Here is a 43,915-nt window from a genome sequence, read left to right on the forward strand (position 1 = left end):
ACTGGCTCGGCGCGATGCGGACGCTGGAGGCGAATGTGCGGGCTGGCGTGATCGACAAGCCGGCCGCCCAGCACAAGCGCGCGGCGCTGCTGACCGCCCGTGCCATGGAACTCGAAGCCGGCGAGCCGATGGAGGCGCGCGCGGCTGCGCTCGAGGCGCATCGACTCGATCCGTCGCTGGTGCCCGCGGCCGTGGTCGGCAGCCGCCTGCTCAGCCGTGCGAGCGATTACCGTCGCGCCGCCCGCGTCCTCGAGGCGACCTGGAAGGCCGAACCCCATCCCGATATTGCCGATGCCTATGCGACCGTGCGGCCGGGCGATTCGGTTCGCGACCGGCTGAAGCGGATGCGCCGCCTCGTGGAATTGCGCGCCAACCATCCAGAAGGCGCCAAGGCGATCGCCCGTGCCGCGATCGATGCGCTCGACTGGACGGCGGCGCGCGACGCGCTCGACGGGCAGGTGAAGGCCGGGCCGAGCGAAGCCGTCTGCCTGCTGATGGCGGAGATCGAGGAGCGCGAGCATGGCGACGAGGGCAAGGTGAGGATGTGGCTTGCCCGTGCCATCAACGCGCCCCGCGACCCGGTATGGATGGCCGACGGGCAGATACTCGACCACTGGATGCCGGTCTCGCCGGTGTCGGGCGAGGTCGGCATCGTCGCATGGAAGGTTTCGCCCGAAGTACCGCCGTCGCGGGTCGCCCTGCAGATCGAGGCGGACCTCGCCATCGAGCGACAGACATCGATCGACGCCGTGGAGACGCCGCGGATCGAGGCGAAGCCGGTGGCCGTTCCCGAGCCCGCGCCGGTGGAAGATGTCGAGCCGGTCGAGCCGGCGGAAGTCGTGGCCGCGCCACCGGAGGCGCCGGCGCCTGAGGTTGAAGTCGAACCCGAACCCGAACCCGCCGTCGCGACGGTCGAAGCAACGCCGGAAGAAGTCGCCCCGTCCCGAGGCGGCGACGGGGCCAAGCCGCAAGAATCCGCGGCCAGGACGGAGCCGGAACCTGAGCCGGCGTCGGAGCCCGGGCCCGAGCCGTCGCCCGACGAAATCGTCTCCGAGACGGCCGAGGCGAAGGAGGAGGTTGACGGGGAACCGGTCGAAGAGGAGCCGGTCGTGCCGCCGTCGCCCGACGATCCCGGTCCGATGCCGGACGGCGATGACCTTGAAGCGCCGAAGCGCCGTTTCCGGTTGTTCTGATCCCGCGGGTCCTTTAACGGTCGGGAGGTTTGGGCTTGGGGGCGCCGGATGGTGACCGACAGTCCCGCAATGCATTCACGTAGCCGTGGGAATGCCTGGTCATGGATGAGGGGTGTCGGGCCAGATCCGATCGCGGCATCGCAACGACTGCCTTCGTCGCGGGCCTGCTGGCGATGATCGCGGAGGCCGGCGCCGGCGACACGCTGGTGCCGGACCTGACGATCGGCAACGAAGCATTCAACCTCGGCTTTTACGGACAGGTCGATACGGGCGTGCTCCATGCCGACGACGGCAGGGACGGCCGTTGGTATGTGCCTGCCGGCAACGGTAACTCGTCGACGCGCTTCGGCATCCTTTTCCATGCCGGAGAGCCCGGCCATGCCAGTTTCGGCGCGAATTACGAGTTCGAATACGATGCCTTCTCGACCAAATACCTCAACCAGGAAAACGACGGCGACCCCGACTGGAATCGGTTCCTGACCCGCAAGGCCGAGATATTTGTCGACAGCCGGCTGGGCAAGCTGTGGTTCGGCCAGGGGAGCATGGCCTCCGACCAGACGGCCGAGGTCGACCTCTCCGGAACCACGGTGATCGGCAACTCGAATGTCAGCGACCTTGCCGGCGGGCAGCTCTTCGCGGTCAAGGGGGGCGGTCTCAGCGGCTTCAGCGTCAAGGACGTCTTCACCAACCTGGACGGGGTCGGGCGCAAGCTGCGCGTGCGTTACGACACGCCGACCTTTGCCGGTTTCACGCTCTCGGGCTCCTACGGGACCCAGGTCATCCCGGAACCGACCGATGTCGACGAATGGGACGCGGCGCTCCGCTATGCGGGGGAATTCGGAGCCTTTCGGGTCGCCGGCGCGGTCGCCTATTCCGGCAAGGGCCGCGAGCGCCGTCCCTATGGCGTCTATGACGGATCGGTTTCCCTCCTGCATGTTCCAAGCGGACTCAGCCTGACGGCGGCGTCGGGCCACAATGACCGCAAGGACGACTCGGATCGCGCCTATACCTACGCCAAGATCGGCTACCAGAGGGATTTCTTCGCGGTCGGCGCCACGGCGTTGTCCGCCGATGTCTATAGTGGGAGCGGCATCCGCATCGCGCATTCGAGCGGCTCGTCCTGGGGCCTCCAGGTCGTCCAGAATTTCGACTATTGCCAGACCCAGCTGTATCTCGGGTATCGCGAATACGACTACGAGGACCGCGAGGCCGGCTACAAACCGCTGCGCGCCCTGCTGACCGGAGCGCGGGTCAAGTTCTAGGATCGACGCGGTGCGACCGGCGGCCGCCCCCTTGTCGCTGCTTACGGTCTTTCTGGTCCTTGAACCTTCGGATGCTTGCCGGTATCAATCGCGCTGGGAAGCCGCTTTAGCTCAGTTGGTAGAGCACATCATTCGTAATGATGGGGTCGCGTGTTCGAGTCACGCAAGCGGCACCAATCCTCCTACCCGCGTGGAACGGCCGCCCTGCAGGGGGCGCTGACGCGGCACGCGGTCTCCGGCGACCGGCGCTACCGCGCCCCGAGCTCCCGCCACAGGTCGTCGCGGGGTTCGTAGCCGGTCAGCCGCGTCGTCGTCTCGATATCCCACGGCATGCCGGTGTTCCGCGACATGCCGTTGACGATGATGCCGGGGCCCGGCCATGGCGCGGCGCCGGCGAGGATGGTCCGCTCGACGAGGTGGACGAAGTCCCGGTTCGAAAGCCACATGTTGCGGAACCACCGCAGGTCGCGCTCGCCCTCGGCGTCGCGCTCGGCATCGACCGGCTCGATGAAGCCGGTGGCGCTGATCGTCTCCGGCCGGTTCTCACCCGGCTGGCACCAGCCGATCCGGATGGCGACGGTCGAAAGCGCGCCGTCGGAATCGAGCGCCGCTTCCCGGCAGGCACGCTCGCCGGCGAATTTGGCGACGGCATAGGCGATCGAGTTCGAATAGGTGCCGTCCGCGCCGCGGGTGCGGGTTCCGGGCAGCGGCGGGGTCGCCGCGTCGAGCGATCCCGGCGCCAGCGTCCCGGAAACCTCCTTGTAGCCGCCCATCACGTGATTCGACGAGGCGAAGACGAAACGCGGAACGCCCGCCCGCCTCGCGGCATTCAGCATCCGCAGCGTCAGGTCGATGCTGATCGCGGAATCCGTCCAAGTGGCGTCGGGGTAGGGATTCTGGGCGGCGAGGTGGACGACCGCGTCGATTCCTTCAAGCGCCGCCGCGAGGCGATGGTCGCCGTGATCGACGATATCGCACGGAACGGCCGTGACCTTGGGACCCGCCTCGAGCCCGGTCTGTGGCCCGTGCACGAGTCCGACGACCTCCGCGCACCACCCACAGCCGGCGAGATGCCGCGCGACCTTGCTGCCGAGGTTGCCGTTCGCGCCGGTGACGAGCACTCGTTTCGGCGTTGAAGTCATAGGTGGTCTCCTCCGGCGTGTGGTCGACGACATTGGCATATATCACCGCCGGAATCCGCCCCGCCGGGGGCTCGCTCCGCCTCAGCTCAACCGCGTCAGGCCCTCGATCGTGTCGCGGATGATCGTCTCGACGCGCTTGCGGTCTTCGCCTTCGATCGCGAGGCGCGGCGGCCGCACCCATTCCGGCGCGCCACAGACGAAATGCTCGGCGAGCTTGATGTATTGCACGAGCTTGACGTCGGTATCGAGGTGGAAAGCCGGCGTCATCAACCGGTACATCGGCAGGGCGGTCGCCAGGTCGCCGTCGCGGCCGGCGTTGAAGAGCTTCACGCATTCGGCCGGCCAGGCATTGACCATGCCGGAGACCCAGCCGGTGACGCCGAGCGCCAGGCTCTCGAGGATGAGGTCGTCGACGCCGCAGAAGACCGCATAGCGGTCGCCGAAGGCGTTGTAGAGATCGGTGATACGGCGGATGTCGCCGCTCTCTTCCTTGATGCAGACCAGCGTCTCGACGTCGGCGAGCGCTTCCAGAATCGGCACGTCGACATCGACGCCATAGGCGATCGGGTTGTTGTAGATCATGATCGGCAGGTCGCTCGCCGTGGCGACGGCCCGGTACCAGGCGACGGTCTCGCGACGGTCGGTGCGGTAGATGATGCTGGGGAAAACCATCAGGCCTTCGGCGCCGAGCGCCTTGTAATTGCGGGCGGCGGCCGTGGCGTTGCCGGTCGATCCTTCGGCGAGCCCGCAAAGCAGGGGCACGCGGCCGCTGACCACCTCGGAGGCAGCCGTCACGACGGTGTCGCGCTCCGCCTGGGTGAGCGAGGCATTCTCGCCCAGCATCGGCAGGACGATGACCCCCGCAACGCCGTTGGCGACGACGCGGTCGATGCTGGCTTGCGTCGCGGCGACGTCGAGCGCGCCGTCGGCCTTCAGCTTTGTCGTGATCGCCGGAAACACGCCGGTCCAGGTCATCTTGTCGATCCTTCTCTCTATGAGGGTGAGGTCGCGTCAGTGGCGGTAACCGGGCTCTTCGGCATCGAGCTGGCGCTTGATGCTCTCGAGATGGAGCCGGGCCGACTCGGCTTTCTCGCCCATCATCTGCCGGCAGGTCGTCTCGGCGGTCTCCCTGTCGACGGGAAGGATCGGCCTGCCGGTCGACATCGCCAGCACCTGCACCTGGCAGGCGCGCTCCAGGTAGTAGAGATCGTCCCATGCCTCGGCGATCGTGTCGGCCAGCACCATGACGCCATGGTGCTTCATGAAGATGATGTCGGCGTTGCCGGTCGCGGCCGCGATGCGGTCGCCCTCGGCCTCGTCGAGGGCGAGGCCGTTATAGTCGTTGTCGACCAGGGTCCGGCCGTAGAATTTCAGCGCGCTCTGCCCGGCATAGATCAGCGGCTCGCCCTCGGTCATTGTCAGGGCGGTGGCATAGGGCATGTGGGTGTGGAATGCGGCCCGGGCGCGCGGAATGTGCTTGTGGAGCCGCGCGTGGATAAAGAAGGCGGTGGCTTCGGGCACGCCGTCGCCAGCGATCACCGAGCCGTGGAAATCGCAGACCAGCAGGCTCGACGCGGTTACCTCGCCGAAGGCACGGCCCAGCGGATTGACGAGAAACAGGTCGTCATAGTCCGGCACGACGGCCGAGAAATGGTTGCAGATGCCCTCCTGCAGGCCGACCCGCGCCGCCATCCGGAAACAGGCGGCGAGATCGACGCGCGCCGCCTGCACCGCAGCGCTGTCGAGGGCCGGTGTGTTGGAATGGGCCGAGGCAGGGACCTTTTCCGCACCGGAATTCTTGCCGAGAGATTGCGCCATTATTGTCCTCGATGACGGCAGCGGACCAGCTTGGCGCCGCTATGCCCGACGGATGGAAACGACCTTTTCCGAATAGGCCGGGGGGGCATGATCCAGGCTCTGGCATTCCGCCGGCAGGCCCGCGTCCCAGCGGCGGAAGTCGACGACCAGGCGCTGCCGCTCGACCAGCGCCAGTTCCGCCATCGGCGGCAGCACGCGGCGCCATTCCGGATCCTCGAGCTCGGCGGCGACCACGGCCTTGGTCGACGGGATGAACGGCGCGCGCGTGACGATCGCGTCGCCGGCGAGGACGAGAGGCAGGTAGCGCCTGCGGTCGTAGGCGGTCGGCGCGTCCACCATCGCCCGCAGCAGGCGCGGCATGATGTTGCCGAGGCCGCAAATGGTGCCGCGCAGGCCGGTCGCCAGCAGGTCGGGCAGATCGACCTCGGTGCCGGTGAAGACGGAGAGATGCGAGAAGCGCCGGACCAGCATCTGCGTATAGTCGGCGTCGCCGCCGCTGTCCTTCACGCCGGCGATCGTTCCCGGATAGCGCTCGTCGAGCCTGCGGATGACGCCCGGTGTCACCGGTACGCCGGAAATGCCCGGGAAATGGTAGAGATAGAGCCTGAGGGCCGGACGCGCGACACGGTCGACGATTGTCCTGAAATACTGGAAGGTGCCGTCCTCGGTGATGCCATCCCGGAAGGCGCAGGGCGGCATCAGCAGCACTCCGTCGACGCCGGCATCCGTGGCGTGTTGGCAGAGGCGCGTGACGTCGGGGACGGGCAATGCGCCGATCGAGACGATGATCCTGGCCGGGTCGATCCCCCCCGCGATCACCGCGTCAAGGGCCGTCAGCCTGTCGTCGACGGAAAGCGACAATCCCTCGCCGGTGGTGCCGAAAAGCGCGATCCCGTCGCATCCCGTTTCCAGCAGTTGCCTGGTTCGCGCGATCAGCCGCGCATGGTCCGGCCGGAGGTCGCGATCCACTGGCGTCGTGATCGCCACCATGAGGCAATTCCGGGAAGGAAGGTCTGACATTACTCGGTCTCGCACGGGCCACGGCGGCACGATCCCGCGGCCGTTGCCACAAGGCAAGATTGATTGCCGATTGTCAACATTTTGCTTGACGGAGTCGGTCCCCTGCGGTGACCTAGCGCCTGAAATGCGGGAATCCCGTTGGGTGAGGGCCTGTCAACCAACTGAAATAAATAAGAAAAATCCTTAAGGTCGAGAGTCTCGCCTTCGCGGCTGGACTGTGTGTTCGCGGTGCCGGCGCCCCGGGCGCGAGACCCGGGGTTGAAGAGCGCGCGGCCCGCCGTGACCCGGTGCGGCGGCGGTCACCGCGGAACGGCCCGGAGCCGAACGAAACGACGAGGAATCACCGGCGTCGGGATGGTCCCGGCACGCCGGCAAGGAAGGAACGAGATGTCGGGGATGAAGGAACTGGTCAAGGGGACCGACCGCTATCGCCACTACGTCAACGGCGAATGGGTGTTGTCGACCGTCAAGGAATGGCTCGAGGTCGAGAACCCGGCGACCGGCGACGTCATCGCCTCGGTCCCGCGCGGCAGCGAGGAGGACGCCGACCGTGCCGTCGTCAGCGCCCATCGGGCGCAGCCGGCCTGGGAGGCGCTGCCGCCGATCGAGCGCGCCGAACTCCTCAAGACGCTCGGCCGCCTGATCCTCGAAAACCGCGAGCGGCTGGCCCAGGTGGTCATCGCCGAGCAGGGCAAGCCGCTCCAGGAAGCGCGCGGCGAGATCGAGGGGGCGGCCCTCTATCTCACCTATGCCGCGGAAGAGGCGCGCCGGATCACCGGCGACATCATCCCGTCCGACAATCCCGACGAGCAGATCTGGATCGAGCGCGTCGCCCATGGCGTCGTCATCGCGCTCACCGCCTGGAACTATCCGGCCGCCCTGATGTGCCGGAAGATCGGGCCGGCGCTGATCGCCGGCAACACGGTCGTGGTCAAGTCGCATGAGGGGACGCCGATCTCGGCGCTGGAGATCGCCCAGCTCTCGGCCCAGGCGGGCTTCCCGCCCGGTGTCATCAACGTCGTCAGCGGCACCGGGGAGGGGCTTGGCCAGGCGCTGGTCAGGCATCCCCTGACCCGCCTGGTCACGCTGACCGGCAGCGTCCGCGCCGGCAAGGCGGTTTTCGCCGCGGCGGCCGACGGGCTGAAGGTCCTGCGGCTCGAGCTCGGCGGCAAGGCCCCGTTCATCGTCGCCGAGGATGCCGATATCGGCGCCGCCGTCCGCGCCGCCGTCGTGTCGCGCTTCGAGAATTGCGGCCAGATCTGCATCTGCAACGAGCGCATGTATCTCCACGAGAAGATCGCCGACGAATTCCTCGACAAGTTCGTCCAGGCGGTGAAGGGGCTGAAGGTCGGCGACCCGACGAAGCTGGTCGATGTCGGCCCGAAATTCAGCGGCCCGGAGCTCGACAAGGTCGAGGCGATGGTCGATGCCGCCACCGCCGCGGGAGCGTCGGTGCTGACCGGCGGCAAGCGCCTCAGCGAAGGCGAATTCTCGCGCGGCCACTGGTTCGACCCGACCGTCCTCAAGGTCGACGACAATGCGATGCAGATCATGCAGGACGAGGTCTTCGGCCCGGTCGTCCCGGTGATGACGGTCACCGATTTCGACGAGGGGCTGCGGCTTGCCAACGAGAGCCGATACGGTCTCTCGGCCTATGTCTTCACCAAGGACCTTCGGCGGATGATGCGGCTCATCCGCGAACTGAGGTTCGGCGAAATCTACGTCAATCGCGGCGGTGGCGACGTGGTCCATGCCCACCATGCCGGCATGCGCGACAGCGGCCTCGGCGGCGAGGACGGCAAGTACGGCCTCGAGGGCTATTTCCAGAAGAAGACGATCTACGTCAACTACGCCTGAGGAGGGACGTTCGCTGCCGTACAGGGAGCCACCTTTGGGAGGCACTCCGGAACCATTTGGATAAAATGAAAAGAGCCCCAGAAATTCGCAATGAGAACGACGACATTGGATTCTGTGCGGCCCTCCGTTTCGCCGATTGTACAATGCGCCTTCAAGTACACTCCTCCATCGGGGCTGCTAATCACCGTTGAGAAGCCGTGAGTGGGGACAAAGCCCCCAACCAGAACGTCGTTGCTGTCTTTGTATCCGTATTTCACTTTACGGGCATTTCCGGGATCAAAAAACTTCACGGATCGATTGGCAGGGACGAGAATACGCGTGTCGTTGCTCACGGGAGTCAAATGGACGCAATAGGCGTCACCAGTGAGATCACTCTTTGACAACAATACGCCGGCCGCCACCGCGACGACTGCAGTAAATGCCCAAGTCGGCGTCTTCGTTACGAACTCATGCCCTATGTCCCGCCAGATCGGCATTTCAACCCCCAAGAGCATTTTCGTTTCGCCAGATCATCTACCCTTGATAGTAGTGCATCCTGCAACAGGAATGCGAACGTTGAGGCATTCGAACGATCTTGGAGACCACTATTCGGGCTGCGAGGCATAGGCCGAATAGGCCGAGTAGGCCATCCAGCCGCAGTCAATCGGGATGGTGGTGCCGGTGACGGCGCTCGCCGCGTCGGAGCAGAGGAAGTAGACCACCTCGCCGACCTCGCGCGGCTCGACGAAACGACGCAGCGCGGTCTTGTCGATCACCGCTTTCGGGTCGCGCGCGCCGCTGTCGATCCGCGCCTGCATGGCCGGCGTCAGCGTATAGCCGGGCGCCACGGCGTTGACCCGCACGCCCTTGGTGCCGAATTCGGCCGCCATCGTCTCGGTCATCGACTTCAGCGCCGCCTTGCCCGGCGCGTAACCCGCCTGGGGCGAGGCGCGGAAGCTGGTCAGCGAGCACATGTTGATGATGCTGCCACGGCCGGCCCCGGTCATGCGGCGGCCGAAGGCCTGGTTGACGAGCATGGTACCCCGCACATTGACCGCCCAGAGGCGATCGAACTCGGCGATGTCGAGCTCGGTGATGCGGACCGCGTTCTGCAGGATGCCGCCGGAATTGACCAGCGCATCCACTATATCGACCTCGGCATAGACCGCGTCGGCGAAATCGGCGACGGCCTCCCCGTCCGAGACGTCGACGACGAGGAACCGGCAGTCGCCGCCGCGGCCGCGGATGCGTTCGGCGACAGCCTCGCCCCGCTCCAGGTTGACGTCGCCGATGACGATCCGCCAGCCGCCGGCCGCGAAGCGGTCGACACAGGCTTCGCCGATGCCGCTGGCACCGCCGGTGATCACCGCGGTTCTCGTCTCGCTCATCGCCTGTCCTTTTCTCTTTCGTCCCGCATTCCGTCCCGTCGGGCCGCGGTTCCGGCGACGTCGATGGTCACGCCGTCGGCGGCAAATACCACACCATGCCGTATTTCGGCGTAGTTGCCGCTGATCTTGCCGTTGCGCAGATCCTCGGTGATTGCGCCGAGATCCCGCTCCAGCGGATCGCCGTTGCCGCCGCCGCCGGCCTGCTCGTGGCGGATCACCGTATCGCGGCCGACGAGCCGGGTGAACTTGCCGGGGAGTTCGGTGCGCCGTCCATCCGGATCGAGGATGTTGCGCGACGGCGTGCCGGGCTCGCCGCCGAAAAGGCCATAGGGCAGGGTCGCCGTCCGGTCGGCCCGCACCTGGAGGATCGTGTCGTCGGCGAGGATGCGATACTGGCGCGACAGCCCCAGTCCGCCGCGGAACCTGCCGGCGCCGCAGGAATCCGGCCGGAGGGCATATTCCTCCATCCGCAACGGATAGCGGGCCTCGAGCGTTTCGATCGGCAGGTTCGACATGTTCTGCGCCGGGTTGGTGATGCCCTCGACGCCGTCCTTGTCGCGGCGTCCGCCCCAGGCGCCGTTGATCATGTCGACCAGGATGAAGGGCTCGGCGGTCTGCTTGTCATAGCCGCCGATCGCGATCACCGTGTTGCCGCCTTCGCCGGCGGCCATGATCCGCTCGGGCGCGACCTTTGCCAAGGCGCCGAGCACGGCGTCGACGACGCGATAGCCGGTCAGCGCCCGCGCGGCGACCGGCGCCGGCATGTCGGGATTGAGGATAGAATGCTTCGGCGCCGTGACGGTGATGGCGCGGTAGACGCCGGCATTGTTCGGCACGTCCTGCGACAGGGCGCAGCGAACGGCGAGATAGGCCGACGACTTGGTGAAGGAGAAGGTGGCGTTGATCGCGCCGCGCACCTGCGGCGACGATCCGTCGAAGTCGACGACGAGGCTGTCGCCGTCGACGATGATCGCGCAGCAGATCGGGATCGGCGCGTCGGAGAAGCCGTCGCCGTCGATGTAGTCGGTGAAGCGGTAGGTGCCGTCCGGCCAGGCGGCGATCCCTTTCCGCGTCAGTTCCTCGCCATAGTCGAGCAGTGCGTCGAAATAGGCGTGGAGCTCGCGCTCCCCGTGCCGGGCGACGAGACGCCGGATCTCGCGCTCGCCGATGGTGCAGGCGGCAAGCTGCGCATCGAGGTCGCCCATCACCAGGTCGGGAACCCGGACATTCGTCCGGATCAGGTCGAAGAGGGTCTCGTTCGGCTCGCCACCCGCGTAGAGCCGCGACGGCGGGATGCGCAGGCCCTCCTGGAATATCTCCGTCGAATCCGCCGCGTTGGAACCGGGAACCCGGCCGCCCATGTCGCAGTGATGGGCGACGACGACGGAATAGCCCTGGAGCCTTTCGCCTTCGAAGACCGGCCTGATCATGAAGATGTCGGGAAGGTGCATCCCGCCGGCATAAGGGTCGTTGAGGATGAAGACGTCGCCGGGCCGGACGCTGCCGGCGAAGCGCGAGACGATGACCTCCATCGCGTCGGGAACCGCGCCGAGATGCAGTGCGACGGTCTTCGCCTGGCTGAGGATCAGCCCGTTGCGATCGCAGAGCGTCGCCGAATAGTCGAGCACGTCGCGGACGATCGGCGAGCGCGCGGTGCGCATCACCGTTCCGGCCATCTCGTCGACGATCGTATCGAGCGCGCTCTTGAGCACCGCGAAGGTGATCGGGTCGATCCGGACCGGCTCCGTCCCTGCCGCCGCATCTGCTTCAGGCATCGATCGTCACCACCACATTGCCGGCAGGGTCGGTGCCGGCGGTCGCGCCGGGGGGGACGATGATCGTCGTGTCGGCGCTCTCGATCGCCAGTGGCCCGGTGACCGGTCCGGCAAAGCCGTCGCGGTCGAAGATCGGCGTATCCCGCCATCCGCCGCCGCGCTCGAAATAGACCGGCCGGGTCCGTTCGGCCGGCCGCTGCCCCGCTTCCGTCACCGTTTCCGGCGCCCGTTGCCAGATATCGGCGGTGCCGGCCGCTATGCTCGCCGTCAGCCGCATATTCACCGCCTCGACGCCGTCCCGCGACACGTAGCCATACATCTCGCGATAGAGCTCGAGGAAGCGCGGCCGCAAGGCGCCGATCTCGTCCTCCAGCCGGTCGGGATCGAAGGGAACCTGCAGCTCGGAATCCTGGCCGGCGAAACGGAGGTCGATCTCGAAGCCGAGACCGATCGCATCCCGGTCATGCCCCCGCGCCGAAAGTTCGCGGATCGCTTCGTCGGCGAGGTCCCGGGTCATCGCCTGCAAGGTCGCCGGCTCGATCCGGTCGAGCGGCTGTTGGAGGCTGCGGATCAGGAAATGCTCGATTGCCCCGGAGAGCATGCCCATCGCGGTGAAGACGCCCGGCGCGGGCGGGAAGAGCACTTCGGGCATGTTGAGGATTCGCGCCAGGTCGCAGGCATGGTTGGGGCCCGACCCGCCATAGGCGAGGAGCTTGAAGTCACGCGGGTCGAGGCCGCGCTCGATCGTTACCGCGCGGATGGCGCGGGCCATGTTGGCGTTGGCGATGGCGCGGATGCCGAAGGCCGCCTCCTCGATCGAAAGGCCGAGCGGATCGGCGACATGGCGCGCGATCGCGGTCCGTGCGGCGTCGACGTCGAGCATCATCGAGCCGCCGGCGAGCCGGTCGGGCAGGAAGCCGAGGACGAGATTGGCGTCCGTCACCGTCGGCTTGTCGCCGCCAGTGCCGTAGCAGGCCGGGCCGGGATCGGCGCCGGCGGAGATCGGGCCGACGCAGGTCAGCCCGCCGTCGTCGACATAGGCGATCGAACCCGATCCGTTGCCGATCTCGGCGACATCCACCGTCGGCACGCGCATCATGTAGCCGCCTGCCTTGATGAAACGGCTCGGCGTCGAGATGCCCGAACGGAACTCGTACTCGGTGGTGCGGCTCAGCTTGCCGTCCTTGACCAGCGATGCCGAGGCGGTGGTACCACCCATGTCGAAGGCGACGAGGTCCGGCGCCTTGATCCGGGTGCCGAGGTTGCCGGCCCCGGCGACACCCGCCGCACGGCCGGAGGAAATGAAGAAGACCGGCTTCTCCTGGGCAAGGGCCGCCGGCGCCAAGCCGCCGTTCGAGTTGCTGACGAAAAGCGGCGCGTCCAGTCCCATGGCCTTCAGCCCGTCGGCCAGGGAAACGAGATATTCGCGGAGCACCGGCAGGACATAGGCATTCACCACCGTCGTCGACGTCCGCTCGTATTCGCGCTGCTCGGGAAGCACCGCGACCGAGGTGGTCACGGCGATCTCCGGAAACCGCTCGCGCAGGATCGCCTCGGCTTCGCGTTCATGCGCAGGATTCCGGTAGGAATTGAGGAAGCAGATCGCGACCGACTCGATGCCTTCCGCCTGGAGGAAGGCGCCGACGTCGAGAAGTTGCTGCCCGTCCAACAGAGCGATGACCGCGCCATTGGCGGCGATGCGCTCGCTCACCTCGTAGCGCCAGTGGCGCGGAACCAGCGGCTCGGGCTTGTCCCATGACAGGTCGAACATGCCTGGCGTGCGCAGCCTGCCGATCTCGAGCACGTCGCGGAAGCCGCGCGTGGTGACCAGCGCGGTGCGACCGCCACGCTTCTGGAGGATCGCATTCGACCCGACCGTGGTGCCGTGCAGGACGCTGACGATGTCGTTCGCCTCCAGCCCGGATTCTTCCAGCGCCAGCCGGATGCCGGTGAGTACGGCCTGCTCCGGTCGAAGCGGAGTCGATGGCGTCTTCCTCGAGACGGTCCGGCCACGGTCGGTGAAGAGAACGATGTCGGTGAAGGTGCCGCCGATGTCCACCCCGATCCGGCCGGTCTCGCGCATGCCAGTTTCCCGTGAGGAGGGCGAACCCTTGTCGATCGGAGTTTATTGTCAGCAATCGACAAAACTGTCAATTGAGATGAATGTCCGCGGCGATATCCTGGCGTAACTTTGTCGTTGTTTTTCAGTAAGTTAGGCCAATGTGGTCGATTGACGATAGTCTATTGACGATTGTCGACTATCTTTCTATCGTTGATGGCGCATGGGGTTACGGACCCGTCTTGCCGGTGGCGGCATGCGGCGGTGCCCGATGCGCTTCCGGGGCGGCCGTGCCGGTTCCGCGCATGGCGATGCCGATGAGCCGTTCCCGCACCTCTCGGGGGAGGTATGATGCACTGGATTTTCCGGCGATGAGCGGGGAGCCGCTCCCGACACAGGTTCATGCCGCGTCGTGGAGGATTTGGCGTTGAGCACGCTGACCAGCCTCAAGACCCAGGAGCGTCTGCTCGACCGCCAGGCCGCGAACAGCATCCGCGAGCAGATCGTCAACCGGATCATGCCGCCGGGCCATCGCCTGCTTGAGGCGGTGCTGGCCAGCGAGCTGGAGGTCTCCCGCGGCACGATCCGCTCGGCGCTCATGCAGCTTTCCAACGAGGGCCTCGTCCGGCAGGTCGCCTTCACCAAATGGGAAGTCGCGCCGGCCTCGGTGTCGGAGGCGTGGGAGCTCTACACATTGCGCGGCGCGCTTGAGGGCCTGGCGGCGAGCCTCGCCGCCGAATACGCCTCGCCGGCCGAGCGCAAGGTCCTGACCCAGGTCTTTGCCGAACTCGAGGCCGCGGCGAAAGCCGAGCAGCGCGAGGCGGCGGCCGATGCCGACTTCAAGCTCCACAAGACGATCGTCGCGATGTCGGGCCACAAGCGCCTGATCCGCGACCACGAGCGCATCATCCTGCAGGTGCGTTTCCAGATGACGCATATCGGTTTCGTTCCGCGCGATCCGAAGGACCTTATCGACGACCACCGCGCGCTGACCGAGGCGGTGGTCGGTGGCGATATCGAACGGGCCGAACAATTGGCCCGGACCCACAACAGCGCGGAGATCAGACGCCTTCTCGCCGCCAATGCCAGACCGCCATCGGAGGCGGTCCGGCGTCAGAATAAAAAGGGAGAACGAGAATGACTGACCAGAAGAGGAAGTCCCCGCATCTCACCCGTCGCCACGTATTGGCCGGGGCCAGTGCGGCGATGATGATGTTCGCCGTGACCGGAGACGGCTTCGCCCAGGACAAGAAGGTCATCCGCATTTCGACCCCTTCGAATGATGCGGAGTGGCAGGCCAAGGGTCTGGCCAAGTTCAAGGAGCTCGTCGAAGCCAACTCCGATACCCTCGAAGTCGAGATCCACCTCAACGCCACCCTGTTCGACCAGGGCACCGAGATTCCGGCGATGCAGCGCGGCAATCTCGAGGTCGGCATGATCTCGCCCCAGGATGTCGCGAGCTATATCCCGGAATATTCGATCTTCACCGCCGGCTATCTGCTTCGCGACGCGGAGCACATGCACAAGGTCTACGACGACAGCGACGTCGCCGAGGAATACCGCCAGCGGGTCCACGACGACATCGGCGTCGAGATCCTCGGCTCCCAGTATCTCGGCACGCGCCATGTCATCCTGCGTGAGCTGAAGGACGTCCAGACGCCGGACGATCTCAAGGGCCTGAAGCTCCGGGTTCCCGGCTCCGATACCTGGCAGTTCCTTGGAAAGGCGCTTGGCGCCAATCCGACGCCGATCGCCTTCGACGAGGTTTATCTGGCGCTGTCGACCGGTACCGTCGACGGCCTTGAAAACCCGATCGCCGACATGATCGCCGCCAAGTTCGACGAGGTCAGCAAGCAACTCGTCCTCACCGGCCACATGGTGGCGCCGCTCTTCTTCGCCATGTCGTCCGAATTCTGGGACGGCCTGACCGACGAGGAGAAGGCGGTCGTCAGGGAAGCCGTCGCCGCCCAGTCGGCGCTGGTCGACGAGGGGACGCTGGCCACCGAGGCGGATGGCGTCGCGCTGCTCGAGAGCCATGGCATGAAGGTGACGACGCCGGATCTCGACGCCTTCCGGACGCATGTCCAGCAGGAATATTTGAACAGCGACTATGCCAAGGAGTGGCCGGAGGGGCTGCTCGACCGGATCAACGCCCTCTAGGCGGCGATCCTTTTTTCCGGCCCGGACGGAAGGTCCGGGCCCTTTCTCCCGCGCGAGCGCGGCCGGGCGGATATCCGCCGGGCCACGTTCCCGCCCCGGAGTTCGGTCTTGCAGCGCGCGACACGCTTTTTCTCGAACGGCATCGAAGTCCTGAGCGTTCTCGCCTTCGCGGCGCTGTTCATCATCTTCATGGTTCAGATCTTCTATCGCTACATCCTGAACCATCCGCTTTCCTGGACACAGGAAGTCTCCGAGATACTCTATGTCTGGATCGTCTGCGTCGGCGCGGCGACGCTCGTCTCCGAGCGAGAGCACGTATCCTTCAGTCTCATCTATGCCTCGGTGCGGGCACCGACCCGCCGGATGTTCGCGATCATCGGCACCGGATTCGTCACGCTGGTCTTCCTGGCGACGCTGCCGGGCAACATCGACTACATCCTCTTCACCTTCCGGCAGAAGACACCGACGCTGCGCCTGCCGATGAGCGTGGTCTTCATCGCCTTCGGGGTCTTCATGGTGCTCGTCATCCTGAACGGGGTGGTGCGAATCTACCGGCTGACCCGGCCGGGTTGGGAGAAGCAGCCCTGACATGAGCCTCGCCGCGGTGATCATGTTCGCGCTGTTCCTCGGCGCCTGCGGCATCGGCGTCCCGATCGGCTTCTCCATGATCGCCTCGGGACTGGTCTATCTGCTGCTCGTCGGCGGCGACCTCGGCCTCGTCGCCGCCCAGGGCGTCCATGGCCTGTTCAAGTCGTTCATCCTGCTGGCCGTGCCGCTCTTCATCTTCGCGGCGGAGGTGATGACGGCGAGCAACATCTCCGACCGGCTGCTCCAGTTCGTGATGCTCGTCGTCGGCCGACTGCGCGGCGGGCTCGCCTATGTGAACATCGCGGTCAGCATCATCTTTGCCGGGATGAGCGGCAGCGCACTCGCCGACGCGGCCGGGCCCGGCAAGCTGATGATCGACATGATGACGCGGAACAACCGCTATCCGCGCGGTTTCGCCGGCGCCCTGACCGCCGCCTCGGCGACGATCGGGCCGATCATCCCGCCATCGATCCCGATGGTGATCTACGGCGCCATCTCCGGGACCTCGATCGGAGCGCTGTTTCTCGGCGGCGTGCTGCCGGGCTTGCTCATGGGCCTCGCCCTTTCGATCCAGGTCTTCATCGTCTCGCGGCGGCGCGGCTTCCCGGTCGAGGATCCGGTCCCTCTCAACATGGTCCGGCGCACGACCTTCCGGGCGATCCCGGCGCTGATGCTCCCGGCAATCCTGCTCGGTGGGATCTATTCCGGAGCCGTGACACCGACCGAAGCCGCGGCGGTTGCGGCAGCCTATGCGCTGCTGCTTGCCTTCGTCTATCGCGAGATGAACCCGCGGTCGCTCTACGCCTCGCTGCTCGGCTCGGCGCGGGCGACGGCGATCGTCGCGATCACCGTCATCGGCGCGCTGTTCATCAACTACGTCGTGGCGAGCGAGCGGATACCCGATGAACTCGGCAACTGGATCATCGGGCTCGGGCTCACTCCGGTCGCCTTCCTGCTTCTGGTCTCGGTCCTGTTCCTGATCCTCGGCGCGGTGCTCGACACGTTGCTGATGCTCCTGGTCATGGTGCCGATCCTGATGCCGTCGGTTCGCGCGCTCGATGTCGATCCGGTGCATTTCGGCGTCGTTGTCGTGATCGACATGATGATCGGTTTGATCACACCGCCTTATGGCGAGTTGCTGTTCCTGATCAGCGGCGTGTCGCGGATTCCGCTGGCCGAGCTGATCAGGGAATCCTGGGCCTTCATCCTGACCCTCGTCATTGCCCTGCTGGTCATCGTGCTGTTCCCGGATATCGTCCTCTTCATCCCGCGATCGGCCGGATATGCGGGCTAGACCTAGAGGGTGACGTCGACCCGCGCATCGCCATCGCGGTTCAGGACGTTGACCGATACGTCGGTGCCATAGCGCCGCAGCAGGATGTCGAGCCGGCTGCCGCCGACAGCCAGCGACCTGATATTCACCTCGTCGATGAAGGGCGGCAGCCGGGGCTGGCGGAAATGCACGGTGTTTTCGATGCAGTCGATCTCGATCCCGAGGCTTGCCTGCAGGAGAGCGAAGGGCGTGGCGCTGGCCCAGGCCTGCGGCGCGCAGGCCACCGGATAGAATGTCGGCCCCTTGCCGGCCACCCGCCTGAAACCGCAGAAAAGCTCAGGGAGACGGCGGAGGTCCATATAGGTCGCCGCGTCGAACATCCCGGCGAAGAGCCGCGACAGGTGGTCCTTGAAGCCGTGCCGCGCAAGGCCGAATCCGATCAGCGCGTTGTCATGGGGCCAGACCGATCCGTTGTGATAGGACATCGGGTTGTGGCGGGCCTCGGAATCGGCGATCGTCCGGATGCCCCATCCCGAGAAGAAGGTCTGGCTCATCAACTGGTCGGCAACCTGGCCGGCCCGCTCCTCCTCGACGATTCCGGTGAAGAGCAACTGGCCGGCGTTGGAAGAGCGTATGGCGCATGGCCGGCCCGTACCGTCGATCGCCATCGCATAGGTGCCGATATCCTCGCACCAGAAGGCGGTTTCGAACCGCGCCTTGAGGCGCTTGGCATCGCGAAGCAGTTCCCTGGCGCGCTGGCCATGCCCAAGGGCGGCGGCGATATTCGCGGCTTGGCGCCTGGCCGCGTAGACATATCCCTGCACCTCACAAAGGGCGATCGCGCCGGCCGCGTCGATGCCGTCCGCGTGGTAGGTGGAATCGGCGGAATCCTTCCAGCCCTGGTTGGCCAGCCCCTTGCTGTCGTCGCGGTGATAGACCGTGAAGCCGCTCCTGCCGCCCCGGGCATTGGCCTTGATCCAGGCGAGGGCGGCTTCGATATGCGGCCATAGCCTCGCGGCCGTGTCCAGGTCGCCGGTTCGCTCGAAATAGAGGCCGGCGAGGAGGACGAAGAGCGGCGTGCTGTCGACCGATCCGTAATAGCGTGCGAACGGAACCTCGCCGAGACCGGCCATCTCGCCGAAACGGGCTTCGTGGAGGATCTTTCCCGGCTCGGCTTCGGCAGCGGGGTCGGTTTCGGTCGCCTGGGTCGCCGCCAGATAATCCAGGACGCCCCTGGCCATGGCGGGGTCGATCCACAGCATCTCCATTGCGGTGATGATGGCGTCGCGGCCGAATGCCGTGCTGAACCACGGAATGCCGGCATAGGGGTAGGGGCCGTATCCGGTGTCGGTGACCAGCATATGCAGGTCGGCGACCGACCGGCCGAGGACCTCGTTGAAGACCTCGTTCGATGTCTCGATCGAGGCTCCGCGACCCATCGCTGCGCGAAGCGCCCGGCGCGCCTCGCGCATCGATCCCGAGAACCAGCGGGTTCGCGGATCCTCGCGGACCTCACCCTCCTCGCAATAGACGAGGCTGAAGACGGACGTCCGTTCGCCGGGCCGCAGTTCGAGGTCGAAGACGACGTGCCGGGCATCGATCCGCGACGGCGCCGGGTCGAAGCGCATCGAGGTGTGCCGGGCAACGCGGTCGAGGCCGAGATATCCGAAGACCACCCGGTCCGGCCCGACCTCGACATCGGTGCTGCCGCGTGCCTGCCGCTCATGGCCGCGAATCTCGAAGATGTCGGCGAAATCGGCGGCGAAGAGAAGCGCAAGGCGCAGGCGCTGGGTATTGCCGCCGAAATTGTGGACGCCAAGCCGTTCGTGACAGCCGGCGTTCCAGAGGAATTTGGAGCGGATGATGTGGATCGTGTCCTTCGGCAGGACAAGCGTGTTGCCGTCGAAGAAATCCGGGTTGGTGAGGTCGGCGGTCATCAACGCATTGTTGTCGAGGACCGTCGAACTGAGGAGCAGCGGCCGGCGACCATTGATGACGAGGCGCAGTTCGGAGAGATAGCGGGTATCGCGATGGAACAGTCCCTCCGGACTGCCATTGGCGGAGAGAATGTTGCCGTAGTGGTCGAAAACGCCGAAGGTATCGCCATGTTTCAGCGTCCTCGGCCGCCTTTCCTGGATCGAGGACGTCGCGGGAATGTAAAACTGAAGTGCCGGCTCCACCTCGCTGTCGGCCCACTCTTCCGCGGGATCGCCGGCTACCGGTTGCGTCATCCGACCATGGCTTTCATCTCCGCCGCGGGTGGCGGCAGCCCGATTCCCGTTGTCCTTGGCTATGCCGCATGCAACGACAGCAATGCCTGGGCGGGTAGCTTTCCGCCACCACGCTCCTCGGTCAATGCCTCGTAGACCTTGAGATAGTCGGTCGCCATCCGCGCCGCGGTGAATCGCTTCTCAAAGCGCCGCCGCACCAGGTGTCGATCGAGCGAAGCGGTCATGGCAACGGCATCGACGGCGGATTCGATATCGTCGACGATGAAGCCGGTGATCCCGTCGTCGATCACCTCGGGAACCGATCCGCAGGGCCAGCCGATAACCGGTGTGCCGCAGGCCATCGATTCGATCATGACGAGGCCGAAGGGCTCTGGCCAGTCGATCGGGAAGAGCATCGCGGCCGCCCGGCCGAGGAAGTCCTGCTTCCGGTCCTCGCCGATTTCCCCGATGAAGTCGACATGCGGCTGGTCGAGCAGCGGCGCGATGGTGGTTTCGAAATAAGGTCGATCCCCGACGCCGATCTTTGCCGCGATCTTCAGCGGAATGCCGGCCTGTTTCGCGATCTCGATCGCCCGGTCGACACCTTTCTCGGGCGATATCCGGCCGAGGAAGGCGAGGTAGCCGCCGTCACCGGAGCCGAGCCGGTAAAGCGACTTCGGGATGCCGTGATGGACCGTCGCTACCCAGTTCGCGTCGACGCCCCGTCGCTGCCCGTCCGATATCGAGACCAGGGGCATCTCGTCGAATTCGGCGAAGAGCGGCGGATAGTCCGGCAGGTCCATCCGCCCGTGCATGGTCGTCACCGAGGGGCGGGCCATGGCGCGAACGAGTGGATAATGCAGATTGTCGATATGGAAATGCAGGATATCGAACCCGGCGGCACGGCGGCGAACCCGCTCGAGCATGACCATGTAATGGGGAATCGGGTCCTCGACCTCGGGATCGAGGCGAAGGGCGGCCGGGCTGCAGGAGACAAGCTCGGCCATGGTTTCCGAATCGCCACTCGCGAAGAGGACGATGTCGTGGCCGAGCCGCACCAGCTCCTCGGTGAGGTAGGAGACGATCCGCTCCGTCCCCCCGTAGAGCTTCGGCGGGACGCTTTCGAACAGAGGCGCTATCTGGGCTATCCGCATCGTTTCCAGGCCATCCTGCGGCCCGAGCGTGAGGACGTGAAAGGAAATCCTGCCAGGAGTGATTTCGACTGGCGTCAAATGGACCACGATGTCGCCATCGATATCATTGATCCTCCTCAATATGGCGAGACTGCGCCGTCCCGGAGTGTCCTCCTCTGGGTCACGGGCGTCCGGGCGTCCGGCCGTCCGGATGCGGATCGGGATGAAGCGTGAGCGATGGTGAACTTGCCAACGGCGGCATGTCCGTGACATCAACCCCGATCCAGTGGTTTGTGGTCAGGTGATTGCCGGATGAAACGGTGGCTTATCCGCATTGTCGTGATTCTGGCGGTCGTCGAGGTTGTGTATCTCGCCGCGATCAACGTGGTCCTCAACCTGCCGGCGACCCAGGCCTATCTCAACCAGATGCGTCCCGAGCGCATCACCTATCACTGGGAGCGCGCGTGGAGCTGGATTCCGTTCCGTGTCCATGCCACCGGCCTCGTCCTCAACGGACAGTCCTGGGCCCAGCAGTTCGAGCTGTCGGCGCCGTCGGCTTCCCTGTCCTTCGGCATCCTGCCGCTCTTCGCCAAGACGATCCATCTCTACGACGTGGTCTCGGCCGACGTCTCGCTTCGCTTCCGCCCGCGACCGAACCCGGACCTCGACGACACGGCGCTCCGCCCCTTCTATCCGACCATCGAGGGGCGCGATCCGAATTCTCCGGCGGAACCCGTACCGTCCCAGACGCCCGGCTGGAAGCTGGTCTACGATCTCGCCCGCATTGACGGCGACAACAACGACGTCTGGCTCGGTCCGGTGCGGATGACGCTCGCCGGTGAGGCGACCGCCTCGGTCGCCAAGCAGAATCTCAACGGTCCCCTCGAGGTTAATGACGGCTCGGCCGATGTCGCCATCAAGACTCTGACCATCGCCGGCAGGACAGTCACCGAGACCGGGTCGATCAAGGGCACCTTCAACGTCGCCAGCTACCTGCCGCAGGACAACCGCGGCTTCAAGTTGCTCGCCTTCCTGTCGCTCGATGCCGATATCGACCTGCCGGTCGACGACCTCGCCTTCCTCGACATTCTCCTCAAGAGGGTCAGCGGCCTCAATCTCGGCGGCAAGGGGGGCGTCAAGGGCCATGTCGCCTTCTCCAAAGGCGACCTCAGGCCGGGTACCGACGTGGAGATCGCCGCCGGGCAGGTGAAGGTCGATCTCGCGCCTTACTCGGTCGACGGCGACGGCACCGTCACGGCGAAGGTCGACGAAGCAACCGCCGATACGCTCAATGCCAATTTCCGTTTCAGCAAGCTCAGTGCCTACCGGCAGCCGGAGAATGAAACGCTTTTCACCGGAACCGATCTCGCCATCGAGGTCGATCGCACCACGCGGCTGCTGCCCGGCGCCATCAAGGAGAAGGTGCCGCGCCGGGTCGCCATGACCATTCCCAAGGTCTCGGTCCCCGACATCAGCGTCTATCAGCGCTATGTCCCGGACAAGTGGCACGCGCAGGTGCTCGGCGGCAGCGGCTCCCTCGATGGCCATGCCGAGTTCGCCGCGGCAAGCCTGGATTTCGACCTGACGCTCCATTCGGAGGACGCCGAGGTGAAGCTCCGGGAGGATTCCTTCGAGACCGGCCTCGATTTCGTCATCAAGGCCAAGGGCGAGACCGATGACCAGATTGCCAGGGTCGATATCACCGGCAGCCACCTCGACCTCGACGATTCCCGGATCAAGGTCAAGGAGAGCAAGGATTCCGCCCCCTGGCAGACCCATCTCGCGATCATCGAGGGCGTGGCGCGCTTCGATCTGCCCGACCAATCCGACGCCGGCGAGGGCTTTGTCGGCTTCTGGAGCCTCTTCCACGACCGGGACCTCAAGGCGATGCTGGCGAGCGTCGACGGCGAGCTCAAGGCAACCCTGTCGGTCTCCGACCTCAACTGGGTCAATCAGTTCTTCAAGAACCCCTATTCGCTGGCGATCTACAATTCGGCCGAGGTCTCGGCGGACGTGAAGGTCCAGTCTGGATTCCTCGTCGAGGGATCGTCGGTGAAGATGCCGACCACGGATTTCCGTGTCGAGATCCTCGACTATGTGGCGACCGGCGACGGCGGCTTCGACATCGTCGTCGAGAAGGGCGGCGAGGATCCCGATATGCGGCTCGACGCCAATCTCTCCAAGGCGTCGTTCCGGCTGCAGGACGAAAAGGCCGCGGTGGTCGACGACATGACGCTCGCGGTCGTCGCCACCGCCAAGGGCGTCTCGCTGAAGGACGGCGGATCGGTCAAGTCCGTCGAGATGAATGTCCCGTCGGCCAGGATCACCGATATGGCCGCCTATAACGCCTACCTGCCGAAGAGCTCCCCGGTGCGGATTCTCGGCGGCACCGCCGACCTTTCGGCGAAGCTCGACATGAGCGAGGAGAGCGCCACCGGATTCGTCAAGATGAAGACCTCGCGGGTCGAGGCGGATGTCGGGGGCGACCGCATCTCGGGCGTCATCGCGCTCGACGTGCCGATCGGCGGTGGCTCGGCCAAGGACAAGACCTTCATTATCAGCGGTTCTTCGCTTGCCCTCAGCGCCGTCCGCGTCGTCGGCGGGCTGGCGACCAACGACTGGAGCGGACGGGTCGATATCGGCAAGGGCAAGGTGGTCTGGAGGAAGCCGATGAACCTCGACATGACCGGCACCTTCCAGATGGCCGATGCCCGCCCGCTGGCAAGCTTCTTCGATTCGCATCGCAAGGAGCAGAAGTGGCTCGACCGGATCCTGAGCCTGAAGAACATCCGGGGCGACGCCACGATCAAGGTCGAGCCGAAGGAGATCGTGATCCCCTATGCCATGGCGAAGGCCGAGCCGGTCGAGGTCGGCGTCAAGGGCATCTTCGGCCCGGGTGTCAGGCAGGCGATGTTCTATGCCCGCTACGGGAATCTTTCGGGTATTCTCGAAGTCGACGGCAGCGAGAAGCGCTTCGGGCTGTTCGGCGCCAAGCGGAAGTTTGACGACTACAGGCCGGGCGGTCCCCTGCCTGGCCTGAGTTCGCGCAGCGGCAACAACCGGGCGGAAACTCCGGCCAAGAAGCCTTTTTCAATCTTCAAGCGGCGCTGACCATCTTCGCGGTCGCCACCGACGGCGACGGTGTTGCGGGTGATGCCGGCAAACAGGGAAGAAGACGACAGATGGACTACAGGCCATTCGGCAGCACCGGCGTCCAGGTCTCGCAACTGTGCTTCGGCACCATGTCATTCGGCGGCGACGCCGACGAAGCCGAGTCCGGCCGGCTCTACGCGGCGTGCCGGAATCGCGGCATCAATTTCTTCGACACCGCGGATGCCTATTCGATGGGGCGTTCAGAGGAGATACTCGGCCGGCTGATCGCGGGAGAGCGGGACAACCTGATCATCTCCTCGAAATGCTTCAACCCGATGAGCGACGACATCAACGGCGGCGGCGCCAATCGCCGGCATATCGCGACCGCGGTGGAGGCGAGTCTCAAGCGGCTGGGTACCGACCGCCTCGATATTCTCTTCATGCATCAATGGGACGCGAGGGTGCCGCTCGAGGAGACCTTGCGGGCGCTCGAGAAGCTCTTCCGCGACGGCAAGGTGCTCTACCTCGGCGCCAGCAACTACGCTGCCTGGCAGGTCGCCAAGGGGCTCGGCATCTCGGAGCGCCGGGGCTGGCCGCGCTTCGACGTCCTCCAGCCGATGTACAACCTCGTCAAGCGCCAGGCGGAGGCCGAGATCCTACCACTGGCCCTGGCGGAGAAGCTTGCGGTCATGCCGTATAGCCCGCTCGGCGGCGGTCTCCTGACCGGCAAATATACAAGCGCCGATGGGGACGCTTCCGGAAGCCGGCTCGTCACCGACCCCATGTACAAGAGCCGCTACCGGGAAGACTGGACGCGCGACGTCGCAGGCTCGTTCGCGAATTTTGCCCGCGAGCGGGGCTTTCATCCGGTCAGTCTCGCGGTCGCCTGGGTCGGCGCGCATCCCGCGATCACCTGTCCGATCATCGGGGCGCGCAGCGTCGAGCAGCTGGTGCCGTCGCTGGATTCGGTCGACGTCGACATGACGCCGGAGCTGCGGCGAGAGATTTCCGCCCTGTCACGGACGCCGCCTCCGGCGACCGACCGGCTCGACGAGCAGCCCGACGAGGGCTAGGTGCCGGCGGCCGCCTGCCTTTCCAGTTCGGCGAGCTTGTCGACCCGGCGGCGGAAATGTTCCTCGGTGCTGAAGTCGGACGCAAGGAAGGTGCGGATGACGTCGGCCGCGATCTGCGGTCCGATGATCCAGGCGCCGATGCACAGCGTGTTGACGTTGTCGTGCTCGACGGCCTGACGCGCCACGAAGGTGTCGTGCGCGACCGCGGCGCGGATGCCCGGGATCTTGTTCGCGGCGATACAGGCGCCGGCGCCGGTGCCGCAGACGAGGATGACGCGTTCGACCGTGCCGTCGGTGAGCATCGCCACCGCCTTGCGGGTGACGTCGGGGAAGTCGACCGGCTCGGGCGAATTGGCGCCGACGTCGATCACCGTGTCGCAATATTCGGCGAGCAGATCGGCGACGAAGGCCTTGAGCGGATAGCCGGCATGGTCGTTGGCGAGGCAGACGGCGCCCCGCTTCGGAACGGCGATCGTGTTCGGCGATCGTGCTTCGTCATTGGTCATGCCGGCGTTTCCTCCCCTTGCGGGCGCGTTGCCCGTCATCCGAGTTCAAAGCTGGTTATGCCGTAGATGTCGTTCAGTGGCACGGACGGCGGCGTGCCGCGATACATCCGCGCCGTCTCGAAGGATGGCGTCAGGCCGTGGCGCGTGGCAAGCGCGACGCCGGCGGTATTCGGTTCCGGGACGTCGATCGATACCGGCTCGCCGTTCGACGTGGCGACGAGGCGATTGAAGAGGGCTTCCGCGATCTCCGGCGTATCGGCGAAGAGGGGGCCGATCTTGTAGCCCTCGCGGCAGGGACGGATCGTGCCATATCCGCGGATCCGGCCGTCCCTGACATAGCCGAGCGTGTGCCGGTGGTCGGGATTGATCCAGTGGCGGAGAAAATCCGCCCGGCGGGCGGGCATCATCGCCGCGTCATAATCCGCCAGGGATGGCGACATGCCGTCCAGCACGACGATCGGATGGTCGCCGGGCGCGCCGACGGACGGGACGCCGGAGAAGCGGATGTTGCGCTCCGCCAGCACGAATCCGGATTTCGCGTAATTCGCCTGCTGGTCGACGACGCCGTCGAGGCCGATCGTGCGATCGCCGAGTCGCGCCATCCCGGCGTTCCAGGTCGCCAGGCCATGGCCCTGTCCGCGATGGTCGGGGTCGACGATATAGAATCCGAGAAAGCCGTATGTGTCGTCGTAGCCCACGACCGAGATGCAGGATACCGGCTTGCCGTTCTTCCAGCCGATGAGGAATCCCTCCGGGTCGGCGGGATGGAAGGCGTCGGCATCGTGGTGGCCGGGATTCCAGCCTTCGGCCGCCGCCCAGTCGGTCATGATCGCAAGGTCATCGCGCGATGCTGGTCTTATCTCGAGGCCGGTCATCGATCCTTCCGGGTTCGTCGAGCCGTCGCTGCCAGAAGCATAGCGATTCTATACCGCGAACGATCGGTGAATTGTGGCCGCCGTGCCGCGGATGATAGCTTCGCCGCATGGAAACGAACGATTCACGACCGCCCGCGGTTATCGTCTTTCTCGATCGCGGCTCGTTGCCGCCGGATACGGTGATGCGGGCTCCGGATTTCCCGCACCGGATGGTCTCCTTCGAGGAGACCTCGCCGGAAGAGGTCGGCGGGCGGATCGCCAGTGCCGACATCGTCATCACCAACAAGGTGCCGGTTCGCGCCGGTGCGATCGACACAGCCGCCAGACTCCGCATGATCGCCGTCGCGGCGACCGGAACCGACATTGTCGATCTCGACACCTGCTCGGCGCGCGGCATCGTCGTCTCCAACGTTCGCGACTATGCGCGCACCACGGTACCGGAGCATGTCTTTGCCCTGATCTTTGCCCTCCGGCGCAGTCTCTTCGCCTATCATGATTCTGTGCGCCGGGGCCGGTGGCAGACCGCCACGCAATTCTGTTTCTTCGACCACCCGATCGGCGATCTGGCGGGTTCGACGATCGGAATCATCGGCCGCGGCGCCCTCGGCCAGGCCGTCGCCGACATTGCCCGCGCGCTTCGGATGAATGTGCTTTTCGCCGGCCGCAAGGGGGAGGGGGCCGGGGACGGCCATGCGGCATTCGGCGACGTTCTTCGCCGCAGCGATATCATCACGCTCCACGTTCCGCTGACGGCAGGCACGAAGGGCATGATCGGAGCGGCGGAATTCGCGCTGATGGAGCGGCACCCGATCCTGATCAACACCGCGCGCGGCGGCCTGGTCGACGAAGTCGCGCTTGGCGACGCGCTGGAGAGTGGCCGGATATCGGGGGCGGGCTTCGATGTCGCGAGCCGGGAACCGCCGCCCGCCGATCACGCCCTGATGGCGTTGCTCAAATTCCCGAACTTCATCCTGACGCCCCATGTCGCCTGGGCAAGCCGCGAGGCGAGCCAGGTGCTTGCCGACCGGACGATCGACAATATCGAGACCTTTTGGGCCGGAAAACCGCGCAACGTCGTCAACGGATAGGCGAATCGGCCCTCTCGGCGGAGATCTCGGCAGATGGAGCCTTTGCGCCGGCAAGCCGTGCCGGTATATCTCTTCATGAGCGATGTTCGTGGCGGCACCGGGACGGGCTAGAGGATGGTAATGGAAGCATTCAATCCGGGCGGAATACTCGCCAAGATTCCATTATTCGGCGAGACGCTCGATGCGCGCCAGCTCGCGCATCTCGCCGCCCAGTGCCATCTGGTCATCTATCCGCCGCGTGCCGTTGTGCTTGCCGAAGGCGACTTCGGGGACGCGATGTATGCGATCGTCAATGGTCACGTGACCGTCTCCCTCCAGGACAAGCGGGGCGGCGAGCATGGCGTGGCGACGCTCGGGGTTGGCGAGATCGTCGGCGAGATGTCGCTGCTGACCGGCATGCGGCGTACCGCGACCGCGGTCGCCCGCGACGAGGTGACGGCGCTCGAGATCACCAAGGTGACGTTCGAGGAGATGTTCCGCCAGGCGCCGGAACTGATCGACAAGTTCAGCGCCGTGCTTGCCCAGCGTCAGACCGAGCTCGACCGGATCGCCGCCGGGGCCGATGCCAGCGCCGACGCGATCGGCGCACGGATCCGGCGCTTCCTCCTCAGGCGCTAGCCTTTCAGGTCTTCGGCCATCCAGACGCCCGCACCCGGCGAGGCGCCGCGGATGATGCACTCGAAAAGCAGGCCGCGCGGCGCGTCGGCTTGTTATCTTGCCGGCGTATCGGATGCCAGCATGTCCGGCGTGTGGATGTGCTCCGGCCTGACGCCGAGGCCGATCAGGCGTCCCATCAGGCGCTGGACGGTCGGGATACGGCCGCCAATCCTCGCCAAGAGCGGCGGATGGAAATCAGCCTGCTTGTCGAGGGCCTGCTGGATGATGTTGTCCTGGGCGAGAATCTGGAAACGCTGCGTCATCCGCGCCGGAAAAGCGCGCCGCTCCTGGACCGCCTCGAGGTCGGAGAGCTGCACGGTGCCGGCCTTGAGCGGGGCGGCGAGGAGATTGGCCGTCGCCACCGCGTCCTGGACGGCGAGATTGACGCCGACGCCGCCGATCGGCGACATGGCATGGGCGGCGTCGCCGATGCACAGGAGACCGGGCCGGTACCATTGGCGGAGGCGGTCGACGGCGACCGTCAGCAGCTTGATCTGATCCCAATCCTGGAGCGTGTCGATCCGGTCGCTTGAAAACGGCGCGATGGCGGCAAGCTCGCCGCGGAACGCGGCGAGGCCCTTTGTCTTCAGCTCGTCATAGCCGCCCTTGGGGATCAGGTAGGCGCATTGCCAATAGTCGCCCCGGTTGATCAGCACGAGGATCCGTCCGGCCGCCGCGATCAGCGCCGGCTCATCCGCCTCCTCCGGCTTGCGGGGAAGCCGCATCCACAGAACATCCATCGGCGCACCGAGGCTCTCGACCTCGAAGCCGGCGCGGTCCCGCGTGGTCGAATGGCGGCCATCGGTTCCGGCGACAAGGGGCGCGCGGGCTTCCACGTCGCCATCCGGTCCGGTCGCACGGACGCCGACGACGCGATCGTCTTCCTCGATGAGGTCGGTGACCTCGGTGCTCATCAGCAAGCGGAAGCCGGGGTAGCGTTTGCCCTGCCCGGCGAGGAAATTCAGGAAGTCCCATTGCGGCATGAGCGCTATGTATTTGCAGACCGTCGGCAGCTCGGTGAAGTCGGCGCCGATGACCGTCCCGCCGAGGTTCAGGCCGAAGTGATGTGCCTCCTGATGCGGCAGCTTGAGAAACGCATCGAGCAGCCCGAGCTCGTGCATGAGTTGCAGCGTCGAGGGGTGGATCGTGTCGCCACGGAAATCGCGAAAGAAGTCGGCGTGCTTTTCCATGACGATGACGTCGACGCCGGCCCGGGCGAGCAGGAAGCCGAGCATCACGCCAGCCGGGCCGCCGCCGGCGACGATACAGGCGCTTTCGAGTTTGCTGATGGTGGCCATTCCCGGTCTCTCCGTTTCCCGCATCGAATAGGATTCCGCCCCGGCGAACCTATCCCTATCCCGGACGGCCGCGCATCGAAAGCGGTTGAAGCGCTGGCGCCCGGCCGCGATACTCCTTCGGCATGCCGGGGCGGGATGATGTCAGGGCTGGTGGATGAAAATCCGGACGGGGTGGTTATATCCGCTTCTCGTCGTGGCGGTTCTGGCCGGCGCGGTGCTGCTGCGGGTCGCCGACCCGTTCTCCCTCCAGGCGCTCCGTTCCATCGCCTTCGACACCTATCAGCGGCTTCAGCCCGCATCCTATAACGTCAATACGCCGGTCCGCATCGTCGCGATCGACGACCAGTCGCTGGAGCGGATCGGCCAGTGGCCGTGGCCGGATGAGGTCATGGCGAAGCTGCTGCGCAACGTGACGGCGCAGGGCCCCGCGGTCGTCGCCTTCGACATTCTCTTTCCGAGCAGCGGCGACACCGGTTCGGTCTTCGCGGAGGCCGTCGCCTCGGCGCCGGTGGTGCTGGCGCTCGCGCCCACGAACCTCCCGACCGACGATCCGGTCCCCGATCTCAAGGCCACGGTCTCGGTGAGCGGTGCGGATGCCCTTCCCTTCATTCCCTCCTTCGCCAATGTCGAGGCCAACGGGTCGGTCCTCGACGGGGTGGCGACCGGGCTCGGCGCGACGGCACCCTTGTCGGAGCAGGACGGCCTCCTCCATCGCCTGCCGCTCGTGTCGCGGGTAGGCGCCCGTATCCTGCCGGCGCTGGGCCTCGAGGTCCTGCGCGTTGCCCAGGGCTCGGATGCCTATCTGCTCGAGGCCTCGGACGGCGAGGGCCTCCCGGCGCTTGCCCGGCCGCCGGGCCTGTCCCGCATCACGGTGGGCGACATCTCGATGCCCACCGATCCCGATGGCGGCATGCGCCTGGATCTGCGGCCGTCCAATCCCGAGGCCTATATCCCGGCCTGGCGAGTCCTCGAGGGCGACGATGTTTCGGAGGCAATCGAGGGCCGGATCGTCGCCATCGGCCTCACGGCCGCCGGCGTCGGCGACTTCGTGGCGACGCCGCTGGAACGGTCGATCGCGAGGGTCGAGTTCCAGGCGGAAGCCATCGAACACATCCTCTCCGGGCGGACGGTGACCCGGCTCGGCGACGCCGTCGCGATCGAGATCGGGGTCGTGATCCTGTTCGGTCTTCTGCTGGCCTGGCTTCTCCCGCGGCTGAAGCTGGTCGTCGCGGTGGCTGCCGGGCTGGTCGTGGTGGCCGGCATTGCCGCGGCCGGCTGGTTCGCCTATCGCGACTTCGGTCTGGTTTTCGATCCCACCTGGCCGGTCCTGTCGCTCTGGGTCCTCGCGGCGCTGACCGCCCTGTATCTTCACCACCGGCTGGAAATGCGGCGAGCCGAAGCCCGGGCGGCCTTCGGCGGTTCGATGGCGCCGGCCATGGTCGACGCGGTGCTCAGGCATCCGGATCGGCTGGTGCTTGATGGCGAGACGCGGGAAGTGACGCTGATGCATTGCGCGATCAGGCATTTCGGCGCGATCGCGGAACACTTCGAGGCCAAGGACCTCGTCTCCTTCGTCAATTGGTTCAACGCGCCCCTGGCCGATGCGATCCATCGCAACCACGGCATGTTGTCGTCGAGCAAGGGGGATTCGCTGATCGCCGTCTGGAACGCGCCGCTCGACGACGAGTTGCATGCCACCAACGCCTGTCGGGCAGCGGCGGCGATCCAGGCCGGGATACGGCACCTGGATCGCGGCGAGGCGGCCAGGGCAACCGTTGGTATCGGCATTGCGACGGGCAACTGCTGTGTCGGCCGTGTCGGCGCGGGTGAGCGCTCGGGCTATCTCGCGCTCGGCGAAAGTGTTGACCTCGCCGAACATCTGCAGCGGCTGTCGGAGTTCTACGGCGCCGGCGTCGTGGTCGACGAAACCACGGTTGCGCGGATGCGGGAACCGCAGGTGCTCGAGCTCGACCTGATCCGGGTCAGGGGACGAAGCCGGCCGATCCGCATCTTCGTGATTGCCGGGGCGATCGAAGAGGCGGAGCAGGTCTTCGATCGCCTGGCGCCCGTGCATGCGGCGATGATCGGCTGCTACCGCGACCGGGACTGGGATGGGGCGGCGGCGGCGCTGACGCAATGCCTCGCCTTCCGCATCGAAAGGCTGCTGACGCTCTACAGTCTCTATCGCAGCCGTATCGCAACGTGTCGGGAGATCCCGCCGCCGATGGAATGGGATGGCGCGGATGCGACGCTGGGGTAGGGTTGTGTGACGGACGTCATATCGGAGCCGCCTGCGGGCTGGCAGCGTATCCCGGCGGCGTATCGGGGGCTGAGAATCTGGGGGTTCCTGCGTTGACCAATCCGTTTGGTGCGCTGTTGGCGGTGCTGACCATACTGGAGGTCAAGCACTTCATCTGCGACTACCCCTTGCAGACGCGCTATCAGCTGAAGAATAAGGGGACCTACGGTCATCCCGGCGGAATCCTGCATTCCGGCATCCAGGCGGCGGGCACGCTTTTCGCCTTTGTCGCGGTGACGCCGACCTTCCTCCTTGGCGCGGGCATCGTCGTCGTGGAATTCCTGGTCCACTATCACACCGACTGGGCGAAGGCGAACTTCATCCGGCATGCGGGCTACGAGGTCGCTGATGCCAGATTCTGGTGGGCGATCGGGGCGGATCAGCTCATCCATCAGCTGACCTATGTCGTCATCGCCGGGGTTCTCGTGGGGATGACGATCGGTACCGGCTGACGGCGGCGGCCCCTTAATCGCCCGGAGCGGGCGCTGCCGAACCGTCCTCGACGTGCCCGGTCCGCCGGGAGCGGCGGGCGGCCGTCCTTCGGCGTGGCGTATCGAGCGGTGCCACGCTTTCGCGGATGGCCAGCGAGCAGGGCAGGCGGGCTCCCTGCAGGTCGGCCGGCCGGCCCGACATCCGCGCCACCAGATTCTCCGCGCCGAGCAGGCCCATCTCGGTGCGCGGCTGGATCATCGTAGTCAGGGCGGGATCGAAGTTGGCGGAATATTCGATGCCGTCGAAGCCGGCCACGGATACGTCGGCGGGTACGCGAATTCCGGCATCCTTGACTCCCTTGATGAAGCCGATGGCCATTTCGTCGCTGGCGGCGAAGATCGCCGTCGGCCTGTCGGCTCCGAGCTTGAGGAAACGCCGGGCCGCGTCTGTTCCGGCGGTGAAATTGAAGGCCCCCGGCCAGATCAGGCTGTCGTCGACGGAGATGCCGGCGGCGCCCAGCCCGTCGCAATAGCCCGTTATCCGCTCGCCGGTTTCGACGTTGCCCTTGGGGCCGGTAATATGTGCGACGCGGCGATGGCCGACGGCGATCAGATACGCCGTCATCGCCCGCGCCGCATCGCGATTCGCGACCTCGAAGACAGGCAGGCCGCTCGAGGGGATGTCGTTCGAGATCAGGGTGATCGGCATCTTGCTGTTGAGTTGAAGAAAATCGGTTCCGGGAAGCCGGCCGTTGAACAGCAGGACGCCGTCGACCTGGCCGGCCCGGACAATCCTGTCGTAATGCGCCTCGCGGACGGGGTCGTTGCGGGTATCGCCGAAGATCACGCCATAGCCCTGGTTGGTGAGCACCTCCTCGACCGCGTCGATGATGACATTCCAGAACGAATGGCCGAGGCCGGGCAGCAGGCAAAGCACCATCTTGGTCGATTGCGCCCGTAGATTGCGGGCGGTCGCGTTCGGCGTGTAGCCGGTCTCTCTGATCGCCGCGATCACCCGACTCAGGGTCGGTTCGGCGACCCGGTCCGGATCCGTCAATGTCCGGCTGACGGTCGCGGTGGAGACCTCCGCGCGCCTCGCGACGTCGAGAATCGTCGCGCGTCGCGACGGTCGGGCTTTGGCGATTCCGTTTCGCTTCGTCATGATTTTCCGCAATTTTCCAGCCGCTTCCGCGCCCCCGTATATCATTTCTCGTCGGCGACGGTGACCGGCAGTTTGCCCGAGCAGTGAATTCATGTAAACGTTTTCAACTTAGGGAAATTGAGTCGGTCCAAGGAGTTGACAAGCGATCATCTTTGCCTACTGTTGATGTAAACGATTACAGGTGAGGAATATCGAAGAGATGTTCCTGAATCGCCATGGTGCACTGCAAAAGAACGCTTGCGTTTTATAAAAGGGAGGAAGGGAATGAAGTCTTTTGTCACGAGATTGCTCGGGGCGAGTGCTTTGGCCGCCCTGGTCAGCGGACCGGCGATGGCCACGGATCTCGAGGTCATTCATTGGTGGACCTCGAAGGGCGAATCGGCCGCCGTGAACGAATTCGCCAAGGCTTTCGACAATGACGGCGCCGGCGACCACTGGGTCGACAGCGCCATCGCCCTCGGCGAGACCGCCCGCGCGACGATCATGCGGCGCGTCCTTCTCGGCGACCCGCCCGGTGCGGCGCAGTTCAATCCGGGGCGCCAATACGAGGAACTGATCAGCGGCGGCCTGCTGCTCCAGCTCGACGACATCGCGGAGGCCGGCAACTGGGCCGAGGTGATCCGTCCGCAGCAGATTCAGAGCGCCTGCCTGGTCGATGGGCACTGGTATTGCGTGCCGGTGAATATCCATTCCTGGCCCTGGGGCTGGTACTCCAAGGACGCCTTCACCAAGGCCGGCCTTGACGAGCCGACCAGCTTCGACGAGTTCGTCGCGATGGCGCCCAAGCTGCAGGAAGCGGGCATCATCCCGATGGCGATCGGCGGTGACGGCAATGGCTGGCAGATTCGCGGCGCCTTCGACCAGATCCTGCTCGCCAGCCTTGGCATCGAGCAGCGCGACAAGATGTATGGCGACAAGGACACCGACATCGCCGGCGGTGCCGACATGCTGAGGGCGCTGACCAACTTCAAGGCGCTCAAGCAATATACCGACGAGGGCTACGCCAACCGCAACTGGAACGACACCACCAACATGGTCATCACCGGCAAGGCGGGCCTGCAGATCATGGGCGACTGGGCCCGTGGCGAATTCGCGGCGGCCGGGATGACCGGCGTCGAGGATTTCGGCTGCATCATCGGCCTGAACGAGGCGCATCCGATTGTCAGCACCGACGGCGACGTGTTCGTCTTCTTCAAGCAGGATGATCCCGAGGTCGAGGCAGCGCAGAAGCGCCTTGCCGAGCTGATCATCAGCCCCGAGGTGCAGGTCGCCTTCAACAACAAGAAAGGCTCGATGCCGGTCCGTGGCGACGTCGACATGGCGTCCGCCGATCCCTGCATGCAGAAGGCGCTGAAGGCGGTGGAGGACCCCGCCAAGATCGCCACCGGCGTGCAGCGTTTCATTACCGAGGACACCAACAACGAGCTGAACGCGCTCATCACGCAGTACTGGTCGGAAGACTCGATGTCTGCGGAAGACGCCCAGGCCCGTTGGGTCGAGATATTCAAGAACGCGAGCTAGGCGGACAGCCGGGGCATGGGTGCCGTCCAACATCTGGGCGGCACCCCTTTTCACGTCGTCGGGAAACGGGCATCCGGATCGCCTCACGCTTCGTGACGGCACCGGTATTGCGTGCCTCACACATTTGGCGACGGGGCGGACCGACCGGCTTGTCCGGGACGGTCGGGGGTCGGGACCGGCGACAGGCTGGGGATGGGAATTTGGCATGGCGGAAGCGCGACGGCGACGATGGAAGATCCAGGCGGTCATCGGGACCTTGCCGATGATCGCCGTTGCGGTCGGCGTCTATGTGATTGGCATAGCCTTCACCTTCTACTGGTCGTTTACCAGCTCGAAGCTGTTCCCCAACAACAACCTCGTCGGCCTGGACCAGTACCGCCGTCTCTGGTCAAGCGATCGTTGGCTGGTCGCGGTCAACAACATCTGGATCTACGGCGTCCTGCTCATCGTCTTCAGCCTGGTCTTCGGCTATCTGCTGGCGGTCTTCATGGATCAGCGGATTCGGCAGGAAGCGGTCTTGCGGTCGATCTTTCTCTATCCCTTCGCCATGTCGCTGATCGTCACCGGCCTGATCTGGCAGTGGATGCTCGATCCCAATCTCGGCATCGAGCAGACCCTCCATGGCTGGGGATGGACGAGTTTTCATTTCTCGCCGCTGGTCGATCCCGAGACTGCCATCTACGGGCTGGTGATCGCCGGCATCTGGCAGGGGTCGGGCGTGACGATGGCTATCCTGCTCGCCGGATTGCGTGGCGTCGATTCGGAGATATGGAAGGCGGCCAGGGTCGATGGCATCCCGACCTGGCGGGTCTACCTCTTTATCGCCCTGCCGATGATCCGCGGTGCGCTGGCCACCGCCTTCGTCCTGCAATGCGTCGGCGTTGTCAGGGTCTATGACCTGATCGTCGCGATGACCGGCGGCGGGCCCGGAATCGCCACCCAGATGCCGGCCGTATACGTCATCCAGATGATCAGCAGCAGCCAGAATGTCGGTCAGGGCATGGCGGCGGCGACGATGATGCTGCTGCCGATCCTGGTGGTGCTCGCCTTTGGCGGGCTCGCCATGTGGCGCCGCAGGCGGCGCGCCGCCATGGGAGCGACGCCATGAGCGCCGGCGATATGACCCTCACCGACACCGAAGCGGAAGCCCGCTGGGGAACCCAGCCGGGCGGCGTGAAACCGCGCCGCTTCTCGCCGGCCCGCCTCGGCATCTATGGCTTTCTGGTTATCTCGGCGTTGTTCTTCCTGATCCCGCTCTACGTGATGATCGTCACCTCGCTGAAAACCATGCCGGAGATCCGGCTCGGCCATTTGTTCAGCCTGCCGGGGGAGGTGACGTTCCAGCCATGGGTCGATGCCTGGCTGAACGCCTGCACCGGGCGGGATTGCAACGGGCTCCATCCCGGCTTCCTCAATTCGCTGAAGATCACCATTCCGAGCGTCGTCGTCTCGATCATCATCGCCTCGATCAACGGCTATGCCCTGTCCTTCTGGCGCTACAAGGGTGCCAATCTCTTCTTCGGCCTGCTCGTCTTCGGTGCCTTCGTCCCCTACCAGGTGGTCATCTACCCGCTGATCATCGCCGCGCGGGAAGCGGGGCTCTATTCGACGTTGGCTGCCATCGTCATCGTCCACACCATCTTCGGCATGCCGATCCTGACGCTGCTCTTCCGCAACTACTATGCGTCGGTGCCGATCGAGCTGTTCAAGGCCGGCCGCGTCGACGGCGCCGGCTTCTGGCAGATCTTCTTCCGCATCATGGTGCCGATGTCGGTGCCGATCACAACGGTCGCGGTGATCCTCCAGGTAACCGGCATCTGGAACGACTTCCTGTTCGGCGTGGTCTTCGCCGGCCGCTCGAACTGGCCGATGACGGTGCAGCTCAACAACATCGTCAACACCACCACCGGCGTTCGCGAATACAACGTCAACATGGCCGCCACGATCCTGACGGCGGCCGTTCCGCTTGCCGTCTACTTCATTTCCGGACGGTGGTTCGTGCGCGGCATCGCGGCCGGCGCCGTCAAGGGGTAGAGGATGGCAAGTGTCTCGATAAAGAAGCTCGGAGTCTCCTTCGGCTCCCTCAACGTCCTCCGTGATCTCGACCTCGAGGTCGATCAGGGCGAGTTCATCGTCCTGCTCGGCCCCTCCGGCTGCGGCAAGTCGACATTGCTCAACGCCGTTGCCGGCCTGCTCGACGTCGACGCCGGCCAGGTCTGGATCGGCGGCAAGAACGTCACCTGGGAAGAGCCGAAGGATCGCGGCATCGGCATGGTGTTCCAGTCCTATGCGCTCTACCCGCGGATGACGGCGGAGGGAAATCTCACCTTCGGCCTCCGGGTTGCGCGCATGCCGAAGGACGAAATCGCCCGCCGGGTCGACCGGACCGCGGACCTGCTGCAGATCAAGCCATTGCTCGGCCGTCGGCCGGCGGAGCTCTCGGGCGGCCAGCGCCAGCGCGTCGCCATCGGCCGCGCCCTTGTCCGCGATGTCGATGTCTTCCTGTTCGACGAGCCGCTGTCGAATCTCGACGCCAAGCTGAGGACCGAGCTCAGGGTCGAGCTCAAGAAGCTGCATAACCAGCTCAACTCGACGATGATCTACGTCACCCATGACCAGATCGAGGCGCTGACGCTGGCCGACCGGATCGCGGTCATGCATGGCGGCGTGATCCAGCAGCTGGCGGCGCCGAAGGAAATCTATCGCCGGCCGGTCAATCGCTTCGTTGCCGGTTTCGTCGGCTCTCCGGCGATGAATTTCCTCGAGGGGACGCTGACCATCGTCGACGGGGCGCCAGCCATCAGGATCGGCGATGTGACGACCGGGCTTGCCGGCTACGACTTCGCCGCCGCGCCGGTCGAGGGCAGGGCCGTCGTGCTCGGCATCCGCCCGGAGCAGATCGTCCTGGCCGACGCCGCCGCCGCGCCGTCGCAGGTTCCGATCGATATCCACCTGATCGATCCGATGGGCGCCGACAGCCTGCTATGGGGCACGGTCGGCAGCGACACCGTCTCGGTGCGGATCGGCCCGGACGACGAATACACGGTTGGCGACACCGTCGCCGGCCATTTCCACCCGGACCAGGCTTCTGTCTTCGACGCCGGGACCGGCGTCCGCCTCTAGACCAACAGATCGGATTTGTGATGACCGACTACCGGATATCGTTCCAGCTCTACAGCGCGCGCAGCTTTCCTCCCGTCGAGGCACAGCTCGAGACATTGGCGGCCATCGGTTTCGACGCGGTGGAGCCCTATGGCGGCGCCTATGGCGACGATCCGGCGGGCCTGCGAAAGAAGCTCGATGCCGTCGGCCTTGCCTGCCCGAGCGCCCATATCGGGCTGGCCGATCTCGACGCGGATCGCGCGGCGGTCGTCGACGTCGCGCGGACACTCGGTCTCGAGACGGTCGTGACACCCTTTCTGCTGCCGGACCAGCGGCCCGACGACGCCGATGGCTGGCAGGCCCTCGGTGCGAGGCTCCAGGAGCACGCCGCGGCGCTCCGCGAATCGGGCCTGAAATTCGCCTGGCATAATCACGCCTTTGAATATGCGGTGCTGTCCGACAACACGCGCCCGATCGATCACCTGCTCGCCGGTCCGGATGTCATGTGGGAAGCCGATATCGGCTGGATCGTCCGGGCCGATCGCGACGTCGCGGCGGAGCTTTCGCGCTTCCAGGGCAAGCTCGCCGCCTTCCACGTCAAGGACCTCGCGCCGGAAGGCGTCACCGAGGACGATGGCTGGACCGATGTCGGGGCCGGCACCGTCGACTGGCGGGCGCTCCTGCCGGCGATCGAAGCCGCGGGCACCGACCTTCTCGTCCTCGAGCATGACGCGCCGTCGGACTGGCGGAGCTTCGCCGAGAATTCCTTCCGGTTCCTCACCGGCCTGGTCGGCGAATAGGCGGGGCGCGAAATGGCAAAACGAGCAGCAATCGGCATCATCGGCTGCGGCGTCATCTCGGACACCTATTTCGAGCTTGCGCCGCTGTTCAGGGGAGTCGAGATCGTTGCCTGCGCCGATATCGCGCCCGCATCTGCAAAGGCGAAGGCGGAGCAATATTCGGTGCGGGCGCTGTCGGTCGATGCGCTTCTCAAGGATGCGGAGATCGATGCGGTCATCAACCTCACGGTTCCCGATGCACATTATGCCGTCAACCTCGAGATCCTCAGCGCCGGCAAGCACGCCTATACGGAAAAACCGCTGGCCCTCACCTACAAGGAAGCGCGGAAGCTCGTTGCCGAGGCGGACAGGCGCGGCCTGAAGCTCGGCGCCGCGCCGGACACCTTCCTCGGCGCCGCCGGCCAGACCGCGCGCAGGCTTCTCGACAAGGGGGCGGTCGGCGAGGTGGTCGGCGGGACGGCCCATGTCCTCAACCATGGCATGGAGCACTGGCATCCGAGCCCGACCTTCTTCTTCCGGCCGGGCGGCGGGCCGATATTCGACATCGGTCCCTATTATCTCGCCACCCTCGTCAATCTCCTCGGGCCCGTGAAGTCGGTCGCTGCGATGGCCGGCAAGGGGTTCGCCGAGCGGATCGTTTCCGCCGACGGGCCGATGAAGGGAAAGCGGATCAGGGTGACGACGCCGACCAGCATCAACGCTCTCCTGGAGTTCCGTTCCGGCGCACAGGTGACGATCGGCGCCAGCTGGGACGTGTGGAAGCACGGCCACGCCAATCCGATCGAGATCTACGGCACCGAGGGCACGATGCTGGTGCCCGATCCGAATTTCTTCAGCGGCGTGGTTTCCTGCTCGCGGAACGACGGCGACTATGTCGAGACGGACACCGCTTCGCTGCCCTTCGGTGCCGCCAACTGGTCGCCCCGACCGGGTGTGCCGAAGCGCGCAAATTACCGGATGGCCGGAGTGGCCGACCTGGTCGATGCCGTCAGCCGGGACCGGGAGCCGCGCTGCTCGGGCCGGCTCGCGGCGCATATCGTCGAGATCATGGAGTCGATTCTCGTTTCCGGCCGGGAACGGCGCTTCGTCAGGATGCGGTCGACGACCGGGCGCCCGGCGCCGCTGACGGCGGCCGATATCCGGCGCCTGGCGAAATAGCCCCGCTGCGTCCCGCGTCAGGCCTCGTCCGGGTCCTTGCTGACCAGCCGGCGATAGCGGTCGCGGCCCTCGGCGAGATGCCTGCGCATCGCCCGGCGTGCGGCGCCGGCGTCGCCCTTGGCGATCGCCGCGATGATCGCTTCGTGCTGCGCCTGTATGCGCGCCAGATAAGGCGTGCCGCCATGCTCGTGATCGTCGATGAGAATCGTCCGCCGCGGGATGATGATTCCGCCGATGAACTCGAGGAAGGACGAGAAATAGGGATTTCCGGTCGTCGTGCCGATCACGGTGTGGAGCTCGAAATCGAGGTCGACCGCCGGGTCGCCGTTGGCGATTGCGCGAGCCATGGCGCGGCTGACCTTTCTCATCCGGGCTATGTCGGCTTTCGATCGCTGCCTGGCGGCGATGCCCGCGGCCTCGACCTCGACGCAGAGCCGCAGCTCCATCACGTCGAGGACCTGCTTGACCGACTTGAGTCCCTTCGGGTCGATCCGGAAGGGGCGGTTGCGAATCTCGGCGGCGACGTAGGCGCCGGAGCCCTGGCGGGTCTCCACGAGTCCGTCGGCGCGAAGCGCCGCGATCGCTTCGCGGACCACCGTCCGGCTCACGCCATAGGTTTCCATCAGGGACCGCTCCGTCGGCAGCCGGGTGTGCGGCGGCAACTTGCCGGCCACGATCTCGTCGGCAAGCCGGGCGGTGAGCGTGCTGGTCAGGTTGGGCTGGGCTCGGCCCGTTTCGGATCCTGGGGGCGAAGAAGCGGTCAATGCGAAATTCCTAGCCGAGGCCGATCCACGCTTCCTCCAGCCTGGCCGGAAGCCCGGTGCCTATCTCTCCGTCGACCACGTTATACATGGGATCGCGGCTGCGGAAGAAATACGGCAGGTGGGACGCATTGAACTCGTCCACGACCGGGCCGACGACGGCGACCGGGAAGCGGGTCATCTCAAACATGCCGGCCCTCCCGTTGCATAGGCCGCACGACTCTGGCAGGTGCTGTTTCCTGTCCCTTGAAGTTGTCGTACAACCCTGGTCGCCCTAGCACAGGCGCTGCATCGGACAATAAGAAGGTGCATGATATTGGCCGGCATGATCCTCATGCCAGGGAGCGAAATCGGGATGAAGACTGTTCTCCTCACCGGCGCGGCAGGCGGAGTCGCGACCCTGATCAGGCCGTTGCTGCGCGCCGAATACAGGCTCCGGCTTTCGGACCGGCGACCGGTTCCCGATCCCGTCCCGGAAGAGGAGGTGATGGATGCCGATCTCGACGACATGGAAGCGCTGCGCAAGGCCGTGGCCGGCGTCGACGGCATCGTGCATCTCGGCGGCTATTCCGTGGAAGCGGACTGGGAGACGATCCAGGCCGCCAACATCGCCGGCTGCTACAACCTCTTCGAGGCGGCCCGGCTCGAAGGGGTCCGGCGGATCGTCTTCGCCTCGAGCAATCACGCCGTCGGCTTCTACCCGCGGTCCGAAACCATCGGCGTCGATGGACAGGTCCGGCCGGACAGCCGCTACGGGCTCAGCAAGGCATTCGGCGAGGCGCTTGGCGCCCTCTACGGTCATAAATACGGAGCCGAGGTGCTCAGCATCCGGATCGGCCATGTCGGGGAGCGGCCGGTCGACCGGCGGCGGCTGGCGATCTGGCTGAGCCCGCGCGATCTCGTCCAGCTCGTCCGCATCGGGCTGGAGCATCCGGGGATACGTCACGAGATCGTCTACGGCATGTCGGATAACGCGCGTGCCTGGTGGGACAACGGCAATGCGTTCCGCCTCGGCTACAAGCCGCAGGACCGGTCGGAGGACTACGCGGAGGAGGTTCTCGCCGCCGATGACGGCGTGTCGGGAGACGACCGCGTCGATCTCAACCAGGGTGGGCCATTCTGCGTCGCGGAGCGCATCTGATCCGGCGCGTCATCCGGGTTTTTCACAGGCGTTTACCAATCGGAATGCCGGTGCGATTTTTCCGCTTGTCGGGAGGAAGCGGTTTTTATAGATTTATTTACAGACGATGATTCGTCGCCATTTGGAGACGCATCGTCCGCACCCTCTGATTTGAGGCTGTGCGTTTGGGTTGGGGAACGTAGTTGTAATTCTCGGTGTAGATGGAAGTTATCGGTCCGGCTTTTGTGATCGGGCGAAAGATTTTACCAAGCCTCTGTTTTGCTTCGAAAAATCCTGGATGACACCGCCGGCCAGTGGCCGGCGGTTTCGTTTATGGTCACTGGTCCTTCACCCGCCCGACGGCTACCATCGGATTTGGTGACGGAGAATCCCATGTTGTCAGCGTTCAAGCAGTTCCTGTCGGATCTGACGGGCGAAAAGCAGCCGGAACCAATGGGCGAAGAGCGCTATCGCCTGGCGGCGGCGGCGCTTCTCTTCCATGTCATCGCCATCGACGGCGAGGTCTCGGCCGAGGAAAAGGCGAAGCTCCACGATATCCTCAAGCACCGCTTCGCGCTCGACGACGACGATGTCGAGGAGTTGATGGCGGAGGCCGAAGCCGCCGACAAGGAGGCGGTCGATCTCTACGGCTTTACCAGCGTGCTCAAGCAGCAGCTCGACGTGAAGGATCGCGAACGCATCGTCGGAATGATGTGGGAACTGGTCTTTGCCGATGGTAATGTCCACGAATTCGAAGACAATCTGGTGTGGCGGGCGGCCGAGCTGCTCGGGGTATCCTCGCAGGCGCGCATCAGGCTGAAACAGTCTCTCCGCCCCGATGACGCCGGCTGATCGCTCACGGATCCTCATCGTTCTCCACCAGGAGCATTCAACGCCGGGACGTGTCGGATTGCGGCTGGTGGAGCGCGGCTACCAGCTCGATATCCGGCGTCCCCGTTTCGGTGATCCGCTGCCTGATTCGCTCGTCGACCATGCCGGAGCGGTGATTTTCGGCGGTCCGATGAGTGCCAACGACCCGGACGACTACATCAAACGGGAGACGGACTGGATCGAGGTGCCGCTGAAGGAGGGTGCGCCCTTCCTCGGCCTCTGTCTCGGGGCGCAACTGATGGCCCGCCATCTCGGCGCCGCGGTGACGGCGAATGCCGATGGCAGCGTCGAGGTCGGCTACTATCCGATCTGGCCGACCGAGGCCGGCCGGCGGCTGATGGACTGGCCCGATCAGGTCCACCACTTCCATCGCGAGGGATTCGACCTGCCCGACGAGGCCGTGCTGCTGGCCACCGGCGAAAAGTTTCGCAACCAGGCTTTTTCCTTCGGAAAGTCGGCCTTTGCGATCCAGTTTCATATCGAGCTGACCAACGCGATGGTCGGCCGATGGACGCTGAGATCGAGCGAGCGGGCGCCGCAACCCGGCGCCCAGGGGGCGGCGGAGCATTTTCTTGGCCGCGCGCTTCATGACTGGAAGACGAAGAATTTCCTGGAAGGTTTTCTCGACCACTGGCTGGCCAGCGATCCGAGGCCGGCGCGGGGCTGATTTCGACCCATGCCAATCGTTGCAATTTGCGAAGAATTTTGCAGATTGCGTTGCACGGCCGGTTACTGAAGTCTTAATAATTTCAATAAATTGCGATCATTGCCCGACCCGCTACCAGTGCTTGGGGAAGGGCCTCTGGCAAGCCGTTTGCCACTACCGGGCTACGCTGGCCTTCAGGTTGTGCGTAGTCAGCGACACCTGGCGGGGAAGGTAAGCCGTCGACCCCCGGCTTTGCCTTCCCCGTCCAGTTAACCGTCTGCTTTCCCGCGATTCCCGCTACCAATTGTCCGGGGCGATTACCAGTCGGGATCGCCGGCGATGGCCGCCTTCAGGTCGCGATATTCCTCGCAATCGACGCCGCAGATCACGCCGATCTGGTCGAGCTCGGCCTGGGCAAGGTCGAACCGGCCCATCATCACATAGCCTTCACCGAGATATTCGCGGGTCAGCACGTTGTCCGGCTGGATGGCGAGCGCCTTGTGGTAGTAGGCGATGCCCTCGTCGACATCGCCCATCTTGCGCTTCGAATAGCCGATCATGGTCAGCACCATCGCAT

The 43,915-nt window shown here is 65.5% G+C and carries 38 protein-coding genes and 1 tRNA gene; 23 read left to right on the forward strand and 16 right to left on the reverse strand.

Annotation, left to right across the window (positions count from 1 at the left end; translation table 11 throughout):
* From KDJ86_RS18175 to KDJ86_RS18185, 3 genes are all read left to right on the forward strand, one after another.
* Positions 1–1,193, forward strand: a 1,193-nt coding sequence (locus KDJ86_RS18175; protein WP_367116845.1) for a heme biosynthesis protein HemY, incomplete at its 5' end; no start/stop codon positions are given.
* A gap of 101 nt (positions 1,194–1,294) precedes the next feature.
* Entirely contained in the window at positions 1,295–2,455 is a 1,161-nt protein-coding gene (locus tag KDJ86_RS18180) for a porin (protein ID WP_291749104.1), read from the forward strand.
* Between the two features lie 100 nt (positions 2,456–2,555).
* Positions 2,556–2,631, forward strand: a tRNA-Thr gene (locus KDJ86_RS18185).
* Positions 2,632–2,703: 72 nt separating this feature from the next.
* On the opposite strand, the gene KDJ86_RS18190 is transcribed toward KDJ86_RS18185, so the two are convergent.
* The 4 genes from KDJ86_RS18190 to KDJ86_RS18205 all read right to left on the reverse strand — a co-directional run bounded on the left by KDJ86_RS18190 (position 2,704) and on the right by KDJ86_RS18205 (position 6,405).
* Positions 2,704–3,597 (reverse strand): NAD-dependent epimerase/dehydratase family protein, encoded by an 894-nt coding sequence (locus KDJ86_RS18190; RefSeq protein WP_291749108.1) that lies wholly within the window; start codon positions 3,595–3,597, stop codon positions 2,704–2,706.
* An 81-nt stretch (positions 3,598–3,678) separates the two neighbouring features.
* A complete protein-coding gene (locus tag KDJ86_RS18195; protein ID WP_291749111.1) occupies positions 3,679–4,572 on the reverse strand; it encodes a dihydrodipicolinate synthase family protein in 894 nt (297 codons plus the stop codon).
* Between the two features lie 36 nt (positions 4,573–4,608).
* Complete coding sequence (locus KDJ86_RS18200) at positions 4,609–5,415, reverse strand: aldolase (protein ID WP_291749114.1); 807 nt, start codon at positions 5,413–5,415, stop codon at positions 4,609–4,611.
* Positions 5,416–5,454: 39 nt separating this feature from the next.
* A complete protein-coding gene (locus tag KDJ86_RS18205) occupies positions 5,455–6,405 on the reverse strand; it encodes a dihydrodipicolinate synthase family protein (RefSeq protein WP_291749116.1) in 951 nt (316 codons plus the stop codon).
* A 417-nt stretch (positions 6,406–6,822) separates the two neighbouring features.
* Here KDJ86_RS18205 and aldA point away from each other — a divergent pair, with 417 nt between their 5' ends.
* Positions 6,823–8,292 (forward strand): aldehyde dehydrogenase, encoded by a 1,470-nt coding sequence (gene aldA / locus KDJ86_RS18210; RefSeq protein ID WP_291749118.1) that lies wholly within the window; start codon positions 6,823–6,825, stop codon positions 8,290–8,292.
* Positions 8,293–8,876: 584 nt separating this feature from the next.
* Here aldA and KDJ86_RS18215 read toward each other — a convergent pair.
* The 3 genes from KDJ86_RS18215 to KDJ86_RS18225 are packed head-to-tail and all read right to left on the reverse strand — an operon-like array spanning position 8,877 to position 13,517.
* Positions 8,877–9,659: an SDR family NAD(P)-dependent oxidoreductase gene (locus KDJ86_RS18215; protein WP_291749120.1), complete on the reverse strand. Its 783-nt coding sequence runs from the start codon at positions 9,657–9,659 to the stop codon at positions 8,877–8,879.
* The gene (locus KDJ86_RS18220) at positions 9,656–11,434 is read right to left on the reverse strand and encodes a hydantoinase B/oxoprolinase family protein (RefSeq protein ID WP_291749122.1); all 1,779 of its coding nucleotides are present in this window, start codon (positions 11,432–11,434) and stop codon (positions 9,656–9,658) included. Before KDJ86_RS18220 ends, KDJ86_RS18215 begins: the two co-directional genes overlap by 4 nt.
* Complete coding sequence (locus KDJ86_RS18225) at positions 11,427–13,517, reverse strand: hydantoinase/oxoprolinase family protein (RefSeq protein ID WP_291749124.1); 2,091 nt, start codon at positions 13,515–13,517, stop codon at positions 11,427–11,429. Before KDJ86_RS18225 ends, KDJ86_RS18220 begins: the two co-directional genes overlap by 8 nt.
* A 403-nt stretch (positions 13,518–13,920) precedes the next feature.
* Here KDJ86_RS18225 and KDJ86_RS18230 point away from each other — a divergent pair, with 403 nt between their 5' ends.
* From KDJ86_RS18230 to KDJ86_RS18245, 4 genes are all read left to right on the forward strand, one after another.
* Entirely contained in the window at positions 13,921–14,634 is a 714-nt protein-coding gene (locus KDJ86_RS18230) for a GntR family transcriptional regulator (protein WP_291749127.1), read from the forward strand.
* Positions 14,631–15,653, forward strand: coding sequence for a TRAP transporter substrate-binding protein DctP (gene dctP, locus KDJ86_RS18235; RefSeq protein ID WP_291749130.1), 1,023 nt, complete (start codon positions 14,631–14,633; stop codon positions 15,651–15,653). Before KDJ86_RS18230 ends, dctP begins: the two co-directional genes overlap by 4 nt.
* A gap of 108 nt (positions 15,654–15,761) precedes the next feature.
* The gene (locus KDJ86_RS18240) at positions 15,762–16,241 is read left to right on the forward strand and encodes a TRAP transporter small permease (RefSeq protein ID WP_291749133.1); all 480 of its coding nucleotides are present in this window, start codon (positions 15,762–15,764) and stop codon (positions 16,239–16,241) included.
* 1 nt (position 16,242) lies between these two features.
* Positions 16,243–17,535 (forward strand): TRAP transporter large permease, encoded by a 1,293-nt coding sequence (locus tag KDJ86_RS18245; RefSeq protein WP_291749136.1) that lies wholly within the window; start codon positions 16,243–16,245, stop codon positions 17,533–17,535.
* Between the two features lie 2 nt (positions 17,536–17,537).
* On the opposite strand, the gene KDJ86_RS18250 is transcribed toward KDJ86_RS18245, so the two are convergent.
* Positions 17,538–19,745, reverse strand: a complete 2,208-nt coding sequence (locus tag KDJ86_RS18250; protein ID WP_291749139.1) for an amylo-alpha-1,6-glucosidase — start codon at positions 19,743–19,745, stop codon at positions 17,538–17,540.
* Between the two features lie 59 nt (positions 19,746–19,804).
* Positions 19,805–20,878 carry a glycosyltransferase family 4 protein gene (locus KDJ86_RS18255; RefSeq protein ID WP_291749140.1) on the reverse strand — a complete coding sequence of 358 codons (1,074 nt, stop codon included), beginning with the start codon at positions 20,876–20,878 and terminating at the stop codon, positions 19,805–19,807.
* 291 nt (positions 20,879–21,169) lie between these two features.
* Here KDJ86_RS18255 and KDJ86_RS18260 point away from each other — a divergent pair, with 291 nt between their 5' ends.
* Together KDJ86_RS18260 and KDJ86_RS18265 are read left to right on the forward strand one after the other, a co-directional pair.
* Positions 21,170–23,968, forward strand: coding sequence for an AsmA family protein (locus tag KDJ86_RS18260; protein WP_291749143.1), 2,799 nt, complete (start codon positions 21,170–21,172; stop codon positions 23,966–23,968).
* Positions 23,969–24,039: 71 nt separating this feature from the next.
* A complete protein-coding gene (locus KDJ86_RS18265) occupies positions 24,040–25,023 on the forward strand; it encodes an aldo/keto reductase (protein WP_291749145.1) in 984 nt (327 codons plus the stop codon).
* On the opposite strand, the gene KDJ86_RS18270 is transcribed toward KDJ86_RS18265, so the two are convergent.
* Positions 25,020–25,529 carry an RpiB/LacA/LacB family sugar-phosphate isomerase gene (locus KDJ86_RS18270; protein ID WP_291749147.1) on the reverse strand — a complete coding sequence of 170 codons (510 nt, stop codon included), beginning with the start codon at positions 25,527–25,529 and terminating at the stop codon, positions 25,020–25,022. The two genes, KDJ86_RS18265 and KDJ86_RS18270, sit on opposite strands and share 4 nt — an antisense overlap.
* 35 nt (positions 25,530–25,564) lie before the next feature.
* Positions 25,565–26,404, reverse strand: coding sequence for a GNAT family N-acetyltransferase (locus KDJ86_RS18275; RefSeq protein WP_291749150.1), 840 nt, complete (start codon positions 26,402–26,404; stop codon positions 25,565–25,567).
* 107 nt (positions 26,405–26,511) lie between these two features.
* Between KDJ86_RS18275 and KDJ86_RS18280 the strand changes: the two genes are divergently transcribed.
* Together KDJ86_RS18280 and KDJ86_RS18285 are read left to right on the forward strand one after the other, a co-directional pair.
* Entirely contained in the window at positions 26,512–27,492 is a 981-nt protein-coding gene (locus tag KDJ86_RS18280) for a D-2-hydroxyacid dehydrogenase (protein ID WP_291749153.1), read from the forward strand.
* A gap of 120 nt (positions 27,493–27,612) precedes the next feature.
* Complete coding sequence (locus KDJ86_RS18285) at positions 27,613–28,110, forward strand: cyclic nucleotide-binding domain-containing protein (protein ID WP_291749155.1); 498 nt, start codon at positions 27,613–27,615, stop codon at positions 28,108–28,110.
* Between the two features lie 92 nt (positions 28,111–28,202).
* On the opposite strand, the gene KDJ86_RS18290 is transcribed toward KDJ86_RS18285, so the two are convergent.
* Positions 28,203–29,447, reverse strand: coding sequence for an FAD-dependent oxidoreductase (locus KDJ86_RS18290; RefSeq protein ID WP_291749158.1), 1,245 nt, complete (start codon positions 29,445–29,447; stop codon positions 28,203–28,205).
* A gap of 154 nt (positions 29,448–29,601) precedes the next feature.
* Between KDJ86_RS18290 and KDJ86_RS18295 the strand changes: the two genes are divergently transcribed.
* Together KDJ86_RS18295 and KDJ86_RS18300 are read left to right on the forward strand one after the other, a co-directional pair.
* Positions 29,602–31,707 carry a CHASE2 domain-containing protein gene (locus tag KDJ86_RS18295; protein ID WP_291749160.1) on the forward strand — a complete coding sequence of 702 codons (2,106 nt, stop codon included), beginning with the start codon at positions 29,602–29,604 and terminating at the stop codon, positions 31,705–31,707.
* Positions 31,708–31,799: 92 nt separating this feature from the next.
* Positions 31,800–32,198 (forward strand): DUF3307 domain-containing protein, encoded by a 399-nt coding sequence (locus tag KDJ86_RS18300; protein ID WP_291749162.1) that lies wholly within the window; start codon positions 31,800–31,802, stop codon positions 32,196–32,198.
* 13 nt (positions 32,199–32,211) lie between these two features.
* Here KDJ86_RS18300 and KDJ86_RS18305 read toward each other — a convergent pair whose 3' ends face one another.
* Positions 32,212–33,339, reverse strand: coding sequence for a LacI family DNA-binding transcriptional regulator (locus KDJ86_RS18305; RefSeq protein ID WP_291749164.1), 1,128 nt, complete (start codon positions 33,337–33,339; stop codon positions 32,212–32,214).
* Between the two features lie 264 nt (positions 33,340–33,603).
* Between KDJ86_RS18305 and KDJ86_RS18310 the strand changes: the two genes are divergently transcribed.
* The 6 genes from KDJ86_RS18310 (at position 33,604) to KDJ86_RS18335 (ending at position 39,920) form a co-directional block, all read left to right on the forward strand.
* On the forward strand, positions 33,604–34,860 hold the full coding sequence (locus KDJ86_RS18310; protein WP_291749166.1) for an ABC transporter substrate-binding protein: 1,257 nt from the start codon (positions 33,604–33,606) through the stop codon (positions 34,858–34,860).
* A gap of 205 nt (positions 34,861–35,065) precedes the next feature.
* A complete protein-coding gene (locus KDJ86_RS18315; RefSeq protein ID WP_291749168.1) occupies positions 35,066–35,968 on the forward strand; it encodes a carbohydrate ABC transporter permease in 903 nt (300 codons plus the stop codon).
* Entirely contained in the window at positions 35,965–36,894 is a 930-nt protein-coding gene (locus KDJ86_RS18320) for a carbohydrate ABC transporter permease (RefSeq protein WP_291749172.1), read from the forward strand. The genes KDJ86_RS18315 and KDJ86_RS18320 overlap by 4 nt, the downstream gene beginning before the upstream one ends.
* Positions 36,895–36,897: 3 nt before the next feature.
* Positions 36,898–37,983, forward strand: coding sequence for an ABC transporter ATP-binding protein (locus KDJ86_RS18325; protein WP_291749174.1), 1,086 nt, complete (start codon positions 36,898–36,900; stop codon positions 37,981–37,983).
* Positions 37,984–38,003: 20 nt separating this feature from the next.
* Positions 38,004–38,762: a sugar phosphate isomerase/epimerase family protein gene (locus tag KDJ86_RS18330; RefSeq protein WP_291749176.1), complete on the forward strand. Its 759-nt coding sequence runs from the start codon at positions 38,004–38,006 to the stop codon at positions 38,760–38,762.
* A gap of 12 nt (positions 38,763–38,774) precedes the next feature.
* Complete coding sequence (locus tag KDJ86_RS18335) at positions 38,775–39,920, forward strand: Gfo/Idh/MocA family protein (RefSeq protein WP_291749178.1); 1,146 nt, start codon at positions 38,775–38,777, stop codon at positions 39,918–39,920.
* Positions 39,921–39,937: 17 nt separating this feature from the next.
* Here KDJ86_RS18335 and KDJ86_RS18340 read toward each other — a convergent pair whose 3' ends face one another.
* Together KDJ86_RS18340 and KDJ86_RS18345 are read right to left on the reverse strand one after the other, a co-directional pair.
* Complete coding sequence (locus tag KDJ86_RS18340; RefSeq protein WP_291749180.1) at positions 39,938–40,684, reverse strand: FadR/GntR family transcriptional regulator; 747 nt, start codon at positions 40,682–40,684, stop codon at positions 39,938–39,940.
* Positions 40,685–40,694: 10 nt separating this feature from the next.
* Entirely contained in the window at positions 40,695–40,871 is a 177-nt protein-coding gene (locus tag KDJ86_RS18345) for a hypothetical protein (protein ID WP_291749182.1), read from the reverse strand.
* 165 nt (positions 40,872–41,036) lie between these two features.
* On the opposite strand from KDJ86_RS18345, the gene KDJ86_RS18350 reads away from it, so the two are divergent.
* From KDJ86_RS18350 to KDJ86_RS18360, 3 genes are all read left to right on the forward strand, one after another.
* Complete coding sequence (locus KDJ86_RS18350) at positions 41,037–41,822, forward strand: NAD-dependent epimerase/dehydratase family protein (protein WP_291749184.1); 786 nt, start codon at positions 41,037–41,039, stop codon at positions 41,820–41,822.
* Positions 41,823–42,194: 372 nt separating this feature from the next.
* Positions 42,195–42,653 carry a tellurite resistance TerB family protein gene (locus tag KDJ86_RS18355; protein ID WP_291749185.1) on the forward strand — a complete coding sequence of 153 codons (459 nt, stop codon included), beginning with the start codon at positions 42,195–42,197 and terminating at the stop codon, positions 42,651–42,653.
* A complete protein-coding gene (locus KDJ86_RS18360; RefSeq protein WP_291749187.1) occupies positions 42,640–43,359 on the forward strand; it encodes a glutamine amidotransferase in 720 nt (239 codons plus the stop codon). The genes KDJ86_RS18355 and KDJ86_RS18360 overlap by 14 nt, the downstream gene beginning before the upstream one ends.
* 296 nt (positions 43,360–43,655) lie before the next feature.
* Here the strand turns inward: KDJ86_RS18360 and KDJ86_RS18365 are convergent.
* On the reverse strand, positions 43,656–43,915 hold a 260-nt coding region (locus tag KDJ86_RS18365; protein ID WP_291749190.1), incomplete at its 5' end, for a tetratricopeptide repeat protein.

The organism is Bauldia sp., from assembly GCF_020442045.1.
Classification (GTDB): Bacteria; Pseudomonadota; Alphaproteobacteria; order Rhizobiales; family Kaistiaceae; genus Bauldia.

What these genes read in the sequence shown, in the direction of transcription:
- KDJ86_RS18250 (WP_291749139.1), bottom strand. Translation starts at nt 19,745, where the DNA reads ATGACGCAACCGGTAGCCGGCGATCCCGCGGAAGAGTGGGCCGACAGC.
- KDJ86_RS18200 (WP_291749114.1), bottom strand. Translation starts at nt 5,415, where the DNA reads ATGGCGCAATCTCTCGGCAAGAATTCCGGTGCGGAAAAGGTCCCTGCC.
- KDJ86_RS18285 (WP_291749155.1), top strand. Translation starts at nt 27,613, where the DNA reads ATGGAAGCATTCAATCCGGGCGGAATACTCGCCAAGATTCCATTATTC.
- KDJ86_RS18270 (WP_291749147.1), bottom strand. Translation starts at nt 25,529, where the DNA reads ATGACCAATGACGAAGCACGATCGCCGAACACGATCGCCGTTCCGAAG.
- KDJ86_RS18330 (WP_291749176.1), top strand. Translation starts at nt 38,004, where the DNA reads ATGACCGACTACCGGATATCGTTCCAGCTCTACAGCGCGCGCAGCTTT.
- KDJ86_RS18355 (WP_291749185.1), top strand. Translation starts at nt 42,195, where the DNA reads ATGTTGTCAGCGTTCAAGCAGTTCCTGTCGGATCTGACGGGCGAAAAG.
- KDJ86_RS18320 (WP_291749172.1), top strand. Translation starts at nt 35,965, where the DNA reads ATGAGCGCCGGCGATATGACCCTCACCGACACCGAAGCGGAAGCCCGC.
- KDJ86_RS18280 (WP_291749153.1), top strand. Translation starts at nt 26,512, where the DNA reads ATGGAAACGAACGATTCACGACCGCCCGCGGTTATCGTCTTTCTCGAT.
- KDJ86_RS18350 (WP_291749184.1), top strand. Translation starts at nt 41,037, where the DNA reads ATGAAGACTGTTCTCCTCACCGGCGCGGCAGGCGGAGTCGCGACCCTG.
- KDJ86_RS18205 (WP_291749116.1), bottom strand. Translation starts at nt 6,405, where the DNA reads ATGGTGGCGATCACGACGCCAGTGGATCGCGACCTCCGGCCGGACCAT.
- KDJ86_RS18310 (WP_291749166.1), top strand. Translation starts at nt 33,604, where the DNA reads ATGAAGTCTTTTGTCACGAGATTGCTCGGGGCGAGTGCTTTGGCCGCC.
- KDJ86_RS18315 (WP_291749168.1), top strand. Translation starts at nt 35,066, where the DNA reads ATGGCGGAAGCGCGACGGCGACGATGGAAGATCCAGGCGGTCATCGGG.
- KDJ86_RS18305 (WP_291749164.1), bottom strand. Translation starts at nt 33,339, where the DNA reads ATGACGAAGCGAAACGGAATCGCCAAAGCCCGACCGTCGCGACGCGCG.
- dctP (WP_291749130.1), top strand. Translation starts at nt 14,631, where the DNA reads ATGACTGACCAGAAGAGGAAGTCCCCGCATCTCACCCGTCGCCACGTA.
- KDJ86_RS18215 (WP_291749120.1), bottom strand. Translation starts at nt 9,659, where the DNA reads ATGAGCGAGACGAGAACCGCGGTGATCACCGGCGGTGCCAGCGGCATC.
- KDJ86_RS18275 (WP_291749150.1), bottom strand. Translation starts at nt 26,404, where the DNA reads ATGACCGGCCTCGAGATAAGACCAGCATCGCGCGATGACCTTGCGATC.
- KDJ86_RS18265 (WP_291749145.1), top strand. Translation starts at nt 24,040, where the DNA reads ATGGACTACAGGCCATTCGGCAGCACCGGCGTCCAGGTCTCGCAACTG.
- KDJ86_RS18245 (WP_291749136.1), top strand. Translation starts at nt 16,243, where the DNA reads ATGAGCCTCGCCGCGGTGATCATGTTCGCGCTGTTCCTCGGCGCCTGC.
- KDJ86_RS18260 (WP_291749143.1), top strand. Translation starts at nt 21,170, where the DNA reads ATGAAACGGTGGCTTATCCGCATTGTCGTGATTCTGGCGGTCGTCGAG.
- KDJ86_RS18335 (WP_291749178.1), top strand. Translation starts at nt 38,775, where the DNA reads ATGGCAAAACGAGCAGCAATCGGCATCATCGGCTGCGGCGTCATCTCG.
- KDJ86_RS18255 (WP_291749140.1), bottom strand. Translation starts at nt 20,878, where the DNA reads ATGCGGATAGCCCAGATAGCGCCTCTGTTCGAAAGCGTCCCGCCGAAG.
- KDJ86_RS18325 (WP_291749174.1), top strand. Translation starts at nt 36,898, where the DNA reads ATGGCAAGTGTCTCGATAAAGAAGCTCGGAGTCTCCTTCGGCTCCCTC.
- KDJ86_RS18220 (WP_291749122.1), bottom strand. Translation starts at nt 11,434, where the DNA reads ATGCCTGAAGCAGATGCGGCGGCAGGGACGGAGCCGGTCCGGATCGAC.
- KDJ86_RS18195 (WP_291749111.1), bottom strand. Translation starts at nt 4,572, where the DNA reads ATGACCTGGACCGGCGTGTTTCCGGCGATCACGACAAAGCTGAAGGCC.
- KDJ86_RS18190 (WP_291749108.1), bottom strand. Translation starts at nt 3,597, where the DNA reads ATGACTTCAACGCCGAAACGAGTGCTCGTCACCGGCGCGAACGGCAAC.
- KDJ86_RS18290 (WP_291749158.1), bottom strand. Translation starts at nt 29,447, where the DNA reads ATGGCCACCATCAGCAAACTCGAAAGCGCCTGTATCGTCGCCGGCGGC.
- aldA (WP_291749118.1), top strand. Translation starts at nt 6,823, where the DNA reads ATGTCGGGGATGAAGGAACTGGTCAAGGGGACCGACCGCTATCGCCAC.
- KDJ86_RS18360 (WP_291749187.1), top strand. Translation starts at nt 42,640, where the DNA reads ATGACGCCGGCTGATCGCTCACGGATCCTCATCGTTCTCCACCAGGAG.
- KDJ86_RS18295 (WP_291749160.1), top strand. Translation starts at nt 29,602, where the DNA reads ATGAAAATCCGGACGGGGTGGTTATATCCGCTTCTCGTCGTGGCGGTT.
- KDJ86_RS18345 (WP_291749182.1), bottom strand. Translation starts at nt 40,871, where the DNA reads ATGTTTGAGATGACCCGCTTCCCGGTCGCCGTCGTCGGCCCGGTCGTG.
- KDJ86_RS18180 (WP_291749104.1), top strand. Translation starts at nt 1,295, where the DNA reads ATGGATGAGGGGTGTCGGGCCAGATCCGATCGCGGCATCGCAACGACT.
- KDJ86_RS18225 (WP_291749124.1), bottom strand. Translation starts at nt 13,517, where the DNA reads ATGCGCGAGACCGGCCGGATCGGGGTGGACATCGGCGGCACCTTCACC.